53 protein-coding genes, 1 tRNA gene and 1 pseudogene (1 of these 55 running past the window's edge) are annotated in these 57,671 nt (G+C 40.6%); 23 read left to right on the forward strand and 32 right to left on the reverse strand.

Going from position 1 to position 57,671, the window contains the following annotated elements; genetic code table 11:
* Positions 1–160: 160 nt before the first annotated feature.
* From WA256_RS02490 to WA256_RS02505, 4 genes are all read left to right on the forward strand, one after another.
* Positions 161–236 (forward strand) — tRNA-Val (locus tag WA256_RS02490).
* Between the two features lie 268 nt (positions 237–504).
* Entirely contained in the window at positions 505–2,139 is a 1,635-nt protein-coding gene (locus tag WA256_RS02495) for a response regulator (RefSeq protein WP_054563633.1), read from the forward strand.
* Positions 2,140–2,157: 18 nt separating this feature from the next.
* Complete coding sequence (locus WA256_RS02500; RefSeq protein ID WP_335988814.1) at positions 2,158–3,522, forward strand: extracellular solute-binding protein; 1,365 nt, start codon at positions 2,158–2,160, stop codon at positions 3,520–3,522.
* Positions 3,519–5,468: an ATP-binding protein gene (locus WA256_RS02505; protein WP_335988816.1), complete on the forward strand. Its 1,950-nt coding sequence runs from the start codon at positions 3,519–3,521 to the stop codon at positions 5,466–5,468. Before WA256_RS02500 ends, WA256_RS02505 begins: the two co-directional genes overlap by 4 nt.
* 29 nt (positions 5,469–5,497) lie before the next feature.
* On the opposite strand, the gene msrB is transcribed toward WA256_RS02505, so the two are convergent.
* From msrB to WA256_RS02560, 11 genes are all read right to left on the reverse strand, one after another.
* On the reverse strand, positions 5,498–5,941 hold the full coding sequence (gene msrB, locus WA256_RS02510) for a peptide-methionine (R)-S-oxide reductase MsrB (RefSeq protein WP_274169153.1): 444 nt from the start codon (positions 5,939–5,941) through the stop codon (positions 5,498–5,500).
* 80 nt (positions 5,942–6,021) lie between these two features.
* The gene (locus WA256_RS02515) at positions 6,022–6,474 is read right to left on the reverse strand and encodes a hypothetical protein (protein WP_335988818.1); all 453 of its coding nucleotides are present in this window, start codon (positions 6,472–6,474) and stop codon (positions 6,022–6,024) included.
* Between the two features lie 9 nt (positions 6,475–6,483).
* Entirely contained in the window at positions 6,484–6,972 is a 489-nt protein-coding gene (locus tag WA256_RS02520; protein ID WP_335988820.1) for a DUF2919 domain-containing protein, read from the reverse strand.
* Positions 6,969–7,313: a DUF3392 family protein gene (locus WA256_RS02525; protein ID WP_335988822.1), complete on the reverse strand. Its 345-nt coding sequence runs from the start codon at positions 7,311–7,313 to the stop codon at positions 6,969–6,971. Before WA256_RS02525 ends, WA256_RS02520 begins: the two co-directional genes overlap by 4 nt.
* Positions 7,306–9,327, reverse strand: coding sequence for an NAD-dependent DNA ligase LigA (ligA, locus tag WA256_RS02530; protein ID WP_335988824.1), 2,022 nt, complete (start codon positions 9,325–9,327; stop codon positions 7,306–7,308). The genes WA256_RS02525 and ligA overlap by 8 nt, the downstream gene beginning before the upstream one ends.
* A gap of 82 nt (positions 9,328–9,409) precedes the next feature.
* Entirely contained in the window at positions 9,410–10,138 is a 729-nt protein-coding gene (zipA, locus tag WA256_RS02535; protein WP_062566961.1) for a cell division protein ZipA, read from the reverse strand.
* Between the two features lie 33 nt (positions 10,139–10,171).
* The gene (locus WA256_RS02540) at positions 10,172–13,570 is read right to left on the reverse strand and encodes a chromosome segregation SMC family protein (protein WP_335988828.1); all 3,399 of its coding nucleotides are present in this window, start codon (positions 13,568–13,570) and stop codon (positions 10,172–10,174) included.
* Positions 13,571–13,630: 60 nt separating this feature from the next.
* Entirely contained in the window at positions 13,631–14,362 is a 732-nt protein-coding gene (locus WA256_RS02545; RefSeq protein ID WP_335988830.1) for a TrmH family RNA methyltransferase, read from the reverse strand.
* Between the two features lie 117 nt (positions 14,363–14,479).
* The gene (locus WA256_RS02550; RefSeq protein ID WP_105175164.1) at positions 14,480–14,926 is read right to left on the reverse strand and encodes a flavodoxin; all 447 of its coding nucleotides are present in this window, start codon (positions 14,924–14,926) and stop codon (positions 14,480–14,482) included.
* Positions 14,913–15,686: a tRNA pseudouridine(65) synthase TruC gene (gene truC / locus WA256_RS02555; RefSeq protein WP_063527466.1), complete on the reverse strand. Its 774-nt coding sequence runs from the start codon at positions 15,684–15,686 to the stop codon at positions 14,913–14,915. Before truC ends, WA256_RS02550 begins: the two co-directional genes overlap by 14 nt.
* A 1-nt stretch (position 15,687) precedes the next feature.
* Positions 15,688–16,002 carry a YqcC family protein gene (locus WA256_RS02560; RefSeq protein ID WP_130166743.1) on the reverse strand — a complete coding sequence of 105 codons (315 nt, stop codon included), beginning with the start codon at positions 16,000–16,002 and terminating at the stop codon, positions 15,688–15,690.
* A 106-nt stretch (positions 16,003–16,108) separates the two neighbouring features.
* On the opposite strand from WA256_RS02560, the gene WA256_RS02565 reads away from it, so the two are divergent.
* Together WA256_RS02565 and WA256_RS02570 are read left to right on the forward strand one after the other, a co-directional pair.
* Positions 16,109–17,137 (forward strand): DUF3549 family protein, encoded by a 1,029-nt coding sequence (locus WA256_RS02565; RefSeq protein WP_253109196.1) that lies wholly within the window; start codon positions 16,109–16,111, stop codon positions 17,135–17,137.
* On the forward strand, positions 17,138–17,437 hold the full coding sequence (locus WA256_RS02570) for a DUF3301 domain-containing protein (RefSeq protein WP_054553721.1): 300 nt from the start codon (positions 17,138–17,140) through the stop codon (positions 17,435–17,437).
* Between the two features lie 690 nt (positions 17,438–18,127).
* Here the strand turns inward: WA256_RS02570 and WA256_RS02575 are convergent.
* A complete protein-coding gene (locus WA256_RS02575; protein WP_054563618.1) occupies positions 18,128–18,775 on the reverse strand; it encodes a GNAT family N-acetyltransferase in 648 nt (215 codons plus the stop codon).
* Positions 18,776–18,922: 147 nt separating this feature from the next.
* On the opposite strand from WA256_RS02575, the gene WA256_RS02580 reads away from it, so the two are divergent.
* From WA256_RS02580 to WA256_RS02590, 3 genes are all read left to right on the forward strand, one after another.
* Positions 18,923–19,153 carry a DUF2789 domain-containing protein gene (locus tag WA256_RS02580; protein WP_036969581.1) on the forward strand — a complete coding sequence of 77 codons (231 nt, stop codon included), beginning with the start codon at positions 18,923–18,925 and terminating at the stop codon, positions 19,151–19,153.
* 155 nt (positions 19,154–19,308) lie between these two features.
* Positions 19,309–19,575, forward strand: coding sequence for a hypothetical protein (locus tag WA256_RS02585; protein ID WP_055021916.1), 267 nt, complete (start codon positions 19,309–19,311; stop codon positions 19,573–19,575).
* Entirely contained in the window at positions 19,575–20,348 is a 774-nt protein-coding gene (locus tag WA256_RS02590; protein WP_063528532.1) for a Zn-ribbon-containing protein, read from the forward strand. The genes WA256_RS02585 and WA256_RS02590 overlap by 1 nt, the downstream gene beginning before the upstream one ends.
* 60 nt (positions 20,349–20,408) lie before the next feature.
* Here WA256_RS02590 and syd read toward each other — a convergent pair whose 3' ends face one another.
* On the reverse strand, positions 20,409–20,948 hold the full coding sequence (syd, locus tag WA256_RS02595) for a SecY-interacting protein (protein WP_130166741.1): 540 nt from the start codon (positions 20,946–20,948) through the stop codon (positions 20,409–20,411).
* Between the two features lie 59 nt (positions 20,949–21,007).
* Between syd and queF the strand changes: the two genes are divergently transcribed.
* Entirely contained in the window at positions 21,008–21,853 is an 846-nt protein-coding gene (gene queF, locus WA256_RS02600; RefSeq protein ID WP_130166740.1) for an NADPH-dependent 7-cyano-7-deazaguanine reductase QueF, read from the forward strand.
* Positions 21,854–21,921: 68 nt separating this feature from the next.
* Here the strand turns inward: queF and WA256_RS02605 are convergent, their stop codons facing one another.
* Positions 21,922–22,956: an isoaspartyl peptidase/L-asparaginase family protein gene (locus WA256_RS02605; protein WP_063528531.1), complete on the reverse strand. Its 1,035-nt coding sequence runs from the start codon at positions 22,954–22,956 to the stop codon at positions 21,922–21,924.
* 125 nt (positions 22,957–23,081) lie between these two features.
* The gene (locus WA256_RS02610; protein WP_062566951.1) at positions 23,082–23,786 is read right to left on the reverse strand and encodes a SapC family protein; all 705 of its coding nucleotides are present in this window, start codon (positions 23,784–23,786) and stop codon (positions 23,082–23,084) included.
* A 243-nt stretch (positions 23,787–24,029) separates the two neighbouring features.
* Between WA256_RS02610 and WA256_RS02615 the strand changes: the two genes are divergently transcribed.
* Entirely contained in the window at positions 24,030–24,740 is a 711-nt protein-coding gene (locus tag WA256_RS02615) for a DUF6445 family protein (RefSeq protein ID WP_063530410.1), read from the forward strand.
* 38 nt (positions 24,741–24,778) lie between these two features.
* Here the strand turns inward: WA256_RS02615 and WA256_RS02620 are convergent, their stop codons facing one another.
* From WA256_RS02620 to pgi, 5 genes are all read right to left on the reverse strand, one after another.
* Complete coding sequence (locus tag WA256_RS02620; protein ID WP_130166739.1) at positions 24,779–26,290, reverse strand: tryptophan halogenase family protein; 1,512 nt, start codon at positions 26,288–26,290, stop codon at positions 24,779–24,781.
* Positions 26,291–26,528: 238 nt separating this feature from the next.
* Positions 26,529–29,069, reverse strand: coding sequence for a TonB-dependent receptor (locus WA256_RS02625; protein ID WP_062566983.1), 2,541 nt, complete (start codon positions 29,067–29,069; stop codon positions 26,529–26,531).
* A 709-nt stretch (positions 29,070–29,778) separates the two neighbouring features.
* Complete coding sequence (gene pgl, locus WA256_RS02630) at positions 29,779–30,489, reverse strand: 6-phosphogluconolactonase (RefSeq protein WP_058586230.1); 711 nt, start codon at positions 30,487–30,489, stop codon at positions 29,779–29,781.
* Between the two features lie 5 nt (positions 30,490–30,494).
* Positions 30,495–31,967, reverse strand: a complete 1,473-nt coding sequence (zwf, locus tag WA256_RS02635; RefSeq protein ID WP_054563610.1) for a glucose-6-phosphate dehydrogenase — start codon at positions 31,965–31,967, stop codon at positions 30,495–30,497.
* Positions 31,968–32,234: 267 nt separating this feature from the next.
* Positions 32,235–33,881: a glucose-6-phosphate isomerase gene (pgi, locus tag WA256_RS02640; protein ID WP_130166738.1), complete on the reverse strand. Its 1,647-nt coding sequence runs from the start codon at positions 33,879–33,881 to the stop codon at positions 32,235–32,237.
* 348 nt (positions 33,882–34,229) lie between these two features.
* On the opposite strand from pgi, the gene WA256_RS02645 reads away from it, so the two are divergent.
* On the forward strand, positions 34,230–35,261 hold the full coding sequence (locus tag WA256_RS02645; RefSeq protein WP_054563608.1) for a LacI family DNA-binding transcriptional regulator: 1,032 nt from the start codon (positions 34,230–34,232) through the stop codon (positions 35,259–35,261).
* Positions 35,262–35,326: 65 nt separating this feature from the next.
* On the opposite strand, the gene WA256_RS02650 is transcribed toward WA256_RS02645, so the two are convergent.
* The 3 genes from WA256_RS02650 to WA256_RS02660 form a co-directional block, all read right to left on the reverse strand.
* Positions 35,327–37,582 carry an aminotransferase class V-fold PLP-dependent enzyme gene (locus tag WA256_RS02650; protein WP_335988853.1) on the reverse strand — a complete coding sequence of 752 codons (2,256 nt, stop codon included), beginning with the start codon at positions 37,580–37,582 and terminating at the stop codon, positions 35,327–35,329.
* A gap of 118 nt (positions 37,583–37,700) precedes the next feature.
* Positions 37,701–38,768, reverse strand: a complete 1,068-nt coding sequence (locus WA256_RS02655; RefSeq protein WP_062566945.1) for an AI-2E family transporter — start codon at positions 38,766–38,768, stop codon at positions 37,701–37,703.
* Complete coding sequence (locus WA256_RS02660) at positions 38,761–38,979, reverse strand: hypothetical protein (protein WP_054563605.1); 219 nt, start codon at positions 38,977–38,979, stop codon at positions 38,761–38,763. The genes WA256_RS02655 and WA256_RS02660 overlap by 8 nt, the downstream gene beginning before the upstream one ends.
* 155 nt (positions 38,980–39,134) lie before the next feature.
* Between WA256_RS02660 and WA256_RS02665 the strand changes: the two genes are divergently transcribed.
* The 5 genes and pseudogenes from WA256_RS02665 (at position 39,135) to WA256_RS02685 (ending at position 42,669) form a co-directional block, all read left to right on the forward strand.
* Positions 39,135–39,800, forward strand: coding sequence for a hypothetical protein (locus WA256_RS02665; RefSeq protein ID WP_062566943.1), 666 nt, complete (start codon positions 39,135–39,137; stop codon positions 39,798–39,800).
* 1 nt (position 39,801) lies between these two features.
* Positions 39,802–41,261 (forward strand): annotated as a pseudogene (locus tag WA256_RS02670) (M48 family metalloprotease).
* 54 nt (positions 41,262–41,315) lie between these two features.
* Positions 41,316–41,663, forward strand: coding sequence for an arsenate reductase (glutaredoxin) (arsC, locus tag WA256_RS02675; protein WP_054563602.1), 348 nt, complete (start codon positions 41,316–41,318; stop codon positions 41,661–41,663).
* Complete coding sequence (wrbA, locus tag WA256_RS02680) at positions 41,663–42,217, forward strand: NAD(P)H:quinone oxidoreductase (protein WP_063528399.1); 555 nt, start codon at positions 41,663–41,665, stop codon at positions 42,215–42,217. Before arsC ends, wrbA begins: the two co-directional genes overlap by 1 nt.
* On the forward strand, positions 42,214–42,669 hold the full coding sequence (locus tag WA256_RS02685; RefSeq protein ID WP_063528400.1) for a DUF2069 domain-containing protein: 456 nt from the start codon (positions 42,214–42,216) through the stop codon (positions 42,667–42,669). Before wrbA ends, WA256_RS02685 begins: the two co-directional genes overlap by 4 nt.
* A gap of 86 nt (positions 42,670–42,755) precedes the next feature.
* Here WA256_RS02685 and WA256_RS02690 read toward each other — a convergent pair whose 3' ends face one another.
* Together WA256_RS02690 and WA256_RS02695 are read right to left on the reverse strand one after the other, a co-directional pair.
* Positions 42,756–44,093 carry an ankyrin repeat domain-containing protein gene (locus tag WA256_RS02690; protein ID WP_054563599.1) on the reverse strand — a complete coding sequence of 446 codons (1,338 nt, stop codon included), beginning with the start codon at positions 44,091–44,093 and terminating at the stop codon, positions 42,756–42,758.
* A 300-nt stretch (positions 44,094–44,393) separates the two neighbouring features.
* Positions 44,394–44,987 (reverse strand): MlaC/ttg2D family ABC transporter substrate-binding protein, encoded by a 594-nt coding sequence (locus tag WA256_RS02695; RefSeq protein ID WP_248529316.1) that lies wholly within the window; start codon positions 44,985–44,987, stop codon positions 44,394–44,396.
* Between the two features lie 235 nt (positions 44,988–45,222).
* Here WA256_RS02695 and WA256_RS02700 point away from each other — a divergent pair, with 235 nt between their 5' ends.
* Together WA256_RS02700 and WA256_RS02705 are read left to right on the forward strand one after the other, a co-directional pair.
* Positions 45,223–45,759 (forward strand): acyloxyacyl hydrolase, encoded by a 537-nt coding sequence (locus tag WA256_RS02700; protein WP_442961412.1) that lies wholly within the window; start codon positions 45,223–45,225, stop codon positions 45,757–45,759.
* Positions 45,760–45,798: 39 nt separating this feature from the next.
* A complete protein-coding gene (locus WA256_RS02705) occupies positions 45,799–45,945 on the forward strand; it encodes a DUF2897 family protein (RefSeq protein WP_082389286.1) in 147 nt (48 codons plus the stop codon).
* Positions 45,946–45,978: 33 nt separating this feature from the next.
* On the opposite strand, the gene WA256_RS02710 is transcribed toward WA256_RS02705, so the two are convergent.
* Together WA256_RS02710 and bamC are read right to left on the reverse strand one after the other, a co-directional pair.
* A complete protein-coding gene (locus tag WA256_RS02710) occupies positions 45,979–47,346 on the reverse strand; it encodes a YjiH family protein (RefSeq protein WP_054563596.1) in 1,368 nt (455 codons plus the stop codon).
* Positions 47,347–47,417: 71 nt separating this feature from the next.
* Positions 47,418–48,479, reverse strand: coding sequence for an outer membrane protein assembly factor BamC (gene bamC, locus WA256_RS02715; RefSeq protein ID WP_058586243.1), 1,062 nt, complete (start codon positions 48,477–48,479; stop codon positions 47,418–47,420).
* Between the two features lie 368 nt (positions 48,480–48,847).
* Here bamC and WA256_RS02720 point away from each other — a divergent pair, with 368 nt between their 5' ends.
* Positions 48,848–49,381: a glycine cleavage system protein R gene (locus WA256_RS02720; RefSeq protein ID WP_054553746.1), complete on the forward strand. Its 534-nt coding sequence runs from the start codon at positions 48,848–48,850 to the stop codon at positions 49,379–49,381.
* A 10-nt stretch (positions 49,382–49,391) separates the two neighbouring features.
* A complete protein-coding gene (bcp, locus tag WA256_RS02725; RefSeq protein WP_062566935.1) occupies positions 49,392–49,871 on the forward strand; it encodes a thioredoxin-dependent thiol peroxidase in 480 nt (159 codons plus the stop codon).
* Between the two features lie 205 nt (positions 49,872–50,076).
* Here the strand turns inward: bcp and queE are convergent, their stop codons facing one another.
* A complete protein-coding gene (queE, locus tag WA256_RS02730; protein WP_062566933.1) occupies positions 50,077–50,742 on the reverse strand; it encodes a 7-carboxy-7-deazaguanine synthase QueE in 666 nt (221 codons plus the stop codon).
* A gap of 122 nt (positions 50,743–50,864) precedes the next feature.
* On the opposite strand from queE, the gene queC reads away from it, so the two are divergent.
* Positions 50,865–51,545 (forward strand): 7-cyano-7-deazaguanine synthase QueC, encoded by a 681-nt coding sequence (gene queC / locus WA256_RS02735; RefSeq protein ID WP_268795049.1) that lies wholly within the window; start codon positions 50,865–50,867, stop codon positions 51,543–51,545.
* Positions 51,546–51,585: 40 nt separating this feature from the next.
* On the opposite strand, the gene WA256_RS02740 is transcribed toward queC, so the two are convergent.
* The 4 genes from WA256_RS02740 to WA256_RS02755 all read right to left on the reverse strand — a co-directional run bounded on the left by WA256_RS02740 (position 51,586) and on the right by WA256_RS02755 (position 56,174).
* Positions 51,586–53,760: an exonuclease domain-containing protein gene (locus WA256_RS02740; protein ID WP_335988866.1), complete on the reverse strand. Its 2,175-nt coding sequence runs from the start codon at positions 53,758–53,760 to the stop codon at positions 51,586–51,588.
* 66 nt (positions 53,761–53,826) lie between these two features.
* Entirely contained in the window at positions 53,827–54,015 is a 189-nt protein-coding gene (locus WA256_RS02745) for a DUF3185 family protein (RefSeq protein WP_054553751.1), read from the reverse strand.
* Between the two features lie 75 nt (positions 54,016–54,090).
* Positions 54,091–55,500 (reverse strand): sensor histidine kinase, encoded by a 1,410-nt coding sequence (locus WA256_RS02750; RefSeq protein ID WP_335988869.1) that lies wholly within the window; start codon positions 55,498–55,500, stop codon positions 54,091–54,093.
* Positions 55,500–56,174 carry a response regulator transcription factor gene (locus WA256_RS02755; RefSeq protein WP_335988871.1) on the reverse strand — a complete coding sequence of 225 codons (675 nt, stop codon included), beginning with the start codon at positions 56,172–56,174 and terminating at the stop codon, positions 55,500–55,502. The genes WA256_RS02750 and WA256_RS02755 overlap by 1 nt, the downstream gene beginning before the upstream one ends.
* Positions 56,175–56,349: 175 nt before the next feature.
* Between WA256_RS02755 and WA256_RS02760 the strand changes: the two genes are divergently transcribed.
* Positions 56,350–57,671, forward strand: the 5' portion of a protein-coding gene (locus WA256_RS02760; RefSeq protein WP_063528281.1) for an LTA synthase family protein. The gene runs 622 nt beyond the window's last position; only the first 1,322 of its 1,944 coding nucleotides appear in the window; it begins with the start codon at positions 56,350–56,352; the stop codon falls past the right edge of the window.

A 57,671-nucleotide genomic window follows, 5' to 3' on the forward strand; every position in this document is an offset into this window, starting at 1 on the left:
ATCGCCACTCTTTACAAAACACAGGCTCGATGATTCAGGTCCAGTACGACCCACCATTTACTTTTTGAAGCAAAGAGCATCGCAACTCTTTACAACGAAAAGGCTCGGTGGTTAAGTTCAGTAAAACCAACCATTTAATCTTAAAACAAAATTTATATGTGGGTCGTTAGCTCAGTTGGGAGAGCATCGCCCTTACAAGGCGAGGGTCACTGGTTCAAGTCCAGTACGACCCACCACATATAACAACCGCTTCTACTATCTAACTTCTACTATCTAACTTCTACTATCTAACTTCTACTATCTAACTTCTACTATCTAACTTCTACTATCTAACTTCTACTATCTAACTTCTAAAATCTAACTGCTAATATCTATCACTCACTACTCCCTTTATTGATATGACCCAAAGCTAAACTTTAAATCATTGCAAAAGCTGTAATTTGCCTTGTCAGCAGCTAGACTGTTTATTATAGTCATCGTTAATGTCACTTAGTCGCAAGTCCAATGCCTGCAAAGATTTTTTCGAAAGCCAAAATTTTAATAGTTGAAGAGCAGCCACTTGCTCAAAGCTATATGAAACAGTCCTTAGAGGGATTGGGGTTTCGTCAGTTGCGTTTTGCTGAGCATGCAATTGCAGCAAAAGAACAATGTCAAATTGAGCAATTTGATCTCATCGTTTGTTCCTTTAACCTTAGTAAACATCAAGATGGTTATCAGCTTTATGAAGAGCTGAAAATGAAGCGCCTTATAAAAAACTCTACCGGCTTTATTTTTATTTCAGCTGAAACAAGCGGCTCGTTAGTTCACAGTGTACTCGAGCTACAACCAGATGATTTCTTAGTTAAACCCTTTACAATTAACGAATTAAAAAATCGTATTGAAAAAGTGTTATTGCGCAAAAGTAACCTACATCAAATTTATCAACTTATTGATGATGGGAATGACTCCAAAGCAATTAAACAAATTGATGCCTTGCTGCAAAACAAAGGTAATAGTTACAGCGCCATTCTGTTGAGATTAAAAGGCGACGCCCTACTTCGCCTTAAGCGCTTTGAAGAGGCCAAAACATTCTTTAAATCAGTGCTCGATATTCAAAAATTTACTTGGGCAAAAGTTGGTTTAGTCGAAGCGCTTATTGCTAATAATGAACATACCCTAGCACACCGCATGCTTAAGACGATGTTGCAGCGCAGTGAAACGAGACTAGTTGCGCTTGATTTACTGGGTCGATTAGAAATTAAACTCAATAAGTTTGATGAGGCTCAGGACTTTTTTAGTAAAGCTGTTGAGATTGCCCCACGTAACATTGACCGCCAAAAAGCCCTGAGTCATGTATCATTGCTTAATCATGATTATGAAAAGAATTATTTAACGCAAAAAGATATTGCCAGTTACGCAAAGCACTCAATTCACGATAACCCTGATATATATTTAAATGCGGCGCGCGCAGGGATTGATTTTGCTTTAACGACGGATCAAACCGATCAAGTTAATCGCATTTCGAGACAGACAAACCAGTACTTAAGTGATTTAAAAAAGCAGTTTCCGAATAGTAATAATCAAACACAAATTGATGTTCTCAATGCGCGTTTGCATTATTTAAAGGATGAACATCAAAAGGCTAAAGCACTTATCAATCAACTTGATGAAAGTGACACTCAAATTCGTTCAGTAGATGGTGCGCTCGATAAGGCGAAAGCGTTTCATGAGCTTGGTTTTCACCACAAAGCACAGATGCTATTTAACCAAATAATCACTCACTGTGAACGCCACCCATCAGTTAGCGATCCGGTGTATTTACGTTATATTCAACAACAACAAACTGAACGACGAGATATCAAGCTCGGTCCGAAAGAGCTCAATAATCACGCTGTAACACAATTTAATAAAGGTCAGCTCAATACGGCGCTAGAAGCCTTCACCCAAGCATTTAGGATCATGCCTAAAAATGCCAGCATCGCTTTAAACCTACTGCAATGTTTATTCGATACAAATAACCAAGGCCAATCATTTAATTTAGCGCTCGCGAAAAAATGTTTTGCCTTGCTCGATGCGCAAACATTAGAAGATGAACAAGCAATCCGCTTTGAAAAAATTAAAGCCCTGGCTGCAAAGTTAAAAATTAAGCTTGCTGAGTAATTGCGTATGGCATCTTCTTTGTTTAAATTTAAAAAGCCCCTCCTAAGCGTTGCGCTTTTAATATTTTGCCAATACAGCTTTGCCTCAGCAACATTACAACATTGGCAACAAGCCAGTATCAATTGGCAAAGTAAAGCAGGTAGCCATATCAATATTTTGGCTGATGAGCAGCCTGCATTTATGGCGTTAAAACCCTACATTCCTTTATTTGAGCAGCTAACAGGGATTTCTGTTGGCTTTCATGCTTTAGAACAATCACAAATGCGTGTTCGTCGCCATCAAGATTTAAGTGAAGCTTCAGGGCTTTACGATGTACTGCCGATGGGGATTACCTTTTTAGGTGAAGCGCAAAGCCAAGGCTGGATTGAGCCCCTGCAGCCTTACATTGATAGCCCAAAACTGACAGACAAAACTTGGTATCAGTTAGAAGACATTAGTGAACGTAGCCTAGCGCTTTGTAAAATTGATAACACGCTATATTCGTTACCGTTTGATTTTTCTGCGCCGATTTATTTTTATCGCAAAGATCTTTTCGAACGTTTTAACTTAGCAGTTCCCGATACCTACGAGCAACTACAAGCAACCAAGGTTAAGTTACAACGAGAAATCGACCGTACTCCTTCTTTAAATGGTATGCATGCATTTGCCTCACGTACGCTGCCGGGGGCAGGGTTAAACACTTGGACTGTGTTACCTGTTATGCGTGCTTATGGCGCTGAAGTTATCGACGCGCAGGGCCAGTCTGTTTTTAATAGCCCTGAAACGGCACAAAGCCTACAAGTGTATCGCGACCTAGTAACAGGGTTCGGCAATCCAGATAACAGCCGCTTACTGCATTTTTATGAAATTCGTCGCCTGTTTAAAGAAGGCCGCCTTGCCTCGGCCTTTTTGGCTTCTCATTTTTATAATGAAATAGATACCGCCGAAGAGTCAGATATTTGGAATAAATGGGAAGCAGCCCCCTTGCCTGCAGGTCCAATCGCCAGAGAAACATCTCCTTGGGCATGGGCATTTGCAATTAATAGCAAATCAACTAACAAAGATGCTGCATGGTTATTTATTCAATGGGCAACCAGTGAGCAGACAGCCGCACTACTTAGTACAGGAGGTTCACCGCCTAGACAAAAAGTGTGGCACGAAAAGCTGTTTACTCTAGTAAACAAACCTGGCTTTAATAAAGCCATGTTATGGGTGTTTGAGCATGCAACGCCTGATCGCCTTCAGGCTGGCATGGTCGAGTTTCCGGTTATTGGCGAAATTATTTCGCAAACCTTTAGCCAAATTTTCTATGGTGCAGATATAAAACAATCAATCAAAAGCACAGACGCAAAAATCAACGCTAATATGCAAGCATTAAAAGTACGGAGCAATATTGAGCAATGAGAATTAGTATTGCCCACAAAATTTTAATGATCATTGGCTTTACCATTACCCTTATTTTAGGGGCAAGTACGTCGTTGCATGTAATGGAGCTTAAAGAGCAAACACTTTTGAACATGAGTGAAAAAGCTGATGCGATTGTCTCGCCCATGTTGTCAGAAATAAATAGCCTCACAAAAGATAATACCGTGGGGAGTTGGGTGCTTAAAATTCAGGGTCTTACCCTAAAGAACATTTTAAAAAATAATACTTTTGATGATTTAAAAACGATTTACTTTATCGACCAAAATAATTTTATCGCCGCCCACCCGGATAACAGTAAAGTAGATACCCTAGAAACTAACCAAGAGCTGCTAAAACAGCTCAATCCTAAGCATAATGTCATTGTAGCCATGGAGCAGCAATATGTTGTTGCTGTGCCAATTAGCAACTTTCAGGGCGAAAATATCGGTTACGTTATGGTGAGTTTTTCAGATAAAGACTTAGCGTTAAAGACCAAATCGATTATTAGCAATGCGGTTTCGCTGTTTGCTATTTACCTGTTAACCGCACTTATCATCGCCTATATCATTATTCGCCGTATTATCTTGCAGCCAATTGATCAGCTCGTGGAGTTTTCTCATGCCGTGACCACTGGTGATTTAAACTGCCCTATTAATATAAAGAGCCAAGATGAAATAGGTACTCTCGCCAGTGGCTTTAAAATGATGCGCGCTGCGGTTAGACAGCAGATAAACAGCATGCATGAACAACATAGTTTACTTGAAGACACCGTTGCAAAGCGCACTCAAGAGTACCTTGACGCTAAAGAGCAAGCTGAACAATCAAATCAGGCTAAAAGTCGCTTTTTAGCTAATATGTCGCATGAGTTAAGAACTCCGCTCAATGCAGTGCTAGGTTTTAGCCAATTACTACAAGATAGCGAAACAGATAAAAATAAGCGTCGTTATTTAGAAGCAATATCAATCTCTGGTAATTCACTGCTTAATGTTTTGAATGACATTCTCGATTTATCAAAAATCGATGCTGGTAAAATGCAACTCGATATTGAGCGTGTAGAAATCCCTAAAATGTGCCATGAGCTTAATATGATGTTTTTACAACTCAGTGCGCAAAAGGATCTCGACTTACAAATAACCTCTCACCCAGAGTTAACAACCCCTGTGTTGCTTGATAGCAATAAAGTTCGCCAAGTACTAACCAACTTAATCAGTAATGCCATTAAGTTCACTGCACAAGGCAGTGTTAAAGTGTATTTCGATTTTAAAGCCCACGATGACAACAGCAATATTGATATCAAAATTCATGTCACAGACACAGGTAAAGGTATTCCTAAAGATCAACAAGATCTTATTTTTAATGATTTTGAACAAGTACAAGGCCAACGTAGTTCGGAGTTTGGTGGAACGGGATTAGGTCTTGCGATTTCACTGCGTTTTATCAAGCTAATGGGTGGTGAGTTATCGGTGATCAGCGATAAAGATAAAGGCAGTGAGTTTATCGTGTCGTTACCAAATGTTGAATTAGCAGAGTCTAAAAATGAAGTGAAACATCGTAACTACCCCGCTATTTCGAGCTACCACTTTAATCCTGCTCGAATTTTGATTGTTGATGATATTCCCTACAACCGTGACTATTTAGAGTCCTTTTTATCGCGCTGGAGCTTTACCGTAGACACGGCTATCAATGGTGAAGATGCCCTTAAAAAAATTGAGCAGCATCAGCCTGATTTAATCATCATGGATTTAAAAATGCCGGTAATGGGCGGATTAGAAGCAAGTCAGTTAATTCGCAGTGATGATCGCTTCAAGCATATTCCGATCATTGCGGTTACAGCATCGGTATTAAAAGATGATAAGGCGCAATCCAGTATTTTGACAGACTACATAATCAGTAAGCCAATTCACCGTGAGCACCTTATTTTCATCATTGCTCAATACTTAGATTAGGTAATGATTAGATAGAGATTAAACACGCATTAGTCGCGTTTTTTCATCGCTATAGCATTCATGCAATAGCGTAAGCCACTTGGCGGTGGACCATCAGGAAATACATGTCCTAAGTGTGCATCGCAAACATTACATACGGCTTCAATGCGCTGCATACCATGGCTAGAGTCCGCGATATAGGCAATGCTTTCAACACTGCTAGGCTGAGTAAATGACGGCCAGCCGGTGCCACTATCGAACTTTTCATCGCCATCAAAAAGTAAGTTGTCACAACATACACACGCATATTGACCTGGTTCAAATATCGTACATGAATCAGAGCTGTGCGGACGTTCGGTGCCTTTTAAACGGGTTACATAGAATGCATCTTGTTCGAGCTCAGCTTGCCATTCAGATGACGATTTTTCGACTCGACGTGAAGGTGTTGGGTTACCGTTATGGGCAAACTCTAAAATATCTTGCCAAGTTAACATAATGCTCCCTCAGGGTTGAATACAACAGTTGCACAGTACATCACAAGCACTACGAAGGGCAAGCAACGCGCGTCTAGTTATTACTGTGTTTGCAGCCGAATATCTATTTGTGCACGTTCACGCTCAGAAAGTAGCTGTGCTAAATGACTATTTATTTGGCTGCTGTTAACACTTAATACGGCTGTTATCAGCTGGTCATTGACATCAGTTACATGGATTATCCCTTCGCCGATTTCAATCTGCTTAATTTGGCCAATTAATACAAACTCAGCTTTGCGTTTAAAATCAAATAAACCAGCCAGACTTATCAGCGCTAGCTGATTTACATCACGCTTTAGTAAATCAGTAATGGGATTACGCGCTACAAATAACGGAGTTACCCGATAAAGGCTTGATAAAGTAATAAAGCCCCATAACATCGCAAACAACGAAAATGCAGCACTGTGCCAAAGTGGCGTAAATACCCATAAAGCAATTAATACCAGCGCGATAGTGAGTGAAATTTTTGCTAAAAGCTTATTAATTGCCAACATATTGCAGCCCTATTTCTTTTCAATTGGATCTGGCCAATCATTAAAAAAGACCGACAGATATCTGCTTTTTAATAAATATAACAGTACCCATAACACCAGCACCATTTGACAGGCTAAGAAAAAAGAAAACTGATAGTGACTGTGCGCAGCCTGATAGGTTAACCAACTTAAATCTGTGATTGCACACAAAATTAATGGCCAGCGCATAAATCGCCAAATAGACGCGAGACGTTTCGCACCTTCAGCATTTTCTTGAGGTCGGCGTAAACAAAAGATCACCGCCGGTAATAAGGCGATTGCAGCTATGGCAATGGCTGTAAAGAAATCGTTTTTCGACTTAAAAAACAGCGACATGATATCTAAATCAGGGCGACGACTCAGCGCCGCCATAATCCATATAAAGTAACTGCGTAACAACACTAACAAAGTTAAATGAAACGCTACAGGGGTTCGATAAGCGCCGTGTTTATCCCAGTATTCTGGACCGTAGCGATTCATATTTGGTTCTTCTTATCGGCAATGATGCCAAGTACAAAAAACGCAGCTGTTAGTGTAAGCGCCAGCCATTTAACACCGAGTAGCAGTAGCAACTTACTTAAAAATGGAGTTACAAACACCACAAGTAAGCCCATGCCAAACCCTGTGACCAACACAAAGCAAAGCACGCGAATAATAAAGTGACGACGCGCGACAAAGCGCTTGGTCAGTTTAATAATATCGTTTGCATACAAGGATATAAAACACACCACCAGCAATAATGAAATATTGTAAAGGTGTGGTTGCAGCCAGCTGCCAATTGTTAAAGCAACTGACGACAATGCCTGCAATAGACTATCCATTGTGCTCACTTAAAAGTGCAATGAGGTCAGCCTCAGTTAACACATCAATGCCTAAGTCTTGTGCTTTGGTTAATTTTGAGCCTGCTTTTTCACCCGCAATCAGTGCATCTGTTTTCGCCGATACACTACCCGAAACTTTTGCACCTAACGCTTGTAAACGTGCTTTTGCATCATTACGATTAAGCTCACTCAATGTGCCGGTCAGTACGTAAGTTAAGCCAGCTAATGGCTGCGCATCGGCGCTCGGCGCGGTTAATTCTGGCCAGTGAATACCTTGCTCAACTAACGCATTTACAACTGCCATATTGTGCTCTTCGCTAAAGAAGCCACGTACATGCTTAGCAACGATCTCACCTACGTCACTTACTTCAGTTAACGCATCAACGCTTGCTTGAGTGATTTTTTCTAGAGTTAAAAAATGGTTTGCTAAGTTTTGCGCGGTTGCTTCACCCACTTCACGAATACCTAACGAATATAGGAATTTAGCTAAGGTTGTTTGTTTCGCATCTTGTAGTGCATTAACTAAATTCTTAGCAGATTTAGGGCCCATTCGCTCTAGTGATTCAAAATGCCCTTGTTTAAGGATAAATAAATCAGCAGGCGTTTTGATAAGCTCACGATCAACAAGTTGATCAACAATTTTGTCGCCCAAGCCATCAACATCAAGTGCTTTACGTGACGCAAAATGTTTAATAGCTTGCTTACGCTGAGCTTGGCACACTAAACCACCAGTACAACGGGCAACCGCTTCACCTTCAATGCGCTCCACATGTGAGTCACAAATTGGGCAGGTAGCAGGAAATTCAATGTCTTTAGCATCGTCTGGACGACGCTCAAGGACAACTTGGGTAATTTGTGGAATAACATCACCTGCACGGCGAATAATCACGGTATCGCCAATTTTAACGCCTAAACGGGCAATTTCATCGCCATTATGAAGCGTTGCGTTAGATACCGTTACGCCACCTACAAATACTGGCTCTAATCGTGCTACAGGGGTGATTGCACCTGTGCGCCCTACCTGGAATTCAACATCAAGTAATTTGGTGATTTCTTCTTGTGCTGGGAATTTAAAAGCAATTGCCCAGCGCGGTGCACGTGCCACAAAGCCTAAACGCTCTTGTAGTTTTTTGTCGTTTACTTTAATAACTACACCGTCAATTTCGTAGGCAAGGCTGCTTCGACGCGTCAAGATATCTTGATAATAATCAAGTGCAGCTTGCTGACCTTCAACCAGTTTTGTTTCTGGGCAAAGTGGTAAACCCCAATCGGTAAGTTTAGCAAGCTGTTGGTAATGATCTTCTGGTAACTGCCCATCGGCAACAAGCCCTGTGCTGTAGGCATAAAACATCAGTGGACGTTTTGCTGTTACTTTAGAGTCAAGCTGACGTAAGCTACCGGCAGCAGCATTACGCGGGTTAACGAAAACTTTGTCGCCACGCTTTTCGGCTTCACTGTTTAGTTTGGCAAAACCGGCACTATCCATAAATACTTCACCGCGCACTTCAAGCTCTGCCGGGAAGTCATCGCCACGTAACTTAAGCGGCACATTACGAATTGTTTTCACGTTTTGAGTGATGTTTTCACCCACCATACCATCACCACGGGTAGCCGCTTGAACTAACACACCATCACGATAAATAATCGATACCGCTAAACCATCAAGCTTTGGCTCACAACAAAAAGTCAGCTCATTGTTGTCCATTAAACGCTCTTTGATACGGCGGTTAAATGCGGCAAACTCTTCTTCTGAAAAGGCATTATCAAGTGACAGCATTGGCACTTGGTGAGTGACTTGCTCGAACTTATCAAGTGCTGCGCCACCGACTTTTTGGCTTGGTGAGTCAGGGCTTTGAAACTCAGGATTAGCTTGCTCAAGGGCGCTTAATTCGCGCATTAAACGGTCATATTCAGCATCAGGAATGCTAGGTGCATCCAGCACATAATAATTATGGTTATGCTCTTCTAACTGGGCACGAAGTTGGCTAATTTGCTCAAAGATAGGGCTGGACATGAAAACCTCAAAAATCTACATAAAAAAGCCACTTCGACGACTTAACGCCAAGTGGCCTATTACTTATACTCTGTGTGTGCGACTAAGCTGAAAAGCTGCGTACTTTCTCAACATACTCACGAACGCTTTCAACCGTCATTTCTTCACGGTTGCTATCTAAAATAGTTGCACCAAATTCATCGGCTAGCTTTTTAGCTGCACTGTGCAACATATTGAATGCACTTAGACCATCGCCATCACATGGTAAGGTCATAAATAAACTAACACCTGCCGTACTAAACTGTTCCATATTATCAATATCGAACGTGCCTGGGTTGTACATATTCACTAAACGGAATAACACCGGGCCTGTGCCTGCTGGGTCTAAGTGACGGTTAAAAAAACCTTCTTCAGAATACTTAAAGCCTAACATATTAACGGCTGGCAATAATTGGCTGCCATCCATTGTTAAGCCCTCTGGCATTTGTAAATGCACAATAATGAAATCGGTTGGAGCTTGTGCATCTGCTGGCTCTTCTTCAACTTCTTGTTGCTTAGCTTCAGGCTCTTCAACAACCTGTTCTGAAACAGCTGGTTCGTCGTGACTTTCTGCTGAAAAGCTTAAATCACCAAACTCTGGCTCATCACGTTCTTGCGGTTTTGCAGTTGCAGGCTCTTGAACCTCGCTGGTTGTTTCGTTCGGTTCAACCCGTTCAACTGAAGGCGTATCTGGGCTGTCCTTTTTACGCACCGACCATAAGCCGTGAATTAATAAACCACCAATGACAAATACACTGATTACGATTAAAGCCCATCTTAATTCTTCGGCCATCCCCTCACCTTTATTATTTGATATGCCTAAATTTTATGCATGTGCCATTTGCACAGCTTGTTCTATATCTACAGCGACCATACGTGATACACCTGGTTCAGCCATAGTTACACCGGTCAACCTGCCTGCCATTTCCATAGCAATTTTGTTATGACTGATATAAATAAATTGTACTGATTGTGACATCTCTTCTACCAAACGGCAAAAACGACTCACATTCGCATCATCCAATGGCGCATCCACTTCATCTAGCATACAGAATGGAGCTGGATTGAGCCTGAATATTGAAAACACCAATGATAATGCGGTCAGCGCTTTTTCTCCACCACTAAGCAGGTGAATTGTCGAATTTTTCTTGCCTGGTGGCCTTGCCATGATGCTCACCCCACTTTCAAGTAGATCATCACTGGTCAATTCAAGGTAAGCACTACCGCCACCAAACACTTTTGGGAATAACTCCCCAAAGTCTGTATTTACTTGTTCAAAGGTCGCCTTGAAACGATTTTTTGTTTCTCGGTCGATTTTTTGAATCGCCCCTTCAAGGGTATTTAATGCTTGTGTTAAGTCATCAAGCTGCTGATTTAAATAATCGCTGCGCTGTTTAGCCTGCTCAAACTCATCTATTGCCGCTAAGTTCACCGCGCCAAGTTCATTTAATGCTTGCGTGGTTTTTGTAAGCCTCGTTTGCATGCTATTTAAATTGGCATTGTCAGGCAGTTCTTCAAGTACTGTTTTTAAATTTTGTTCCAGTTCTTCAAGTGGCTCTAACGCAGCTTGCGCCTTCACGATTAAACTTTGCTCATCCAGCGCCAATGCTTGCAACTGCTCTTGTAACGTCACCAACTCAGATTGCGATGATTTCAGCGCTGTTTGCTTATCAGCAAGCTCCTTTTTAGCTTGACTCAAGGCCGCTTGCAAGTTTTTCAGTTCAACGTCACTTTGTTGATGCTTTTCAAGCAATAGCATAATCTGCTCTGCTACTTCTTCAAGCGGGATCACTAGCTCTTCTAGTTGCTCGTTGAGCTCCAATACAGCTTCACTGGCAGCACTTTGGGCGGCATTAGCATGCTGTAGTTTGGTTTCGCTAAGTTGACACTCACTGCGAGCTTTTTGTTCAGCCAAATTTGCTTGATGTGCTTGCGTTTTATATTGCTCAAGCATAGAAGCCACTTGGCGATAGCGGTTATTTGCCTCAGCTTGTAGGTGTTTTGCTTGCTCTAACTCAGTTTCAAGTTCTAATTGCTGCTCTAACAGTTGTTCAAGTAAACACTGCTGAGTTTGTTGCTGTTCGTCAGCATTTTGCTTTTGCTCAGCCAGTAAGGTTTGACGCTGTTGCAACTTAACAAGCTGGTTTTGCCACTGGGTTTGCTGCTCTAATAACATATCGCGTCGAGTGCTGGCCGATGCAATCTGCTGAGCTGCTTGGTGAATTCGTTCTCTGTATTGCTCTTTGTCAGCGATAAGTGTTTTCTTGTGAGCTAGATGCTCATTTAGCAATTGATGCTTAGTTTCTAATTGCTCGTTGAGTTCTTCATCTAACTGCTGTGCATCACTTAGCTGAGCATGCTTTAAAAGCAAAGAATTGTCGGCGTCTTTATTGGCATCGGTATGAAAGTTACGACCATGCATACAGCCCTCTTCATCAATCACAGCCAGCCAATATGGATCCGCCAAAATAGCGTCATCAAAACAAGGTTGAAATGCAAACCGTGCTAATAAATCAGGGTAAGCACCCGATTCGATATAATTAGCTAATGACTCTTTTGGTAACTCATCATCAGATGCAGGCCAAACACTATTCGGCTCTTTATGTTGACTGACCTTTAGATGCTCAAGGCCAAGTAGGGCTTGTTCAATTAGCGGCTCAAAGCCAGAAGCCACCTTTAACTGCGCCAATAGAGAGACACTTTCGTTGTCGGTTTGCTCTGATAACAAAGAGTTAAGCGCAGCTATGCTGGCTCTGTTTTCATTACTGTGCTGCTGAACCCGCTTTAAGTCCTGCTCTAAGTGCTGTTGCTCTTTATCCGCTTGTTCTAGATTTTGAGTGAGCTTATTCAGCGCACTTTGTTGCTGCGCAAGCTCTTTCGTCAGTGATTGAATTTGCTGTTGTTGCTCTGCAATTTGCGCTGCAACTGGAGTCGCTTCAAGTTCATTAATTTCAGCGGCAAGTTGTGCCTGCTGAGACTCAAGTTGCGCAACAGTCTGGGCAAAGTGAGCCTGTTGACTCTTTGCAACATTAATATCACTGCTATGAGCTTGGCTTTTCTGTAAGGTGCTTTGATATTGCTCATTGGCGCTTTGCATTTGTTGCTGTTGCTGTGCGACTTGCTCTTCAACCTCTGCAACTTGCTCGGCGCACAGTAAACTTTGCTCAATCGCTTCTTGTAGCTGCTCTTGTAAAATGGCGGCTGAGGCGTGTTGCTCTTCTTGCAGCTCTTTATTTTGTAACTGCAGTTGTTGCTGTTTGATAAGGTTTTGGCTAAGTGTTTGCTGTTGCTGCTTTAAGCTGATCTGTTGCTGCTCTTTGCGGGTTAAATCAGTATGAGTTTGATGCTGAGCCTGCTGTGCGTCTTGCAGTTTTTGCTGCTCAAGCTGCACCTGATTTTCAAGGCTTGCTAAAACGTCATCGTGGCCAGAGTGCGCTTCTCTAAAGAACTGAATTTGCTCTTTAAGTTTATTAATTTGCTCAGCTTTATCAATTTGTTGTTGGTGTAACTTCTGCCACTTTAAAACCGCAATTTGCCCTTTTAAGGTGCGCTCAGTAGCTTTTAGTTCTCGGTATTTTTTTGCATCGACTGATTGCACTGCAAGTTTATCAAGTTGTGTTTGCAACTCTTGCCTTACATCAAGCAATCGTTCAAGGTTTTCGCGGGTGCTTTTAATGCGGGTTTGCGTTTCACGACGACGCTCTTTGTATTTTGAAACTCCCGCGGCTTCTTCTAAAAAAACACGCAAGTCAGCCGGTTTGCTCTCTATTAAACGCGAGATCATGCCCTGCTCAATAATCGCATAACTGCGCGGGCCAAGACCTGTGCCTAAAAAGATATCGGTAATATCACGCTTACGGCATTTACTGCCATTTAGAAAATAAATTGACTGGCCATCTCGAGTCACTAAGCGTTTGATCGCCACTTGGTTTCGATCAGCAAAGGTATTCGGTAAATGGCCACTGGTGTTATCAAACACCAACTCAACAGAGGCTTGTGAAATAGGTTTTCGATTAGTTGAGCCGTTAAAAATAACATCGGTCATGGCATCGCCACGTAAGTTTTTAGCTGAGCTTTCACCTAGCACCCAACGCACTGCATCAATGACATTTGATTTGCCACAGCCGTTCGGGCCGACAACACATGTCATCTGATCAGGGAATGGGATCTTAGTGGGTTCAACAAACGATTTGAAACCCGCTAATTTTATGGTGCTTAAGCGCATCTAATTGTTTTACCGATTTTTATTGTTATTCTTCAATTTAACCCATTTTAGGGTAAAAGGTTAAGCGTGGCGCTTAAAATTATCTAAAATAATACCCGTTGCCATCGCTACATTAAGCGATTCTGCTTGGCCATAAGCCGGAATAGTGATTTTATCAGTAACTAAGCTTTCGCAATCAGTACGTATACCATGAGATTCACTGCCCATTAGTAATACGGCATCTTGTTTAAGAGCAGTTTTGTGGATGTTCTCACCTTCTAAAAATGCACCATACACAGGAAGATTTAAGCTAGGTAAGTAACTGGTTAAGTCGGTTTGTGAGACACACACGCGAGCAAATGAACCCATGGTTGCGCTGATGGTTTTCGGGTTATAAGCATCCGCACTGTCTGTGCTGGTAACAATATGCTTAATACCATACCAATCAGCAACACGAATAATCGTACCCAAATTACCCGGATCCGACACGCCATCAAGGGCTAAAATAAGTCCCGATGTTGGTAATGCTTGCTGACTTGGCATATCAACAACAGCAATTGCGGCGTTGTTACTAACAAGCGTACTGGCTTTGGTAAGGCTGTCTTCATCTGCTTCAATGACTTGATGGGCTGCAAGCGCTGATTGGTGCGCAGAAATAAATGCAGGAGTCGCAAATATATGAGCAATACTTAACCCACTGTTTAGTAATTCAAGTACATTTTTTTCGCCTTGAACAAGGTACTGGTTATATTGCTTACGGTATTTCTTTTGACCTAATGCACGAATTAGTTTCAGTTGGTTTTTTGAAATCATAACAGCCTCATAAAATGATGGTTTAGTATATCAGATTCTGTACTCGAAAAACCAAGGGGAAAGTGCCAATTGCTTATTCAATCAGCACTTTTAACAGGCACTAGCTAATAAGAGGTATTAACTAATTTTCGTCAGCCACTCATTTAACCATGGCTCAGTTACAGGCCAAGGTTCAAAATCTTCACAGGCATCAATTTCTAAACGATGACCAACAGGTTTTGCCTGTAAATCGCGAAATAGCTCATCAAAGCTGCGACCTGCACCACAAAACGTATCGCCATAGCTGCGGTCGCCCATAGCAATAATGCCGTATTGCTTGCCTGTTAACAGTGGGAATTGATCATTTAATTGGCTATATAAAGCGATTAAGTTATCAGGAATATCGCCCTGACCCGTCGTTGAAGTGATCACTAAAATATGTGACGCAGCCAGCATGTCATCGACCGTGCCATTTTCAACTAATTGCGCTTGATGCTCAGACTTTTCAATAACTTCAATAACTTGTTCGCTTAAACGCTCAGCACCGCCGTAAACACTGCCGACAAAAATACTAATGGTTGCCATAATAATCCTTTTCTTCTGTTGGCCAGCCAAGTTGCTGGCAAATCGTTAACATTGCATCGCCTAATGGCGCTCTAATTGTTATTGGTTGCTTGCTATAAGGGTGCACAAACTTTAATTCAGAGGCAAATAACATTAAACGACGAAGCTGAAAATGCTCTCTAAAAAATTGATTATGCTGATTATCACCATGATTTACATCACCAATAATTGGCAATGATAAATGTTTTAAATGACGACGAATTTGATGTTTGCGGCCAGTTTTTGGAAAACATTCCACCAGCGAATAACGAACTGTTGGGTATTTACCAATTGGAATAGGCAAGCTTGCTTGGTGCAGGCAATGAAATTGCGTTTGTGCTTCTTGCGGTGCTTTATTTTGATCAGCAAACTTATCAGCAATTTTATCAAGCTCTTCTTTTAAAGGTTTATCTAAGAAGATTGATTCGTTTAAAAAGCCTCTTACTAAAGCTAAATAACGCTTTTCAATTTGCCCATCAATAAATAACTGGTTCATATCACGGGCTGCTTCTGAACTTAACGCAAACAGTAATACGCCTGAGGTTGGTCTATCTAACCGATGTACAGGAAACACGTGTTGACCAATTTGGTCACGCAGCATTTGCATTGCAAATTGGGTTTCGTGTTTGTCTAAAAACGAACGGTGAACCAATAAACCGGATGGCTTATCAATCGCAATGTAATTTTCATCGCGGTACAGAATCGTTAACTCATCAAATTGTGGCTTAACACTCTCTTGCATCTTAGTCATCACTCAAAAGTTGATCGAGTTTTTGTAAAACGTTAATCACATCATTACCGCCGCTGTGTTGTGCCAGCATCATTTCAGCCATTGGCGCAATTGCAAAATTACGGGGTAATGGCTGAGCGTGCGTGATTAAGGCATGCATTTTTTTAAGAAAAACAAATTGCAGCCATTGCTCAAAAGCCATGGTGTCATGACAAAACGGCACACTAGAATTGAGTGCACTTGGGTCAATCGGCGTTGTTTGCCAAAGTGAATGGCGTTGTAATGTGGATTCTAATTCGCGCAGCAGCGCCAAAGTCTGTTGATGCATTGTAAAACTCTTAATACCTTTGTGCTTAGTATACCCTGTTCCAAGGCGCCATGGTATGGCGTATAATTCGCGGCTGATATAGATTAATTACGGTAATTGAGATTTTATGACTGAGCAGATCGCCACTTTAGGGCAACTTCTGGATGCAGCAGGTACCACTTGGCGTGCCTTCGATATTGGCAGACACATCACGAAATTAGACAAAAAACAATTTCTTGCCATTGAAGAAACAAAAATCCCTTACCCATACCCGCTTGCTGGTCATGCTTGGCTTGCTATTCAATTTTGGGATGTGAAAGCGTCTAAAGAACCTTATGTATGGTTTTTAAAATTCCCCCTAGATGAGCAAAGCCGTCTTGTAAGCGCAAGCCGCGATCACTTCGCAAATATGGTAATTGAAGCGCTTGGTACAGAAATTACCGGTGAAAATGCCGAAGGCAAATTAGACAACAACCCGTATGTATTTACACCAAACGCCAACAAGTTAGCGGCATTTAATGCACAGGTTAAATGTTTGCTTAAACAAAGTGCTTCACAGTATTACGAATATGCGCAGCTGTATTTTTCAGGCAAACTAGGATTTGATAATTGGCAAAGTGTTGCAGTACAAGGTATTGCAGACTTTGCGATGCGTTTAGATAACGACAACAATTTAGCAAATCTACAAGCCGCTTGGGGGCAACTACCAGTCGAAGTATTACAGCCGCTAAGTGCAATGCTTGAACATGTTGCAATCGAACCCGTGTTTGCAGAGCAATTGTTAGCCTATGGTTTAAACGCCATAGAGCATAAAGACGACATCGCCCTTGTTGCAGCCCTTAGAAGCCTATCAAAAACACCAGCACAAGGTTTAACTGCGCAACTTGTTGATGCTGTATTACGCTCTGATATGAACACCCAATCAGATGTACTATTAACGATTGCTGGGCGCTGTTTTAGCACACTTGAAGACCCAGAACGCTTACACGTGTTTATGGATTGCTGTGCACACCACACTAAAATTGAACAACTGTTTGTGAGTATTTTCACCGATTTAGTTGCAATTCCTAGTATTCGCCCTCACCTACTAGGTTTATTAAGAAAAGAAAATCGTAGCGAAACACTCGCTCGAGCAATAGGAAGGTTATTTTCGTAAATGGCAGGCTTGTGGACACTCATCATCATTGGCAGCATCATCTACTTTTTTTGGTTAAACAGAAAAGTGGCCGAAGCAGCTAATCTTCATGCACAAAGACAAATTGAGCAATTAAATGTGCAATTGATGAGTGTTGCTTGCAATAAGCGCCGACTTGGCATTTTAAAAAGCGGTAAACCAGGTATAAAAAGCGAATTTATTTTTGAGTTTTCAAGTGATGGACAAAACGTGTATCAAGGCGTTTTGATCATGGAAAACGAATTACTTAAAAGCGTAGTAATACCGCCGCATAAGATTTAAGTTGCGAGTTGCGAGTTGCGAGTTGCGAGTTGCGAGTTGCGAGTTTTACAAGAATAATTGCCTGTTTGAGAAGTGCGACCTCCAGAAAGAACTAAGGCGTAGCTAATAGCCACGCCCCAATCTTGCTACTTCCATGATTAAGTATCCTTACTTATGCCGAAGCTGCCTTTTTATCTTTCCCCTGAACGGGTATACATCCGATACACCCACCATGCTACTTCATGTAACATTTAACACATCCTAGTGCCGTCCTCTTGCCGTCAATGGCTATCCACTTCGTTTTCCAAACGCTCCTTTAGCTTCCTGCTAAAATCATCCTTTGGTCAGTCCTTTTCAATCGCTCCGCGATTGTACTGCATCCTGGCAGTGTCCTCGTTCTTCCTTGCTTCCCTAGCTCTTGTCCCTTTGCTTCCTGCTAAGCTTCTTGCTTAGTTGCCATAATCCTAATCCTTGGCATCAGTTCAATCGTTGAACCTGCGTCTTCTTGACATGATTAAGTTTAGAGAAATGCGGATATCTTGGTAGGCATAAAAAGTAATTTTTTCTAAGTCACAAAAATGACAAAAACAATAAATCCTTTAAAATCATTACAATAAGCAATTATGGGTACAAATTTAAAGGCATTAAACTGATAAAACGCACAGCAATGTGAGATTTATCTCACATTGCTATTTCCAAAACGTCCTTTTGTCAATTTGCTGCTTTGAACATCAAGTCACCTTCAACTTGGTTAAAGCTTAATGCTTTGAACACTTCAAACCCTTCAGAGCTAAAGAATTCGCGCTGTTCAGAGCGGGTAACAAATACGGCTAAACCACTTGCTTGATTGCTTGACTCAACTAAATCATCAAGCCCTCGTAGCAGATATCTGCCTAAACCTTGCCCTTGAAAATGTGGGTCAACGGCTATAAAGGCTAAAAACAGATAATGGCCTTTACTCGAGAGCGCTTCACGAATAGTGCGCTCCTTTTCTATAAGCTGATTGGTTTGCAAGTAACCCGCACTAAGCATCAGCTTTAATCGCCAATGCCAGTATCGCTCAGCTTGCAGTTCACTTGCCGAATCAAATACACACGCAATAGCTTTTAATCTACTTTGTGAGTAAAGGCCTATTAGAGGCTGCTTTTCTTGCCAGAAACTTGCTAGCTCTTCACGCACTAAGGCACGTAGTTTAGTTTCATATTTACTTGGGTTATCTTGTTGAAAACCTAATACATTCTGAAGAACGGGATCATCATGATAGGCTTGATAAATAAGGCTTGCGGCAGTGCTAATATCTTCAGCACTAAGGTATTGCACACTTAAGGTTTCGGGTTCAGCAACTGTCAAAATACTCATCCTTTTATTTGTTTTATTATTTTCGTACTAGACTATAAGGTATATACCCAACAGCGATTAAAGACAAATTCAGCGTAAGTTAAACTGCGGTTCATCATCATTAAGTTTAAGCAGTAATAATTATCGCCATACACAAGGAGCAGAACTATGGATACGACAAAACATGATATTTCGACCCTATTTGCACAACTTGGTTTACCGAGCAAAGAAAGTGAAATAGATGCTTTTATAGCATCCCATCAACTGTCTGATACAACCCTATTGCAGGAAGCGCCTTTTTGGGATGAAGCTCAGCAACACTTTTTAGCAGAATCACTTGCAGAAGATGGTGCTTGGAGCGAGGTGATTGATGAATTAGACGCAAGGTTACGCCAGTAACGCCTGCGACCTAATTTACGAGCTTAAATAACATTCTTTTAGCTCGTAGATTAGGAAAGTAATTTCACTCCACATCTATTATTGCTACCATACGCGCGCACTGCAGCCCATATACTGCGGTGCTTTTTAGTCTTTATAAAAGAGTTTATACAAAAATGAATGCCGTTGTATTTGATGCAATTAAAACCCTTCTTGATGAAGGTAAAACCCCGACAGTTGCCTTAACTAAAAGTAAGCTAGCCCAACCAATGCCGATGCCTGTGATCATCGCTGCGGTTAGCCAATATAAAAACAATCCGGATTCAATTAATAATTTCATCAATAACCCGTCAAATGAACAACTGAGTACACCAAAAGAAAGTCAATTGGATCGTATTGAAGCTAAATTAGATAGGTTATTAGCACTGCTTGAGAAAAAATAATGTTTGTTGTCGATCTGACTTTTGATTGCTACCAAGATACTACCTTAGAGCTTGCTGAGCAGGCGATAAACCGCCTAGTGAATGCGCTTCGTTTTAACGGCCAAATAATTGGTGATGAATTTCCAACGGTTTTAAAAGATGGATTTTTCATTACTCGTGTAATGTGCCCAACCGAAGATGCGATGCATCCGCTCAACCATAGCCCGTTTGTAAAACATAGCATTGAGCAATTAAACACTGCAGGCTTACTGGCACCAAAAGTTAAAGTGGTCGGCCAAGACATTCACTCAAATGGCGCTGACATGTGCAATGATCCATCGTGCTATATTTTGTATACCACGTACGTGCACACCTGTAGCCCGCTTTATTGTGGTGATGACTTTTTACCAGTACCGTTATTTCGCATTCCAGCAATTGCCAATGGCGATTACAAAACACTCATTAAATGGCAAGAAGACTGGCAAGCGTGCGATCAAATTCAGATCAATGGTGCAACCCGTTGTGAATTTCCTGCGCTTGAAGAACTAACTAGCATCAAGAGTGACTTATACCGCCGTGGTCGCGATATCACTAAACGTATTAGTTTTCTAACCAAGAAGCCGGTTTATTACTATTTATACCGTGTAGGCGGCGTTGACAAAGAGTCAGAGCTTAAACGTCGCTGCCCAAGCTGCGATGGCGAGTGGAAATTACCAGAGCCATGGTTTGGCTTATTTGATTTTCGTTGCGAGCCCTGTGGCATTGTTTCGAATATCTCGTGGGACTTTCAATAACCTAATAAAGGTAATAACCAGATACACGAAAGGGGCAACCGCCCCTTTTACTTATTGAATTTACACCGTTACTTTGTCTAAAAACTCACTGATGCTATTCGCTAGCACATGATGTGGTTTTTTACCCACATACTCTAAGCAAACCTCACCGCTTTCGACTAATACAGTGATCAGCAGATCATCTTGCTCTGTAAGACCAATAAATACGGTTTCTGGCTGCTTTAGCTTGCGCTTCATTAACACATGACCGGTAATATTTTGCTGTAAGCGGCTAAAATCATCTTCATTCCATGCTTGTAGCAGTTCAATGTGATGATCATCAACACTCAATAACAAATTACCCGCATAGACATGACCAAACAATGGGCTTAAATCTTCAGGAAACGATAGCTCTAGCGCCTTGGCTAAGTCTTCTAAACTGCCAGAAGGCTGTTGTGGAACTGCACACCACTGAATAAGCCCCTGATTATCAACTTCGCCCTGCTCACATGGACTTGGCCATGCTGTATCATGTTCAATAACAGGAAGCTTTCCTGTGCGTTCTAGGCATTTTTCACTAAATGCTTGATGTAACTTATCTAGTTTTGTAGAAACAGACATACTGCGAAACTCATTGGCTTTAGGTATAATGCCGCCATTGTAACTACAAAAGTGTAAAGATGACAGATTACAGCAACTCACCCGAACTGAAAAACAGTGTTCTTGGTAAAAGCACAGAGTATGTAGATACCTACACACCAAGTTTACTGTTTCCTATTGCCCGTAAATTAAACCGTGATGCATTAGGTGTTAGCGAAGATAACTTACCGTTTAAAGGCCAAGATATTTGGACTGGCTATGAATTATCGTGGCTAAATAGCAAGGGTAAGCCAATGGTCGCTGTGGCAACATTTGTATTTCCTTGTCAGAGCAGCCATATCATTGAGTCAAAGTCATTCAAACTGTACCTAAATAGCTTTAATCAAACACGCTTTGAGACGCTAGATGACGTTCACCAAGCACTGAGTAAAGACTTATCCGCTGCAGTTAATGCACCGGTGGTCGTTACTTTATACCAAGCAGATGATTTCAATTGTTTGCCATTTTCAGCGTTACCGGGCGAATGTATTGATGATCTGGATATCGAAATCACCAGCTATGATATTGATGCAAGCTCACTTCGCCATAATGGTGATGAGATTGTCTCAGAAACCCTACACAGTCACTTACTAAAATCGAACTGTTTGATCACCTCACAGCCTGATTGGGCGAGTGTGATTATTCGTTATAAAGGCCAAGCAATTTGCTATGAAGCATTATTAAAATACTTAATTTCGTTTCGAACTCACAATGAGTTTCATGAGCAATGTGTAGAGCGTATCTACTGCGATTTAATGCAGCAGTTAAACCTCGAAGAGCTAGAAGTGTATGCCCGTTATACACGCCGTGGTGGTTTAGATATCAACCCTTATCGCTCAACGAATCAAGATAAAACACCCTTCAAGGTAAAAATTAATCGCCAATAACTTTGGTGACAATAAAAAACCGAGTTGTGAACTCGGTTTTTTATTGTCTGAAGATTCGTTACAGATAATTACTCGTCTTTAAAAATACCCACATACGTTGGTGATGTATTTGATTTACTCGCACGGTACATACCAGCGGTGTTAAACGGCAAGCTAATGTTACCCTTAGCATCAATAATGATCACACCGCCTGTGCCACCTATAGGCATTAATACATCGTGGATCACTTCGTTACCTGCTTCCACAATGGTTTTACCTTGGTATTTTACGCGAGCACAAATATCAGCTGCCACATTGTAGCGAATAAAGTACTCACCATGCCCTGTCGCAGATACTGCACATGATTCATTTTCAGCAAAGGTACCTGCACCAATCACAGGTGAATCGCCCACACGGCCAAAACGTTTTGCTGTCATACCACCTGTAGAAGTACCTGCAGCGATATTACCGTTTTTATCAAGTGCAACTGCACCGACAGTGCCCATTTTGTAATTAACCGGCAGGGCTTTGTGTGCAGCTTGGTAGTCTTTGCTAGTTACTTTTTGTTTATCGAGCTTTTCTTTTGCTTTTAATAAGGCTTTATAACGGTGCTCAGTATCAAATAGGTTGTTTTCAACCAGCGGCATACCTTGAGTTTTTGCAAACTCTTCAGCACCTTGGCCGCTGAGCATAACATGCACTGATTTTTCCATCACTAAGCGCGCCAAGTTAATTGGGTTTTCAATGTGTTTAACCCCAGCAACAGCTCCTGCTTGGCGTGTACGACCATCCATAATCGATGCGTCAAGCTCATGTGCACCGTCATAAGTATATACAGCACCGCGACCAGCGTTGAAATACGGCGAGTTCTCCAGCACATTAATTGCCGCAGTGATAGCATCTAGGCTCTCACCGCCCTTTTCAAGCACGGCATAGCCTGTTTCAACGGCTTCTTTTAGTTTTGCACGGTAAGCTTTTTCTTGCTCTGGCGTGAAGCGGCTCTTTTCAATCGTTCCTGCACCACCATGAATGGCGATAGCAAAAGGTTGATCACTACTGTAGCTTAAAGTACTAAATGATAATGCGCTTAGCGCAATGGCTGAGGTGAGTAATGTTTTTAACATAGGGGCACTTATATTTATTTTAGTTTGTAAGCCCAATGTGAATAATTCGGCGCTGCATTTCAAGCTTTAACCGACGAAAGAAACAAAAAAAGCGCCAAATGGCGCTTTTTTTCAGCTGTTTAAAATTAAGCTTTAGCTGCTTTTAAACGTGCTAAACGTGCTACTTGATGAGTAGACGTTAAGAAAGAGTAGATAGGTGCTAGGTAGCCACGCTTACGAAGGTCTAAGAACTCTTCATCGCTTAGTGAGTTAAGTTTTTTCTCGTCAACAAGGTAGATACCGTTGATGTCTTTTTTCTCACCTTTGATTTCTACAGTTAGCGTTTGAGCTACTAGTAGTTCTTTGTCTGCAAGGTACTTAGTGAATGCTTCAGTTACCTGAGAGAACTCGATGAAAGAAACAAGTGCTTCTTTACGACGCTTAAGGTATTCAGTTTCTTCACCGTTTTCGAAAAGTGCATTACCTGTTTCTTCGCTTACAAGTGGGCTTGCTTCGTCGATTACGATACCAAATTGGTCAGCTTCTGGGTGCTTAACAAGACCTAGTGGGTAACGAGTCATAGACATAGGTGCAAATGCAGCTGTCCATTTGTCGTCTTGAATGAAAAGGTTCTCGCCTGGCTCTAGACCAAATAAAGCAACTGCTTGGAATTGACCTGATTCGTTGTTTTTAACAAATGCCATTGGGAATTCATTTGCGATGCGTGCAAATTCGTGTGCAACCACAGGTACTAAGTGCTGAGTTTTCATGAACTCAATGTTGATGCCATTTTGAATTTTAGTGTTGGCATGTTTTTCGTTATGTAAAGGCTGTACTTGTTGCTCCGCCATGATACTGCTCCATTAATTTTATAATATGTTTTTGCTGTTAGTGCCCAAAGCCTATAGGTTTTGGCAACAAAAAGGAAGTGAAAATTTTGTGGCAGTTTGTACATTATAAATTAACAAATTTACCTACATTACCAATCAACCCCAAATGATGAAAAAACAAGCTATAAGCAAGTAAATATTATCACGCATAAGCCACTATTTTTGTTAGTATATTCAACAAACACGGAATGACTGAGGCAAATAATGGAAAGCTATCAATTAAATAAAGACTATAAAGTAAGCCAAGTGTTTATTGATGAAATTAATGAGACTGTCATTATTGTTGATGACTTTTTACACAGCCTTGAGCCTATTTATCAATTTGCCACAGATACGGCCTATTTCCAGCCTTTTGGCAGTGATGGAACACTCTACCCCGGTAAGCGAGATGAAATGCCTGCGCCTTACTACAGAGCTTTTGAGCAGCTACTTAACGAGCTTTTAGAGCAAGGGATCATTACAAGCGGTGAAAATAATTTATATCTTCACCGCTGTAAGCTTTCATTAGTTACTCAAAATGCGGATGATTTAAATACCTTGCAGCGTATGCCACATATTGATTCAACGGATGATAAAACATTTGCAGCAGTGCATTATTTGTCTCCTAAAGAATGGGGCGGCACAGGCATATACAAATACCTGCCTGAGAATATTATTAAAGTGACAGCTTATAACCAAAATAGCGTGCATAACATGATTGCTGATACAGAAAAACACAGCGCAACTCATCAAGGCTATTTAAATGAAACAACAGCGCTTTTTGAAAAAGTGGTGGATATTGAAGCCAAGATCAATAGGCTCGTAATTTATAAGAGCAACCTACTGCATAGCGCAGCTCTTTTTAATCACAAAAAGTACAGTAATGATCTAAGCAACAGCCGTTTATCTATCTCTTCGTTTTTTAGAATTAGCTAAGCTGGCTAATACTTTTTTAGCCAGCTCAGTTAATAAAGTTAGTACTTCTGTAAGCCAAATTTCTTTATTTTATCTAACAGTTCTCTGTGCTTAGGTAGCTCGCTTAATAGCTGATTGACGCGCTGCTGTTTAAATTCAGCAACTTGTTGGTTGTTGCTCTGCTTAGATTGCTGTTTGGCAGGTACATAATGCATACCAAACAGTACGTATAAGTAGTTTTCTAAGTCGAACAAATCGAACTTACTGGCAAAGTCTTCTCGTACCGGTGTAAAGCGCTGCCAGCGTGCTAGGTTATTTTTTAGTTTTTCTGATAACTGCTCGGTTTTTTTGTTATCACGCCAAAAGGCTGAATCAGTTCTATCCGAAATACAGTAATGCATTTTTATAAAATCGAACGTTTGTTGCCATACATAATTCACCTGCTGATTATAATCATCAGCAACTAAGTTAATGTCATCTCGGGTACGCGGAAAACGCTTTGCTAATAACCCCGCAGAAAAGTCTGCAATTAAGATGGCAGTTGCTTCAAGTGGCTCAACAAATCCTTGCGACAACCCTATAGCGACACAGTTTTTGTGCCACATTTTTTCTCTGTGCCCTACTTTCATCGGGATCTTTCTTGGCGTTAAGTGCTCAAATTTATTACCTAAATAATGATGCAATTTAGCGTGTGCTTGCTCATCGCTCATATACTTAGATGAATAAACAAACCCCACTCCTCTTCGCTCTGTGAGCGCAATATCCCAGATCCAACCGGCTTGGTGTGCCGTAGCAATAGTGTAAGGCGGTATTTCATCATCGTTTTGTGTCGGTACTTGCAATGTGATTGCAGTATCAGTTAATAAACTATCTGACTTATCAACAAAGCCCACCCCTAGTTTTTGCCCAATAAAGGCAGCCGAAAAACCGGAGCAATCAATAATAAAGTCAAACTCTAAGGCGTTACCTTCTGAGTCGATTAGGTGTGTAATAAAACCTTGCTCATCACAGCTGACATCTTTAATTTCTGCAAACAGGTGTTTTACAGCAAAATGTTGCGTGGCATGGCTTCCTAAGAATGCAGCAAACTTTTTAGCATCAAAATGATAGGCATACCCGTTTATACCTGCATATTGAGGTGTCGCAATTGTTTTCGGTGCTAGGTTATTTTCACAACACGCATGTTGCTTAGAAACAAAGTCTGCGTAATCATTACCGTTACCCTCAGCTAGCCACTGCTGAGTTAACTCCTCACCGAATATATGTGGGTGATCAAATAAATGATGGTAAAAGTTAGCACCATGTTTGTGTTTATCTAGCCAATTTACAAACTTGATTGACTGCTTAAAAGTAACATCACATTCATTGATAAAGTCACTTTCACTGATACCAAACTTTTGCAAAGAGTTGCGCATCGAAGGAACAGTACCTTCACCGACACCTATGCTGGCAATATTAGGAGACTCGATTAACGTGATCTCAATGCCACTTTGCAAAAGCGCATGACCCAAATGGTTAGCGGCTAACCAACCTGCTGTTCCGCCACCAACAATTGCGATTTTTTTTATCATTTTTACTCGCCCACTTTTATACCAATTTGCTTAATTAAATAGTCTATTTTGAGGTAAGAAAACCTCGTTGATAACAAGGCAAAAATTTCGTTATTTAGTTGTTCTAAATCAGAAATTTTTAACGCAGTTAGCGACAGGTTTAATCCCTCAAAATGACTAAGTATTATTGCGAATTGGTATTACTCACAAAAAAGCCCAGTGCGAGCTGGGCTTTCTTAATTTCGTTATCTAAATCAGATTAGAAACGTAGTGATACACCTAGCTTGTAGCGTGCTTCACCTTCAAAGCTCCATGCTGGGTAGCCGTTACGAAGCTCAGGAACTACTTCTGCATCAGAAGGAGCAACACCGATTTGTACGCTGTCTTCTTCAGTTAAGTTAACAGCTTCAAACGTTACGTCAATGTTATCAGTTACGCTGTAGTTAGCACTGAAATCAAGCGTACCGTATGATTGGTGCTCACGGTTACCGTAGAAACCAGGTAGCTCACGGATCATGTACTCTGAACGCCAGTTATAAGCTAAACGTGCTGAGTAAGTATCTGTTTCATAGTAACCCACTAAGTTCACAGTATGCTTAGACGAATCTGAGAATAATGGGATCATATCTGGGTAGTTTTCAGCTTCTGATGGTGCATCTACGAATGTGTAGTTTGCTGAGTAACCAAAGCCACTGTCAAAGCCATCTTGAATTTGTAGCTCGATACCTTCGATTTGGCCACCACTTGCATTAAGCTTAGTAGATAGCGTCCAGTTATCACCTTGAGTATCTGGGTCTACAACACCGATTTGTTGATTCAAGATTTGGCTTGAAGTAACAAATGATGTGATGTCTTTGAAGAAGTAAGTTGCACTTACCATACCGTCACCATCAAAGTACCACTCGATACCTAAATCAGCTTGAGTTGCTTTGAATGGGTTAAGGCCTACGTTACCTTTAGTTAGTACTTCGTTATTTGCTGTACCATCAGCGTAACCTGCAAAAGATGATGCAGAGAACATATCTGTGTAGTTAGGACGTGCAATAACCTGAGCAGCAGAGGTACGTAAAATTACATCTTCAGCTAAATCGAATGCGATATTGATGCTAGGTAATACGTCGTTGTAGCTCGCTTTATCTGTGCTTAGTGAACTTTCGTACTCACCATTTGCAAAACCGTAGTAATCTGATTCTGCATCTGTAGAGATATAACGTAAACCGAAGTTACCGCGGATAGATTCTGCAGAGAACTCAGCCATTGCGTAAACTGCGAAGTTTTCTTCTTCGATTGTACCGTAACCTGAGCGGTATACAGCTGAATCATTATCGAAGCTTGCAATTGCAGCGCGTGCATCAGCTACCATTTTGTCAAAATCTGGCTCAGGTAAAGTGAAACCTGCACCTGATGACATTGTACCTGAGTAGTAAGTCTCACCATCACCACTTGGTAATGTATCAACTAAAGTAGTTGAGTAAGTCTCTTGTTTTACTTCATGGTCAGCCCAACGGAAACCTGTTTTGATTGCTGTGATAGCACCAAAATCAACAGGGAATGAAAGGTCTAACTGTGCGTAAGTTTCTTCATCTGTGTTAGGTTGCTTTTTAAGTGCCCAACCAGCTGGAGATAATGGACCTGCAAAATCTGATGCTTCAAAGTATTTGTTATTGATATCAATTTTGATTACATCACCAGTAGCATCATAAGTACCAGCGTAATCAGATGGAACACCGATGAAGTTACCGTAGTTTGCTGTTAGGTCTGTACCACCTTCTGATTCAGTTGTACCGAAACGACCTTTTAATGTGAAGTTTTCACCTTCGTATTTAAGGCTGAAATCAGCAGTGTCAGATGACATGCTTGCGATACGTGCCCAAGTTTGAGTCCAACCTGGATTTACACCTTCACCAGTACGACGGTAGAAAGTACATGTACCTGATGCATTTGTTTGCTCACAAGCTGCTTCTTTGTCGTCAGGGAACATTACGAAGTTTGAGGTATTTGCATTGTTTGCATCTAACTCAAGGCTCATGATGTTTAAACCTAGCTCTAGGTTTTCTGTAGGACGATACTGGAAAGTTGCATTTAATGCTGTACGCTCACGCTCTTGTTGGAACGTAGTAGGAACAATATCACCCCAACCGATCAGTGATTCGATACCGTTACGTTGGTAGTTTGTTTCAGCCCAAGATACTGAACCTAATAAACCGAATGTTTCTTCGTCATTTTTCCAGCTAAATAAGCCAGAAACTTGAGGGTCTGTTTCTTCAGAGATTGTGCCGTAATCGCCTTTTGCACTTAAGAAAGTTGTACCAGCGTCAAGATCAAGTGGCTTACGAGTGTTAACAATAACAGTACCACCAACACCACCTTCTACAACGTCAGCTTGAGAAGATTTATAAACTTGGATTTCACCAACTAATTCAGGTGGTAAAAGCGTGTAGTTGAAGCTACGGTCGATTGATTGTTGGTCATACCAACCTGTTGATGCAACAGTTTGACCGTTTAAAAGTGTGCGTGTTAATTGGCTTGAAGCACCACGAATAGAAACTTGCTGACCTTGACCGAATTGACGGTTAACAGCAACACCTGAAATACGACCAAGTGCTTCACCTACATCGCCATCAGGAAACTTACCGATGTCTTCTGCAGAAACAGCATCGACAACGCTGTCAGCAAAGCGCTTAGTATTCATTGAAGCTTCAAGTGAACGGCGAATACCGCGAACTTCAATTACTTCAACATCTTCTTGAACTTTAGTTTCTTCTGCTGCGTATGCAGCGCCAGTGAACCCAGCACTCATTACGAGGCCGATATTAACTGCTAATAAGCTTTTCTTAAAATTTTTAGCTAACACAGGATTCCCCTTGAATCATTTTGTTGGTTTTTTATATCACTTCTGCCCAGTGATGATGACAACGCTGTCATCTAGTAACAAACCATACACTCTAAATTACATTTGTGCTACATCTTTTTGGTTAATTTGTGCAAAAAATTTACAACGAAATAATCAAGCTATTGATATAACTAATATTTAATATTGAGTTTTTAAGAATTGTTACAAATAAACGGCGCAAATATAGCATGAGTGATATTGCAGATGAAAAGATCAAAAGGATGAGTTTTTGAAATTTGCTAAAAATTACATGTGTTTTTGTAAGCTTTAGTTTCCACTGGGTATTTATTAACCATAACTAAAAGTTATATAAAACCTGTTATCTAACAATAAATTAGCCTAAAAAACTAACCTATTCCTAAAAGCACGCTGTCATGTACAAATTATTTTTAACTTTTTCTGGGCAGAATGAGTTAAAGGGAATATTGAGAATAACAACCAATAACAATGACAGCGTTGTCATTTTTAATTATATAGAGCCATTTTGTACTTGTCTAACACTTTATCGAGCTATTTAAAAAAGCGTATTTATGCAAAATCATTTGTTAAAGATGAGAATTTAAAACAAAAAAGCGAGCATAATAGCTCGCTTTTGACATTGACTTTAATCAGGCGATTAAGGCGCCCAATAAACTTCAATATTGATATGCGGGTGATTCAATACAGCACGTAAAGGCATGTCAGCAACTGCACCGCCCTCTTTCGCTTGCTTGTAAACAGCGAGTTTTTCTTCACCGCTAATTAAAAGCTTCACTACTTTAGAGTCTGCGATAGCAGCTAAAGTTAACGTCATACGCTCAGTGATTTTACCCGTCACGTCGCTTTCAATGGCGTTAATTGCACATACTAAATCATCTGTCGCAAGACCGTGTTCTAAACCTTCAGCATGAGGGAAAAGAGAAGCCGTATGACCATCTGGACCCATGCCTAAAATTGTCACATCAAAAGGACGCTTTAATGCTTTGTATGCAGCTTCACATTCTGCTACACCATTTTGTGCCGTTAATGCGTCATTTTTCATTGTTACGAAATTAGCTGCAGCGCCATGGTTTTGTAATAGCGTGCTTTTGATAAATGCTTCATTACTTTTTTCATGATCAGCATCAACCCAACGCTCATCAACCATAGCAACATCAATGTTTGCCCAATCAAGTTCAAGGTTCGATAAGTGCTTATAAGCAGGTGCTGGCGATGAGCCACCCGATACCATTAGTACCGCACGACCATCTTCTTTAATACCAGCAACAAGGCTTTGTTCAAGGCTTGAAGAAAGCTCAGCTGTTAATTCGTCTTTGTTTGCAAAGAATTTTTCAACAATTGTTGCCATCTTAATTACGCCTTATCGCCTGTGTTAAACCAAACGTGGTTGTTTTCTTCTAAAAGCTCATCGGCATCTTCAGGGCCCCATGTACCAGCTCGGTATAACGATGGTGCACCTTTTTCTTGCCAACGCTCAATGATTGGGTCAATCCATTTCCATGCTTGACGCACTTCATCACGGTGAATAAACAGTGATGGGTTATTTGCTGCGGCATCTAACATTAAGCGCTTGTAAGCATCTGAATGGAAACCATTACTGTACGCTTGCGATAACTCAATGTTCATGGTTACTGGTTCTAATTGCATCTCAAGGTTATCAAGGCGCTTAGACATCAGTGTTAATTGAATTGTTTCTTCTGGTTGCAGACGAATAACAAGACGATTTGGCTCAATGTTACCTACGTTGTCGGTATAAACGTTGTGAGATACTTTTTTGTATTCAACAACGATTTCAGCACAACGCTTTTTCATACGTTTACCAGTACGAAGGTAGAAAGGAACACCTGCCCAACGCCAGTTATCGATGTGCGCACGAATAGCAACAAAAGTTTCTGTTTTGCTCGCACCTTCGTTTAATTCTTCTAAGTAACCTGGGACGATTTTACCGTCTAAGTTACCTGGTACATACTGACCACGTACAATGTTTGCATCAACATCTTCAGCCACTAACGGACGTAACGACTCAAGTACTTTTAATTTCTCAGTACGGATGCTGTTCGCGTTTAATTTGTTTGGTGATTCCATTGCCACTAAGCAAAGTAATTGTAACAAGTGGTTTTGTACCATATCGCGTAATGCACCCGCTTTATCGTAGAAACCAGCGCGGCTTTCTAGGCCCACTGTTTCTGATAAGCTAATTTGGATGTTATCGATTGATTTTGCATCCCACAGGTTTTCAAACAGTGAGTTTGAAAAACGCAGTGCCATTAAGTTTTGTACTGTTTCTTTACCTAAGTAATGGTCAATACGGAATACTTGCTCTTCTTTGAAGTATTCAGCAATTTTTGCATTGATTGCTTCAGCAGACTCACCACAGTAACCAATCGGTTTTTCAACAACAACACGTGACGTTTCTGTGATCAGACCTTTCTTAGATAAGATTTCACAACAGCTACCGTACACTGCAGGTGGTAATGAAAGGTAAAAAACACGAGACTTATCAGCATCGTGTTCATCAAGGATATCTTTTAGTTTATCCCAGTCGTCATCAGCTTCAGTTACATTCGTTACAACTGGCACAAGATAAGCTGAAAATGCTTTCCAATCTTTTGCGTTGTACTCACCTTTACCTAAAAAGTCTTGTAACGCTTTATGTGCTGTTTCGATGTATTCTTTACGTTTGCTTTCTTCACGTACCGTAGGAAGGATACGAGAACCTTGAGGAAGGTTGCCCTCTTGATAAGCGCGATACATTGCAGGAAGTAACTTACGTAACGCAAGATCACCGCCGCCCCCAAAAATTACGATATCAAATGGATTTAACATATATCACTCTCTACATTGGCAATGCCATGTTAATCGACTCATGCAGTATGGCAGTGCGTGTTGTTATCTGGTTGATTGGCTGTGTTAGATGATCCCTTTAACAAAGCCTGTTGAATTTGTTGTAAGTAGTTTACTCATTATTCTTATGTTGGCTGAAGTAAATGAGTCTTAGGGGCTCTGTAAATCCTCTCACAAAAATACAGGCCCTAAGAACTCCAGCGCTACCCGTTCAAAGGTATTCGGTTTGCAGCTGTTGCTGCGAATCTATTACTGCTTACGATGTGTTTTATAGTAAGCGATCAGTCCGTTGGTTGAGCTATCGTGTGGATGACTTACTTCGTCATCAAATAATTCAGCTTCAATTTTAGAGGCAAGTCCCTTACCTAGCTCTACACCCCATTGGTCAAATGAACAGATTTCTAAGATAATGCCTTGGCAGAAGATCTTGTGCTCATAAAGCGCAATTAAACGTCCTACCGTTTTCGCATCAACTTTATCTAACAACATTGACGTTGTTGGGCGATTGCCTTGGTGAATCTTATGATTCAATAATTCTGCAATTTCTGCTTCAGATTTACCTTTTGCGGTTAAATCTGCAGTTACTTGCTCTGCATCAACACCGGCCATCATTGCTTCGGTTTGTGCAAAGAAGTTTGATAATAAAATATCATGGTGCTTACCAACATTGACTTGCGGCTCAATTGAGGCAATAAAGTCAGCAGGTACGATTACATTACCTTGGTGCAGACATTGGTAAAAAGCATGTTGGCCATTAATACCTGTCATACCCCAAATAATTGGAACCGTCGTGTAAGGAACCGTTTCACCAGCAAAGGTAACGTGTTTACCGTTACTTTCCATCTCACCTTGCTGTAAATACGCAGGTAACATGTGTAGTGCTTGGTCATACGGTAAAATAGCTTGTGCCGTATAACCTAAAAAGCTAGTGTTCCAAACACTTAAAAGCGCCATTAACAATGGTACGTTATTTTCAAATTCAGCATTTTTAAAATGCTCATCAATTTCAAACGCACCTTCTAGGATCTCTTCGAACGCGTCGAAGCCTAGGTACAGGGCGATTGGTAATCCTATCGCACTCCATAAAGAAAAGCGACCGCCTACCCAATCCCACATTGTGAATACGTTTTCATCAGCGATACCAAAGGCCGCTGTTTTTTCTAAATTGGTGCTTACAGCTACAAAGTGCTTAGCAATATGTTCTTGCGCTTGTGCTGTTTGTAAAAACCACTCAACAGCCGATTTAGCGTTAGTCATGGTTTCTGAGGTTGTAAATGTTTTAGATGAGATAACAAATAATGTTGTCTCAACATCTAAACCTTGTAAAACAGATGCAATTTGAACACCATCAACATTTGATACATAGTGAACATTTAATGTGTCGTCAGCATAAGCAGCAAGTGCTTCGGTTGCCATTTGCGGACCAAGGTTTGAACCACCTACACCAATAGCAACAACATCTTTTACAGCTTTACCTGTGTAGCCTAGCCACTCGCCACTGCGTACTTTGCCAACAAAGGCTTTCATTTTAGCAAGCTCAGCGTTAACAGCGTCTGTTACGTTTTCACCATCAACCATTACAGCTGTGTTAGCGCGGTTACGTAAAGCAGTATGAAGTACAGCACGGTCTTCAGTAATGTTAATTTTCTCACCACTGAACATCTTGTCGCGCCATGCGCTGATATCGCACTCTTTCGCTAAAGCAATTAATTTTTCAAAAACAGTTTTATCAATTTGTTGTTTTGAGTAATCGAATAATACACCTGGGATCTGAGCAGAGAATTGCTCGAAACGCGTGCTATCTTTGGCAAATAAATCTTTAAGATGAATTTGTTTCATCTTCTTGGCACTTTCAGATAGTGCTTGCCAACTAGCTAATTGCGAACGGCTGCTCATATATATAATCCCCTCAAAACTTGCAACAAACTGATTTTTAACTATCTTTTTATTAATGTTGAATAAAGACAGCAATTAAAAATACGATGAAAATTAACACTAAGTTAAAATGACAACGCTGTCAATGTTCTACTTTTACATTTTATAGTCGAGATAATAGCGCAATTTTTCTCTTTTGACACCGGTATCATAAAAATTATCTCAATTATTTTACTGCTAATTTGGTAGAACATTAGATACACTAACTAACTTATATTAAATATTAATGTACCTATTAAGAAAAAGCGCTCTGGTGAACACTTTTCGATATTATTATAATACAAATATAACTAACTATAAAGTAACAGTATGAAAGTAACCATAAATGATGTAGCCAAGCTCGCTGGTGTTTCAATGAAAACCGTTTCGCGAGTAATTAATAAAGAGCCATCGGTCAGAAAAAAAACGTACGACATAGTGATGGACGCTGTTAACACGTTGAACTATCAACCAAACCTTGCAGCTCGTAACCTAGCAGGCACATCGTCTTTTACTGTTGGTTTAGTTTATGACAACCCGAATGCTTATTATGTCATCGATATGCAAAATGGTGTGTTGTCGCGCTGTAAAGAAGAAGGCTATGAGCTGGTGATTCATCCATGTAACTACCTTGATGGCAACATGGAAGAAGACTTTAAAACCATGATCAAGCGCTCTCGCTTAGCAGGCCTTGTATTAACGCCACCGCTGTCAGAGCAAAATAGCATTATCGATATGCTAGATGAAATGGGCATTCATTATGTACGCGTACTCTCTGGTCGCCCTACAGAAGAAGACCAAGACACTTGTATCTATGTGAACGACTACGCCGCTGCGTACGAAATTACTTCTCACCTACTCTCGCTAGGCCATAAGAATATTGGTTTTTTATGTGGTGACAAAGAGCATAAATCAACAACTGAACGCTTAGAGGGTTATCAGGCCGCATTAAAAGATCACAGCATCTCGATGAATGATGAGCTGATCTATGAAGGCCAGTATTCTTTTGAATCAGGTGTAGAAGGTGCAAAAGCATTGCTGGGTGAAAATAACCCGAAAAACATCACTGCCCTTCTTGGCGGTAACGATGAAATGGCAGCAGGCGCGTTATTCGCCTCACGCTTAATGGGGATCGAAATTCCACAGCAGTTATCAATTACCGGCTTCGAGGACTCACCGTTCTCGCGTCAGACTTGGCCTAAACTCACTACAGCTCATCAGGCGAATGATGTGATTTCGCAGCATGCAGCGCGTTTACTGTTTAGAAAAACCCGTGGTGCACGTAATCAAGATAAAGACATCATCACGACCTTTACCCCTTCATTAGTGGTACGGGAAAGCTCAGGCCCTACAACGGCCTAGTTTATACAAGTTACGAAAAAGCCGCTCTATAGCGGCTTTTTTAATGACTGAATTGGTATTACTTATTAAAGCAATGCTAAACCGCCATTTAAGTTATAAACGTTTTCAAACCCTAACTGCGACAGATTGTTTGCCGCTTGTTTTGAACGATTACCACTTCGGCAAACCAAAATATAACTATGGTCTTTCTCAAGCTGCCCTTGCACGATGGCGTTTGCCATACGACTGAGTGGAATATTGATCACTTTGCTATCAGCAACTGTGAATATTTCAGCCAAATTATTCGCACCATGCTCATACGGTTCACGAGTATCAATTAAGTAAGTGGCTTTATCGTTTAGCATTACTTTAGCATCACTTGCAGCAAGCTGTTTCATTGGCGCACTTTCAAGTGTTTCAACATAGCCACAAAGAGAATGACTTACAGTATGCTTTTGCTCATCCGCATGTTGCTTTAATTCAACAAACTCATCATCTGATACTTGTTCACTTAATAGTTTTGCTAATAACGGCGTCGTTGCCTTTTGAGCATGCCAATCCATAGCAAAACATTGCTGATAATCATGCCCTGAACAAATTACCGTAGAATCTTGCACTGCCATAGCAAGCTGTTTTAATGATTGAGCCATTTTCGTAGCATCGCCACCGCTAATTGCTGTGTTACCTAAGCCACCTGGTAAGATTAAATCACCACAGAAGCAATAGCTGATATCACCGCTTTGTGTATCTGACAATAAATAGCTAACACTATCGTCACTATGACCCGGTGTCGCTACTTTAGTTAAGCGTGCATCGCTTAATTCGATGGTTGCTGAATCTTTAGGCCAGCCAAGTTCATCTATTTCATTAGCAACAAAACGTTCTGCGAGCTCTTTTGATAATAAACAACGAGCCGATAAACGCTCTTGGTGATTATGGGTATCTAAAATCGCTTTTACTGTTAAACCTTGTGTTGCGACAATTTTCGCCATACGCGGAATAAGCTCGATAATAGGATCAATCACCACTGCGTTTTTATCGCTGTCTACATATAGCCAACAGCACGCTGCTTGATGACGTAGCTGTGTTAAGCCAATCGCACAAACTTCGTGTTGAGGCGATGTACTATCAGACACAACAAGACAATTTGCCTCTAGAATCGGTTTTAGTGAACGAATTTTATCGCAAGCAAAGTCAATCTCTTGCTGATTCACAGCAGGGCCAAACGACATACGTATCGCGTTTTCACTTTGCCAATCACTGGCTCCCATCGCATCTAAAACAAAGCTACGATTTGCACCTGAGCTACATGCAGAGCCGCCACTCACACGGATACCCGCCGCATCAAATAAATCCATCACTTCTTTACTGGTTAATTCGTTAACTGCAAAGTTTAATGTTGTTGGCACTGAATGCTCAAAACTGTGATTAAACGTGATGCTGCCAAAGGTGTCTGTTAATGCAGCTAATAATTGCTCGCGAAAAGCATGTAGCTGCTCAATTGGCTTGAATGTTTGGTTTTGTTTATCAAGTAATAACGAGAACAACTTATTCAAGCCAGCAATGCCTGGTAAGTTTTCGGTGCCTGAACGCATACCACTTTCTTGGCCGCCACCAGCAATAAATGGTGTATACGCACTGCCTTTACGAATATAAAGTACACCAATACCTTTAGGGGCATACAATTTATGGCCAGAGAATGGAGCATAATCAATGGTTGTTTGGCTTAGCGCTAAGTTGGTTTTACCTAATGCCTGCACGCAGTCAACCATCCAAGCCACATGGGTGTTTTCACTACGAATGACTTGCTCAATAGCGCTTAAATCTTGGAATACACCGGTTTCGTTGTTTACTGCCATGGTACAAATCATCAGTGCATTCGCAGCATGTTTGCGAATAAACTCGTGGTCTAAAATACCGTTTTTATCTACTGGAATAGCTAATACCTGTGCGTTGATATCAAGCACGCTGTTCCAATGTTTTAGGGTATTTGGCACCGCTTTATGCTCTGTTGCCCCATAAAGTAATACCGGATTCTCGATTTGATGATTTTTCGCAGCAATAAGCGTAGAAACAACCGCTGTTTGAATACCTTCTGTTGCACCTGAAGTAAATAAAATATCGCCGTCAGTTGCGCCAATGACTTCACGTGCTTTGTTACGCGTTTGTTCTAATAAGTGTTTTGCTTGAATACCCGTAATATGAGAGCTTGATGGATTACCAAAACAGACTTGCATCGTGTGCGAAACCACATCGGCAATTTCAGGAAGTACAGGAGTCGTTGCATTCGCATCTAAATAAATTTGCTGATTAGCATCGTCAGGAAGGTAAAAATTTGCCATGTAAAACGCACCATATTACTAAAAGATATATCTTATAACCTATTTTACATTTTTCACGGCTAAATTATAATAATCAATTAGTCAGTAAAGTGCGTTTTCTATACTTTTTAAGACTAAGCTAACCTTCTATTAGCTCAACCTGCTTAGAAGACCAGGCATTTATAAGCGCTTTTACTAATGAAGCCAGCGGTATTGCAAAGAACACGCCCCAAAACCCCCATAAACCACCAAAAAACAATACCGCAACGATGATAAACACGGGGTTCAAATCTACCGCTTCAGAGAACAGTAACGGCACTAACACATTGCCATCAAGTGCTTGGATCACGCCATAGATAATTAATATGGTCCAAAATTGTGTTTCTAAACCAAATTGGAATAACGCCACCGCAGCGACAGGAATGGTCACCAAAGCAGCCCCAACAAATGGAATAAGCACCGATAAGCCAACCAACACTCCGAGTAAAGCCGCATAGCGAAGATCAAGTACTGCAAAAGCAATAAATGATGCTGTACCAACAATTAAAATTTCAAATACCTTACCGCGGATATAATTCATGATTTGTTGATTCATTTCTTGCCAAACTTGAATGATCAAGCGGCGCTGCTTAGGCAATAAGCGTTCGGCACTTTGTGTGAGTTCTAATTTATCTTTAAGCATAAAGAACACCAGGAGCGGCACTAAGATCAGATAAATCAGCCAAGCTGCCACATCTTTTATCGAGGTAAGTGACACCGATAGCACCAACTGACCAAACTCAATAGCTTTGGTCTCTACACTGGTAACAATTGATTTAACCTGATCTTCAGTAATCAAACTTGGGTAATCTTCAGGAAGATGTAAAAGCAGCGCTTTACCTTTTTCAATCATGTAAGGGGTTTCTTGAACTAGGTTACTGGTTTGCTGCCAAAGCACAGGCCCCATGCCGACAATAATCATGATCATCAAGCCACTGAATACCAACATAACAAGAATCGTTGCGGTAAAGCGTTTTAAACCTAGCTTTTCTAAGTGAGCAACAGGCCAATCAAGTAAATAGGCAATCACCAAGGCAACTAAAACTGGTACGATTAACGAACCAAAAAAGTAGAAAAATGCAAAGGTTGCAATAAGCAGTAACAACAAGGTTACTGAATGGGGATCAGAAAATTTATTTTCGTACCAGGCTTTTACATACTCAAACACGAATGGGCTCCACAGTTAGTACACCTAATTCTAGGTCAATTTTAAAATGGTAATGATGTTTTTCTAAAAATCGCTGCATATCGTCCGTTGCCTCAGCAGCATTAAATGTAAAAGTCACGGGTTGTTTAATTGATGTTGCCTTATTCAACCCTAATTTAAACTGAATAAATTGTTGAGGGCACTTATAGCCTCTTAAATCAACCGTTAACATAGCGAATCAACTGCGTTATTAATATGAATAATAAGTATAAGGTGTAGGCTGCTTGCGAAAATAAGTCTTTATAATGAGAAACAACTCATTTTTTTCTTAAAACACGCAAAACAATAGTTTATCCTTAATCTATAACTGGTAGTAAAGGAAACTCCATGCCTGGCTCGCATAATAAAGCGCAATTACCTGCGAATCCAACTCTTAAAGAGATAAACTGGTATAAAAAACAAATAAACTGGGGCGAGCTACCGCCTTTTTATCATATGGTGGCATCATCGGTTAGCGAATCTGAAGGGATTTTAGACCACGGTTTTGATAATGCCGTTAAACAATTAATTGATCCACGCAATTGGAACCTTGATTTATTAGGTGGTCATGAAACCGACTTGGGCGAAATTGTCTGTGAGCAAAAACCGCGCATTGCTTTGCATCAAAGCTTTACGGACCGAGGTTTCGAATTATGGGCCTACCCTTATGCTAAAGATGTTATGGTAGACCAATACATCAAAGACAATCGCTTTATGGAATTTAAGGTGTGGGACCCGCACACCATGAAAAACCTTATTCGCTTTAACCAGCTTCATAAATTCATCGCTTTTTACTTTGAAAGAGGCGATAAAGCTGACAAAGCCTTAATTCTTCACGCCCATAAAGTAGCGCATAAAATCATAACTTTTTTACAACGAGAGTTGAACGTTGTTAAGCTAGATGGAGTCACAATAAAAGATTTCTATCAATTGTGCGAAAAAGACAGCCGAGCATGCAGCGACGAAATAGACTTAGCAAAAGTCATGTTAGGTGAGCAAATCAACAAGGAATAAGATGCGACTAAAATCAGCCTTTATTACACTGTGCAGTGCATTGCTGACATTTTCAATATTGCATAGTGAGCCGTTGAAGGCACAAACAAACTTTAAGCTGCCCGATTTAGGGACCTCAGCTTTACAAGCTTTGCCGATTGAAAAAGAGCAAGCGATCGGTGAAGTGATGATGATGCAAATTCGTGGCTCATCACCCGTTGTAAGTGATCCTGTTCTTGATGAGTACCTGACCACTTTGGGCCGTCGTTTAGTCGCAAACGCCAACGATGTGCGTTTTCCATTTTCATTTTTCTGGTTAAACAACGCTGAAATTAATGCCTTTGCCTTTTATGGTGGCCATGTGGGTGTGCATACAGGTCTTATCGCACAAGCCGATAACGAAAGCCAATTTGCCTCAGTACTAGGGCACGAGATTGCTCACGTAACGCAGCGCCATTTAGCCCGTCGTATTCAACAGCGGCAAGATAACAGCGCGTTAACTATCGCTGGTATGATTGCAGGTATTTTAGCAACCGTTGTTGCACCTGATGCCGGCATAGCCATTATCTCAGCAAACCAAACACAAGCAGCATTTAGTCAATTAACTCATAGCCGTGCTGCTGAACAAGAGGCAGACCGTATTGGTATGCAGACCTTAAACAATGCAGGGTTTGATCCTCGCCAATCGAGCGAGTTTTTAACTAAACTTGCTGCACAAATTCGCTACAAATATAAGCCGCCAGCCTTTTTGCTCACTCACCCATTGCCTGAAAGCCGTGTCTCTGATGTACGCTTACGTGCCGAGCAGTATCCAAAAAGACACTACTCCGACAGCCTAGAGTTTAACCTAGCTAAAAGTCGTGTTATTGCTCGCTATCAGCAAAAGTCAAAAGCAGCGGAAGATTTATTTCGTAAATTAATGCGTGAAAATACCGTTCATAACGACACTGCACTTAAATATGGTTTGGGTATTGCTTGTTGGACCAAAAAAAGCTTGATGAAGCAGCCAGCATTTTGAATCCATTGCTTGAGCAAGATCCAAAGAACTTATTTTATATTGATACCCACACAGATTTACTCATTGCGCAAGGTAAAGCGAATGAAGCAGTAGAGTTTTTAGCTAAGTTAGATATCGATAGACCTAACAATCAGGTGATTGCCTTAAACTACGCAAATGCCGCTATTGAAGCTAAACAATTTGACCTTGCTGAACGTATCTTAAAATCTTACTTATTAGCAAAACCTGAGAACAATCTTGCCAAAGAGCTCATTGCTGATGTCTATAAAAAGCAAGAAAATATGGCTTCCTACCATGAAGCGCATGCCGATGTGCTTGCCCAATATGGCGCTTATTTAAAAGCAGCTGATGAAATTCAAAAAGCACTAAACTTTGTTGAGCCTGAAGAGCTAGTTAAACAACAACGTTTAAAAGCCCTACTTACACAATACCGTCAATTACAAAAAGAGCTTGCGAGACTTTAAGTCTCGCGGCGCTTGCCCTAAAATAAGCCAAATTATTAAATGTGAGAACACACTATGTCTGTGACTATTTATCATAATCCACGTTGTTCAAAATCGCGTGAAACACTTGCCCTATTAGAAAGCAATAACGTACAACCAAGTGTTGTTGAATACCTAAAAACACCGCTTAATGAACAACAAATCTCGACTTTAATTAGCCAGCTGGGCTTTACTTCAGCGCGTGAATTAATGCGTACTAAAGAAGACATCTACAAAGAGCTTGAGCTTAAAAACGAACAAAACGAAGACAAATTAATTGCTGCAATGGCTGCCAATCCGAAACTAATCGAGCGCCCAATTGTTGAAAATAACGGTAAAGCTGCTCTAGGTCGTCCACCAGAAAACGTATTAAGCGTACTTTAATGGCTATAAACATTGTTGTGCTATACCACTCAAGCCATGGCTCTGTAGAAGCAATGGCTCATGAGATAGCCGAGTCGATTGAGCAACAAGGTGCAACTGCCTTATTGCGTACCTTTGTTAAGCGCCAGCCACACGATATTGTGATCAGCAAAGATGATCTAATTAATTGTGATGGATTAGCCTTTGGCACCCCTACCCGATTTGGCATGATGGCCTCACAAGCTAAGAGCTTTTGGGAAACCACCAGTGATCTATGGCTCAAAGGTCAGCTAATAGATAAACCTGCTTGCGTTTTTTCGTCATCAAGCAGTATGCATGGTGGTAACGAAGCCACCTTGTTGAATCTATCACTGCCGTTGTTACATCACGGCATGATGTTGCTTGGCGTGCCTTATGAGGTACCTGAGTTATTAGCAACTGAAACCGGTGGTACACCATACGGTGCGACTCATGTGGCCGGTAGCAATAACAGCAATGTGTTAAGTAAAGACGAAATTAAAATTTGCCAAAGTGTTGGAAAACGCTTGGCACTGATTGCGAGTAAATTACAATGAGCTTGGAACCTAAGCTAAATCAGCCTGTTGCCAAAAAGCCAATTACAAAACGATTCCAACGTTTTGCGCTGATTGGCTATATCGGCTTATTAGTTTTAATGCCAATTTGGCTGTTTTTAATTGCCCCAAGAGAAGGCCACAGTAACGCCTTTATCTTTGTTGTTTATATACTGCCTCTACTGTTACCACTTAAGGGCATCATTCAAGATAAACCATACACCTACGCGTGGGCGAACTTTATCGTGATGTTCTATTTTATTCATGGTTTTACATTACTATGGGTCGCACAAGAGCAGCTGATTTGGGTATTACTTGAGTTACTCTTTGCCAGTCTGATGTTTATTGGCTGCACCTATTATGCTCGCCATCGCGGACAAGAGCTTGGCCTTAAGATACGCAAATTAAAAGAAGAGCTGGCCGAAGAAAAAGCCGCTCATGAACACGATAAATAATACCGATTCGTTTATCAAAAAATGAAACAAAAAACGGCAACCTAGGTTGCCGTTTTTTTATGTCACTTTATCTAGTTTTTATGCGTTCACACCAACTCTGCTAAGGTGGCTAGTGCGACAATACTTGCCAGACCCACTTGGCCAATTAAGCTAAATAATGAGAACAGCCTTAAAATAAACAGCCCCCATGGATGGCGAATATGCGGGTAAAGCGCACAGCGTTTCAAGCTTGTGGCAAAGAAAAAACATAAGATCGAAACCAACGTAAAGCTCAGCGTTAACTCACTTTTAATAGCAATGCTATCGTCAAAAAAGAAGAACAACTGCACAGGTAGTAACACAGTTACAATCGCATGTAGTAAGTGCACTTTTTTAACGCGATCAAACTGCCCTTCTGGCGAAAGCTCTTTAATGCCAAAGTCATGCTCAAGGCACTTTACTAAGTTATCCGCTTTAATGCTAACTGCTAGTCGGTAGCAACTTAGACCGTCGTTGTTACGAACTCTAAAGTCATAGCCCGCTTTTAAAAGCAATACCAGTAAAGGTCCATTCTCGGCTAATACAGCGTAATGTAATGCTGTATTCCCTTTATTGTCTTGGGCTTTTTTATCTTGATGTTCAAGTATTGTTTCAACAACATTCACATAGCCTTTTTCAGTAGCCCACATAAACGCAGTTTTACCATTTTCGTCAGCTAATGCACCGGTTGCGCCTTGCTCAATAAAACGCTTTGCCATGGTTTGTTTAGCATTTTCGTGGCTTAAGTGGGCTAGTAAAGCTTGTTCAAGCAACGATGCTGAATCAACATCTGGTGATACAAGTTTTAGTAAGGTGAAGTAATCTTCACCGTGAGCAACTTTTTCAGCCGCAAGCGCTGTTAATGGTTCAAGATCGGCCACTGAATCAGGAATAAAACCACTAAAACGCTCTCTAAAGTCAACTTCGGTCCATAGCTCCAATACATCGTCCGCAGACATTTTTGCACCGTGATTAAGAACATGTTCAATCACAGTAAAATAGCGACGATTAAATAACTGGTGGATGAGAGTTATAGGCGTTTTAACAGCCGATTGAGCAAATGCGCTAGCATACTTCTCTAAGCGCTGGCATAACATTAAAACAAGACTTTCAGGGGTGTAGTCGTTTTCTAAAAAATGCGTTTTCATAGCATTAATATAATGCAACGCAGCTTCATCAAACTCAGAAATATGTTGGAAATAACACTCTTCAAACGGTTCAAGAGGAGTCAACCAAGTAAGGTAGTAAATAGGCGGAAGAACCGTCGTACACACACCGTCATCTTCATTAGTAGAACGACATGCCGGCCAAGCTTCTAAAGCATCTAAAATATAGGCCCCGTTTTGCTCAGCTAATCCTTTGATTAGTAACGGGTATTCCTTTGGCCAAATCAGTACATTTTCCATTAAAAAAACACAACTCCGCTGCACATTATTCGATGTCTTATTAAGCAACTAGTTATAGCAAAATTTAACTGACAGTTTGCTTAATATTGCGACCAATAACACAGTATCTGAACAGATACTTTGGTAAACAAGAAAAGTAGCATGATTCTACCACAGAGGGTTACAGGTGCTAGCGCAAAGTAGGTGATTTTTAAAGAAAATAGAAAAGCAGCGGCACATGGACGGTACTCACTGCTTGGTTGGAGACTGAAAGTAGCTAAAATGCTCGATGAGGTGAAGGTAATCGAGCTTTAAGCTAACTTACTTACTTGCTAATTCGTGTGTCACTTCATCAATGCCAACTTGGCTGATGCGCTGCAATACTTCTTTTTGCTTCGCGCTTAACAGTGAAATACCTTCAGCAACGATATCGTATACTTTCCACTGCTTATCTTTGCCTTGACGTAATTTAAAGTGCAGATCGATGGCTGGCGCATTATCATCAACAATTTGCGTTTTAACAGTTGCATAACCATCGTCGATGAGCTGCGATTGATCAAAAATAACTTTTTGGCCTGTGTATTTCATTAGTGCGCCGGCATAAGTTACTGTTAAGTAATGCTCAACCGCAGCAATAAAATCAACAGCTTGCTCACGGCGTAGGCCTTTAATGTGCTTACCTAAAAGCTTATACGATACAAACTTAATATCCATGTGCGGCAATAAGCGTTTTTCTACAATGTTCGCCATTGCTTCTGAGCTTGCATCGCCTTTTGCATTTACATTTGCGATATCAACAAATAAATCTGCTGTGACTGATTCTAATAGTTGCTTAGGCGAGCGGTCTTCACTGGCAAAAGCAGTTGCAGTAAAAAGCGCAGCAATTAGCAAAAATGAGTTAACTAGTTTGGTCATCGTATTCACCTCTCAACGAAAATTTTCGCTAATATACCGAGATTAAACCCATAAAAAAAGAAACAATCCGACACCGTTTTAATGCCAATTAAGCACCAATCGATTTTTCCCATTGTTTTCAGTTAATTGCTAAAAAATATGAGTATGTGCACAGCTTCTGTGTTTTTACGCACATTGAAAAGTTCTTACCCCCGCCCTTATCTACTTGCTCACAGTCATAATGAGAAGTACCGAGATGAAACTAAAACACCCACTAAAAGCACTTATGTTAAGTGTAGCCGCCCTACTAGCAACACCAACTTATGCTGCTTCAAACCATGGCTATGCCGTTGATTACATTCAAGGTGAAGGTGATGTAAAAGGCTTAAAGCTAGCCTACCAATACCATATCCCCAATGAAAAGCTGCCCTTTCAACACGCCCGTTTGTACTTCGAGTCTAGTTTTAATATTTGGCAGTATGGCAAAGACAATAAACATCAAACAAATATCGTGTTAGCTATGTCTCCGGTGATCCAATACCCTGTATTTAATGTGAAAAACATACCTGTTTATGTAGAATTTGGGATTGGCGTTTCATTGTTGGATGACACCCATTTTGCTGGCAAAAACGTTAGTACTCACTATCAGTTTGAGGATAGATTGGGTTTAGTTGCAGACCTAGGTGACGACTCAACCTTAGCAATTAGATATTTACATTACTCAAATGCGGGTTTCAAAAGCCCAAATCCTGGCCTTGATTTTATTTCACTGTCTTATGCAAGACGATTTTAAGTGCTACTATATCGCTGTGTATATCGGCAGGATTTCAAGATGGAAACTTGGCAAATTATAGCCATTGTTGTTGCCGTATTTGGTGTAGTAATTGGTAACCTTATGTTGCTAAAACATGCAGCAAAAATGGACTTCAAAGTGCCTAAAAGCGATGATAATGAAGATAAAAAAAGCCCTGATGAATAATCAGGGCTTTTCTATTTTAGACTTCAGCTTAGTTTACACTAACCAATGTGCCATTAAGACAATCACCGGTAATGTTACTAAGGTTCTTAAAATAAAGATAAAGAACAATTCGATAATATTAACCGGGATTTTGCTACCTAAAAGCAGTGCACCTACTTCCGACATATAAATCAATTGCGTCACACTCATTGCAGCAACGATAAAGCGTGTTACATCACTTTCGATACTCCCAGCCGCAAGAATCGACGGAATAAACATATCAGCAAAGCCAACCATAATTGTTTGTGCCGCAGCTTCAGCTTCTGGTACTTGTAATAGCTCTAAGAATGGTACAAACGGCTTGCCCATATACTCAAAAATTGGCGTATATTCAGCAATAATCAAGGCAAATGTGCCCACAGCCATAACCACAGGTAATACTGCAAATACCATATCAAATGCGTTATGTAAGCCTTCTTTTACTGTACCAGCAAAACCCGGCGCAGTGCGTGCTTTAGCAAGCGCCACATCAAGTGAATGAGAAACTAATGTTTTACCTTCAGGCACTGATTCTGCGTCTTTATCAGGCTCTGTTCCATCTACATAGAGGTCTTTTTTAAAGCGTAGTGGTGGTAAACGAGGTACAATTAGCGCTGCGGCTAAACCAGCTAAACACACTGTTAAGTAAAACGGTGCGAAAAGGTGCTCAAGCTTTACTTGGCCAATCACAACTAAACAAAAGGTAATTGATACAGCTGAGAAGGTGGTACCAATAATAGCCGCTTCGCGCTGTGTATAATGTTTATCTTCATACTGACGAGCGGTCATCAAAATACCCACACTGCCATCGCCTAACCATGATGCCACACAGTTAACCGCGCTTCGGCCTGGCACACCAAAAAGTGGGCGCATAACTTTAGTTAATAAGGTACCAACTAGCTCTAACAAGCCGAAGTTTAATAATAACGGTAATAGTAAGCCCGCTAAAACAAACACAGAAAACAATACTGGCAACAAGTCGTTTAACACCAGTGCACCGGTATTACCGGAAATAATCATTTCTGGCCCTTGTTTGGTGTAGGTCAGAACGATAAAAACCATACCCAGTAATCGAACACTCAGCCAAAGCCAACTAACATCAAATAAATGTTTAATTATAAAGAACTTAAGTAATGGCTGCGGTTTAAACAACTTTATCACTAAAGATAAAATACCGGTGATACAAACAATGCTGGTAATTAAACCCAGTGCAAATGGGCCAATCCACTCTTGCACTGCTTTTGCCATAACAGCAATCGGAATTGTCATTGCTTCACCTATGGGTACCGGCGTCATAAACAAGAAGACACCTATAAGTGAAGGAACGAAAAAGGTAAACAAGGTTCGCAAGTCACTGCGATTTGCTGTGTTTAAGTTAGACATATTTTCAACCTGTAAAAACCACAAAAAGAGCGGCTAAGCTCTTTTTGTGGTGGTTTTGACTTTTTTAATTATTAAATATTGATACCGCGCTGACGCAGTGCATTTTCTAATGCTTGCTGGAGGTCATTCATTGTACCAGGCTCTAATGTCGAACCTTCAGAGTCCATCCAAGTTAAACTTGTGCCGCCATCATTGGTGCGGCTAACAAGAATTTGGTATTGGCCATCTTCAATTGGAAGTTCAGATAATTCTTCGCCCCAAATTGAATCCCATACGCTTGACTCAGGCTTTTTGTAATCAGCCGTGATCAAGCCACGCTCTTGGTCAATCTCTACGATGGTGAAAGATAAGCGTTCTAAGAAACCTGAGAAACGATCAAACACCATGTTGTAATCTTGCTCTGTAACCAATGCCGCATTACCTTTGTTATCAAAGCCCATTTCTAATGAAATAATGCCTTGTTGTTTACGCATATCAACTTCAAGTTGACGGTAACGATAATCAAACTCTGCAATCACTTGGTTTAATGCACGAACTTCAAGCTGTTGTTGTAGTAATGGTGTTAACGGTACTGAGTCACTTTTATAATCAGCAAGCTTAGAGGTTAACGAAGCTGTACGCTGATGCGACTTTTCTTCAATTGTGAAGATAAAGCGCTGCTGTGATACTTCAGTTTCAGTTTCCCAGAACCAACCTTCTTCAGGTTTAATAATGGCATACCAACCTGTTTCAATTGAATTAGAGGCTTTGTCTTCTTTTAAAGCGGCGGTATTTTTTTCAGCTAGAACAGCTTTGATAGAGTCCCAAATAAATACATCTAAATCTTCAATACCATCGTTTTTATCAAAGTAGACACGTGCTTCTGTGTCACCTTCTTCAACCCAAGTACCTTGAGCAATGGTAATTACTTGCGCTGGCGGACGATAGTTTTTAGCTTCAGGATTGTTGTCGTATTGCGCAACATCCATTTTATAAGTTGGATCTTGAGCTGGTTGCGCTAATCCTGCTGGAGCTTTCACCGCTTCGTTAGCACGATAATTGCGTTTGTGGTGCGCTTCATCGGTAAAAACACCGCACCCTGTTAAACTTACCATTACGCTTACAGCAAGCGCCTTTGAGATCCAATACTGCACAGATATTTCTCCTTAGCAAACCCTTAATTTTTTTAACAAATATATGAGTGGGTAATGCCGATTTGGTTCACTGTAAAATCACTTTTAACTTTACATTTATTGTTTTTATGCAAAAAACCCGAATAGATTGGGCTAGCGTAACGTATTTGATTGCTTATCGCCTTGCAAAATTTTAACTATGGTACTTTCTGATGCCCCTAAAAACAAGAAAGAGCGCACTTTATTCACGGCTTAATTAATCGCCGCTATCGTTAACGGAGCAAATTATGTTAAACTTCGCCGCCGTGCGGTATTAAACTCACGTGAAATCAAAGCTTATTTAAGCTTATATCCATTGGTATTGTTATTTACTAGGTATTTAAAATTCCATGACTGCTTTTACAAATCATCAGATAGTGCTCACTGCGATTGGCGAAGATAGGCCCGGTATCGTTAGCGAATTAACTCAGTTAGTGAGTGATTGCCATTGCAATATAATTGACAGTCGCATTGCTATTTTGGGCAACGAATTTACCTTTATCATGCTATTAGCAGGTGATATGTCGGCAATTAGCCGTATTGAACATACATTGCCAACTAAAGGTATGGAGCTTGGTCTTTTAACCATGATGAAACGCACCGCAAGTCATGTTGCATGTGAATTTTGTGCCGGTTACACCCTCGAATACACAGGTATTGATACACCAGGAACATTAAGTAAAGTGACGCGCTTTTTTGCTGATAACAACATTAGCATTTGTTCTCTTAAGTCAGACACTTATGATGAAGATGACGAGCTTAAAATGCGCTGCGAACTCGAGTTTAATATTCCTGTTGAAGTCGATATTGATAACTTTAAAGTGAGCTTTGAAGATCTTTCTCGTAGTTTGAACGTAGATTATATTTTCAGACGCATTCGCTAAGGAGCAAAGCATGAAAACAATTAATCCATTACAAGCAGGCGATACAGCCCCTGCTTTTAGCTTACAAAATCAGAATGACGAAACTATCGCGCTAGCTGATCTTTTAAAAGAGCAGCAAGTACTGGTTTATTTCTACCCTAAAGCGTCAACACCAGGTTGTACTGTACAAGCAGAGAACTTACGTGATGAAAAAGCTGAGCTTGCTAAATTAAATACGCGTGTTGTGGGTATCAGCCCAGATCCAATCAAGCGTTTGAAGAATTTTGAAACCAAAAAAGAGCTTAACTTTGATTTACTAGCCGACGAAGATCACGCAATTGCTGATGCTTTTGGTATTTGGGGTTACAAGAAGTTTATGGGTAAAGAATACGAAGGAATTCATCGTATTAGCTTCCTTGTAGGCCAAGACGGTAAAATCAAACATGTGTTTGATAAGTTCAAAACCAAAGACCATCATCAGGTGGTGTTGGACTATTTAGCGCAGAATTGATAGTTACGAGTTACGAGTTACGAGTTACGAGTTACGAGTTACGAGTTACGAGTTACGAGTTACGAGAACATAGTAAAAAAGCGTTGCCATGGTGCAACGCTTTTTTGTTTTTAACTGGAAATATTAAACCCCGTGTCTACTTTATCGGGGTCAGATCAGACGGCTGACGGCTGACGGCTGACGGCTGACGGCTGACGGCTTAATCCTAACTAATTCCTAAATACTTATGTACTTGAACCGATAAACGCCAGTTCTTTGCAATACAGGTTTCAATGGCAAGTTTGGTTGCTGAGGTTTTTTGGCTAATTGGTTGCAGATACACTAAACGTGGATTCACACCCGTTTTTAAGAATAAATCTTCGAGCTCTTCCACATGCTTTTGCATTGCCACTGGGTGTTTAATTTCATCAGCGCGTTGCATTGCACTGCGTAATACTTTATAGCCACCACGCATATTAATTTTTGGTGATACAGTCACCCATGTCTGCTCAGGGACTAAAATTTCAAATGTACCGCTGGTTTCAATTTGAGTCGAATAGCCATTTGCGTGTAATAATTCACACACTGGATTTAGGTCGTACATGCAAGGCTCACCACCAGTGATCACCACATGCTTTGCGTTGTAGCCACGGTCTTTAAATAGCGCTAACACTTGCTCCGCTGTTGCTTCTGCCCAATGATCTGAGTCTGCTTTTTTCTCAACGGTGTCATCAAGTGACACTTTATATACATTATCAACGTCCCATGTTTGTTTTGTATCACACCAAGCACAACCCACAGGGCAGCCTTGTAAACGTAAAAAGATTGAAGGTGTACCCGTAAAACTCGCTTCACCTTGAATTGTTTCAAACACTTCGTTAATTTTGTACAAAAGACATCTCACTTACGACGCAACGGTATAAAATACATACCATCAAAAAAACCAAAAACACGCGCAAAAATTGTTATTTAGGCCCGAGCCGTGTAGTATATCGCGCCCTGAAGTAAACCTCTATCAAAAGTAAGAGCAAAACAGATATGACGCAAAAAGTAGTTGTGATTTATTCCGGCGGTATGGACTCATTTACCGTATTAAATAAAGCCCTGCAACAAGGCCACGAAGTATATGCCCTGTCTTTCGACTACGGCCAGCGTCATGTTAAAGAGCTTAAAGTAGCTGCTCAAGTATGTGAAAAGTTAGGAGTTTCTCACAAGATTGTTGATATTTCAGCGATCAACCAGTTGATTGGTGGCTCATCACTAACTGATGATATCGAAGTACCTGAAGGTCACTACGAAGAAGAAAGCATGAAGAGCACAATTGTGCCTAACCGCAACATGATTTTATTATCACTGGCTGTGGGTTATGCGGTGTCTTTAAAAGCTAGTAAAGTTTATTACGGTGCCCATTCAGGCGATCATGCAATTTACCCGGACTGCCGTCCTGAATTCGTACAAAAAATGGATGATGTTTGCCGTATTGCCAATTACGACGCTGTTGAAATTTTCAGCCCGTACTTAAACAATACCAAAATCGACATTTTGACAGACGGTTTAAAAATGGGTCTTGATTACAGCCAAACGTGGACCTGTTATAACGGCCGCGATAAAGCCTGTGGTAAATGTGGCGCCTGCCAAGAGCGCTTAGAAGCCTTTGCTTTAAATAACGTTACTGACCCTATCGAATACGAATAACCTTATTTAGAATGGGGCAGATTAAGTTTAAAAGGCGAGTTTAACTCGCCTTTTTTGATTGTGTTTGTTGAATCAGATTCAACAGTTCTGCTGTGGCAGTTGCATCAGCTAACGCTCTATGATGATTCGTTAAATTCAATTCAAAATGTGCCGCTAAGTTACCGAGCGAATATGACTTAAGCTTTGGAAATGCCTTGCGTGATTCAACTACGGTACATAGCTTTGGCATTTTAAAGCCCTGCCCAATTGCACCGTATTCTTTGCGAATAAAGCTGTAGTCAAAATTCACATTATGGGCAACAAATACACTGCCTTTTAATAGTGAGCGCAGTGTATCGGCAACCTCTGCAAAGCGTGGCGCATCACGAACCATAGCGGCGTTTATCCCCGTTAACTTGGTAATAAAAGCAGGAATACTGCGCTCAGGATTGATTAAACTCGCCCATTGGTTGATTACTTCGCCCGCTTGTAACTGCACAACGGCTATTTCAGTAATTTTATTATTACCTTGTACGCCACCGGTGGTTTCTATATCCACCACACTATAAATACGATTAGGATCATTAAACCAATTTACCGCAACGATATTCACTGCAAAGCCATGTTGCTTTAATACCTCAATACTGACAAGTTGGTTGCGTCTTAGTTTGTCGCCAGGGGCTTTCACTTCTTCAAAGGTGAGCTTATCCCCTTTAAGCACCATCAAGTCTGGGTAGCCATCTTTGAGCTGCTTAAAGGTTTTTGTCATTTGTAGTAAATGCGCTTTTAAATTTGTAAGCGAGCTGTGTTTTATTAATACCTCTAGCGGCTCTAACATATCGCTGTGCCACATAAACACAGCGTTAGGCGCTTCATAAAACTGCCCTACGTTTTTGCAAACATATTTATATAAGGCTTCATTACTAGTGAATTTGGCAAGCTTTTGCTCAATTTGTGTTTGTTGCACTGTGTAAAAACAATCAGCCAGCAACACCTTTGGATAAAGGTCAAATTCATTACACGGCGGATGCGGGGTCTCTATAAAGAGTTCTTGCCAAAACGTTAAGGTAAAGAAACTCAACCAAAGATTATTCTCAGTAAAAAATACCGTATTACCAAGCTGTTGATAATGCTCACACACTCCTTGCTCGACATCGCCACGGTAAATGTCATCAACTTCTAATTGATGCTCTGTATCAATGAGCATTTGTGTTAAGCGTGAGCGTTGTTGCTTATTATATTTGCGCTGTAAAAAGTCCTCTGCAAAATACAAAATGCCATCATCAAGCGGGTCTTGAATAACTTGTTCAAGCTTTTGTTCAACCCAGCTTTTATCACCTTGTTTGTAACGCTGGCGAATTGCTAGCTCTTGCGCTTCACTGCTACCTTCACAGTGCTCAAGTAATTCAAATGCAAATGCTAAGTCATGCTCTTTAAGCTGCTTATATAAGCGGATCAGTAATTTGTTTTTGATACTCTGGGCTAATTCATCTTCAGAGCTAATGGCTAAAAGTGCTTGGGCTAAGTTCTGATACTCTGTGTGTGACTCGCTTTCTTTGAACTGCATTCGCAGCTTATTTAATTGATAATGCGTTTGTGCTTCGGCTAGTGTTTGAAAACGAGAGATGCTCTCATTAACATCACCACGTACTTTTGCAATTCCTAAATCACGCATCACAAAACGATTTTGATGATTTATATCACCGCCACTTAGTCGGCCGCTATGTAAAAACTCAAAGTATTCATAATACTGACTACGGCTATTGACCACGAACTGACTAAACAACGACTCTAATTCACTGTGGTTACGATCAATATGCTCTTTACACAGTTGGGTTAAGCGCTGCTTACTGGCTGATTTTTTGTAATCAGGATAAGTCGCCATTAACTCATCATTTGCTAATAAGGTTAACAGGGTTGGTTTGGTTAAATGCTCAAGCAATAGATCTAATTCATCGCTGCTAGGATGTGCCACCAGCCCTTGCTGCTTTAGCTTAAAAATAGCACCGTGCAGATTAGGGATCTCTTCATAATTTAATGATGACAAAGCAACGATTTTTGGCTTTCGAGAATAAATACGCAGCAAAGTACATAAACTTTGCTCATCAAGCTGAAGGAGCTTTTCAAGAAATAACTGCTGCTCTTCTAAAAGCAGATGCCTGCACTGAGCTTGAATAAATTCAGCAAGCTCAAAGAAGTGACTTAAATAATATTTTGCTGGTAGTTGTGTTTTCATAGCCAAACCCGACACTGTATATAAATACAGTATCAGGTATTAGCTAATTGATTTCAATGTTTGCGGTTATTTAACTTTTAAAATACCCACAATTGCGCAAATTGCGCCCCCGACCATACCGAGCCAAGCTTCAATTGGTGTATCACCACTAAACGTGCGGCTAATTTGCGCACTTGCAGAGTCATAAACGTTATATCCCCATACAGCTAGCGCCACACCAATAACGATTAAAGCAATACCTATAATTTTTCCCATCGTGTTGTTCCTTATTGTTATTAATTTCTTTTTGATAACCTCAGTGTTGCACACATATTAAACGCCTGCAAAGCCTTAAGAAATAATCAAACTAAAGGTTATGTTTTGCCCACTTAACGACACCTGAAGTTCAGCGTCAATTGCTTTACTTAACGCTTTGGCAATAGATAAGCCTAACCCAAAGTTATCATTAGAGGTTCTGGCACTGTCTTTTTGCCAGAGTGGATCAAATAACTGGCTCAAATCCTCTTCTGTTAAAGGTACTTTTAATTCATTTGTAACAGAGAATTGCAGCTTATCCTCTTTCGTCAGTAGCGTGCTTACAGTTACATCACTCTTGTCGGGGCTATATTGCTTTGCGTTATTTACAAGGTTGGTGATGATTGATTCGAGGGCAAATAAATTACTGACAATGGCAGGAATATCATCTTGAAACTCAAACTTAATTCGCTCTAAATCATGTTTTTCTAAGGTACGTAAAATAACCTGATTTAAATCGCATGCATCTTGCTTTTGGAGTGCTTCATCACTGTACTTATGCAGTAATAATAAGTTCGACACAATGCTCTTTAAACGCTGGCTGATTTTTAGCACTTCGGGTTTAAAGTCTGCCTCAAACTCTTTTTCATTTGGAAAACGAATGGCCACTTCAGCCATATTAATAAGCTCAGCAATCGGCGTTTTTAACTCATGAGCAATATCTGAGGTTAAGCGTCTTTCACGAAAATAAAGCTGGCGGTTTTCCCGTATAAAGGCATTTAAGCTATCAACAATGGGTTGCAGCTCTTTAACAGGCTCTTTTATTATTATCACTGCACTTTTATCCGCGATACTAAGCCTACTAATATCCCGGTTTAGTTTATTCAGCGGCGCTAAAGAACTGTCGACCGATTTACGCACAAATAGACGAATGAATACGATTACTGACACAGTAGAGACAACAAAAATAACGTCGATCAGCCATAAAACAAAGTCAACTTCTTCTGATGAAGCCGCATAAGCTAAGGTTATGGGTTGTTGCAAAGAGGTGTTAACGCCTTCAATAAAGTCTTCATCATCGTCTAGGTCTAAAGGCGGTATAAAGCGAGTATAAATAACCCGTCCATTGCGACCATCAGGTAACTCGGTATTGATGATTTTTGTCTCTCCAAGCTTTATTTTCTCAAGAGGTAGGTTCTTTTGTGAGAAAAGGTGCAAGCTTTCTGAACGCGCAAAAACCCCAGACTGCGACCAAATTTGAAAATACTCAGTTTCTGTACTGCCAGAAAACTCAGGCATGAATTGCCCTGAAAAATCAAAATCAATTTCTTCTTCGTCAATATCAATCAATGACATAAGCATGCCAGCTTTTGATTTCAAACCACGATTAAATTCGTTATCAATCCAACTATCAACGGCGATATCGGTAGCAACTAAAATACTCAGCACTAGCCCAGTTATAGTAATCGATAATGTGGTTACTAACTTACTGCGAATTGATTTCATTATTTTCCTTGAATGATATAACCAAAACCACGCTTTGTTTGAATAGGTAACTCGCCACCTGCTGCCCTCACCTTTTTACGCGCCGATGATAAGTGCGCTTCAATGGAGTTTTTTGAAACTAAGTCATATTGCCCAGCAATATAGGTACTTAACTTTTCAGCTGTGATCACTTTGTTTTGATTACTAAACAAGCACTCAACTATTTTATATTCGTTAGGGGTTAAATCGATAACGGTGTCGTTAACTTGCAAAAGTTTTAATTGTAAATTTAAAGCCAAGTTATCAATGCGGATCACATCACTGATTATTTTCAGGCCGCCGCGACGCATTAAATTTAATAACCGTGCATGCAGCTCATCAAACGAAAATGGTTTGGTCAGGTAATCATCGGCCCCGGTGAGTAGCCCTTTCACTCTATCTTCTGGTTCTTGCTTGGCAGATAAAATAAGCACTCGCACGTCGAGCTGTTTTGCTCTTATGGTTTGTAATAACGTAATGCCATCAATACTGGGTAACATAATGTCGAGTATGATTAATTCGTACTCACCTGTCATTGCCATACTCAAACCTTCAGCGCCATCGCCGGTTTCATCAATAGTAAAACCTAGGTTCTCAAGGCCAATTCGTAGACTACGTCTTAATGACACCGAATCTTCTATAATCAACAATTTCATATGTTACTCATTTAGATAAAAACCGCTTTAGCGTCATCAGCTTACGCTTTGAATCTTAAGATTCACTTAAGATTTACTGAAGTTTTCCTAGTTTAGAAAATATTAAGATTACCATAAGGATTTCTTAAGTTTCGATTCCTAGTATTGCCGTAGTTTCGATTAAGTAAGTACGACTATGACAACAAAACTTTCTGTTTTAAAACCTTTGTTCCGTTTTTCATTAATTTTAATGTCAGTATTTATACTGTCGAGAATTGCCTTGCTTGTATGGCAACACCAAAGGTTAGCTGATGGCGATAGCCTTGCCGTTTTATTAGGAGGCCTAAGAGTCGACTTAAGCAGCTTAGGCTACTTGTCAGCCTTGGCTGTTTTAATGTTAGTAGCTGATGTGCTTTTGCGCAGCAAAACCGCTTTATTTCAGCATGTTTTTACTTTTTATAGCAGTATAGTTATAACTTTAATCGTGGTTGTAGAGGCTTCGACTCCCGCGTTTATTACCCAGTACGATGTGCGGCCAAATCGTTTATTTGTCGAATACCTAGACTACCCTCAAGAAGTCTTTTCTATGCTATTACATGGCCACCTATTTGCCATGATAAGCACCTTAATTATTGCAACGCTTAGTTGTGTGTTTGCGTATCGTTTTATAAATGCAGCATTTAGCAAACAGCAAAATGCTAAAACGGTTAGCCAAGTGGTGATACTCGTTACGACTTTATTAGTTTGCTTAATTAGCGCAAGAGGCACTGTAAGCCATCGCCCGTTAAACCCTGCATTAGTGTACTTTTCAAGCGACTCACTGATTAACTCCTTGGCACTTAACTCAACTTACAGTGTTGCCTTTGCTATTAAGAGTATGGGCAATGAAAAAAATGCCAGTAGTTTATACGGTACCATGCCACGTGATGAGATTTTACAAACAGTAAAGCAAGCAGCCTATAAACAGCAGTTTATCACTGAGAAAATCCCTACCCTTGCCAACAACACACCTTTTAACACAGGCAAACAAAAGAATTTAGTGATCATTTTAGAAGAAAGCTTAGGCGCACGCTTTGTTGGCGAACTAGGTGGCATAGGTGTGACTCCTGAACTAGATAAGCTTTATCAACAAGGCTGGGGGTTTGATAACTTATACGCCACTGGCACACGCTCTGTTCGAGGGATTGAAGCGGTAACAACCGGGTTTACTCCATCACCTTCGCGCTCGGTGGTCAAACTTTCTAAATCTCAGCGTAACTTTTTCTCACTTGCTGATGTATTAACCCGCACCGGTTATTCCACCCAGTTTATTTATGGCGGTGAGAGTCATTTCGATAATATGAAAAGCTTTTTCTTAGGCAATGGCTTTAGCGATATTGTCGATATTAATGACATGCAAAACCCTGAGTTTATTTCGTCATGGGGAGCAAGCGACGAAGACTTGTTCAATCAAGCTGATATAGAGCTAAGTGAGCTAAATAAATCAGGCAAACCATTTTTCAGCCTTGTGTTTACCTC

Source organism: Pseudoalteromonas sp. CH_XMU1449-3 (genome assembly GCF_037027245.1).
GTDB lineage: Bacteria > Pseudomonadota > Gammaproteobacteria > Enterobacterales > Alteromonadaceae > Pseudoalteromonas > Pseudoalteromonas shioyasakiensis.

Bases quoted from the DNA above. Each gene is read 5' to 3' on its own strand.
- WA256_RS02750 (WP_335988869.1), bottom strand. From the start codon at position 55,500: ATGAAATCAATTCGCAGTAAGTTAGTAACCACATTATCGATTACTATA.
- WA256_RS02605 (WP_063528531.1), bottom strand. From the start codon at position 22,956: ATGTTAAAAACATTACTCACCTCAGCCATTGCGCTAAGCGCATTATCA.
- WA256_RS02720 (WP_054553746.1), top strand. From the start codon at position 48,848: ATGACTGCTTTTACAAATCATCAGATAGTGCTCACTGCGATTGGCGAA.
- WA256_RS02755 (WP_335988871.1), bottom strand. From the start codon at position 56,174: ATGAAATTGTTGATTATAGAAGATTCGGTGTCATTAAGACGTAGTCTA.
- WA256_RS02650 (WP_335988853.1), bottom strand. From the start codon at position 37,582: ATGGCAAATTTTTACCTTCCTGACGATGCTAATCAGCAAATTTATTTA.
- ligA (WP_335988824.1), bottom strand. From the start codon at position 9,327: ATGTCCAGCCCTATCTTTGAGCAAATTAGCCAACTTCGTGCCCAGTTA.
- WA256_RS02740 (WP_335988866.1), bottom strand. From the start codon at position 53,760: ATGAAAACACAACTACCAGCAAAATATTATTTAAGTCACTTCTTTGAG.
- WA256_RS02620 (WP_130166739.1), bottom strand. From the start codon at position 26,290: ATGATAAAAAAAATCGCAATTGTTGGTGGCGGAACAGCAGGTTGGTTA.
- WA256_RS02585 (WP_055021916.1), top strand. From the start codon at position 19,309: ATGAATGCCGTTGTATTTGATGCAATTAAAACCCTTCTTGATGAAGGT.
- WA256_RS02505 (WP_335988816.1), top strand. From the start codon at position 3,519: ATGAGAATTAGTATTGCCCACAAAATTTTAATGATCATTGGCTTTACC.
- zipA (WP_062566961.1), bottom strand. From the start codon at position 10,138: ATGGCCGAAGAATTAAGATGGGCTTTAATCGTAATCAGTGTATTTGTC.
- pgi (WP_130166738.1), bottom strand. From the start codon at position 33,881: ATGAGCAGCCGTTCGCAATTAGCTAGTTGGCAAGCACTATCTGAAAGT.
- WA256_RS02665 (WP_062566943.1), top strand. From the start codon at position 39,135: ATGCCTGGCTCGCATAATAAAGCGCAATTACCTGCGAATCCAACTCTT.
- truC (WP_063527466.1), bottom strand. From the start codon at position 15,686: ATGCAAGAGAGTGTTAAGCCACAATTTGATGAGTTAACGATTCTGTAC.
- zwf (WP_054563610.1), bottom strand. From the start codon at position 31,967: ATGTTAAATCCATTTGATATCGTAATTTTTGGGGGCGGCGGTGATCTT.
- arsC (WP_054563602.1), top strand. From the start codon at position 41,316: ATGTCTGTGACTATTTATCATAATCCACGTTGTTCAAAATCGCGTGAA.
- pgl (WP_058586230.1), bottom strand. From the start codon at position 30,489: ATGGCAACAATTGTTGAAAAATTCTTTGCAAACAAAGACGAATTAACA.
- WA256_RS02615 (WP_063530410.1), top strand. From the start codon at position 24,030: ATGGAAAGCTATCAATTAAATAAAGACTATAAAGTAAGCCAAGTGTTT.
- WA256_RS02705 (WP_082389286.1), top strand. From the start codon at position 45,799: ATGGAAACTTGGCAAATTATAGCCATTGTTGTTGCCGTATTTGGTGTA.
- WA256_RS02520 (WP_335988820.1), bottom strand. From the start codon at position 6,972: ATGAATCGCTACGGTCCAGAATACTGGGATAAACACGGCGCTTATCGA.
- WA256_RS02580 (WP_036969581.1), top strand. From the start codon at position 18,923: ATGGATACGACAAAACATGATATTTCGACCCTATTTGCACAACTTGGT.
- WA256_RS02560 (WP_130166743.1), bottom strand. From the start codon at position 16,002: ATGCATCAACAGACTTTGGCGCTGCTGCGCGAATTAGAATCCACATTA.
- WA256_RS02495 (WP_054563633.1), top strand. From the start codon at position 505: ATGCCTGCAAAGATTTTTTCGAAAGCCAAAATTTTAATAGTTGAAGAG.
- WA256_RS02565 (WP_253109196.1), top strand. From the start codon at position 16,109: ATGACTGAGCAGATCGCCACTTTAGGGCAACTTCTGGATGCAGCAGGT.
- WA256_RS02575 (WP_054563618.1), bottom strand. From the start codon at position 18,775: ATGAGTATTTTGACAGTTGCTGAACCCGAAACCTTAAGTGTGCAATAC.
- syd (WP_130166741.1), bottom strand. From the start codon at position 20,948: ATGTCTGTTTCTACAAAACTAGATAAGTTACATCAAGCATTTAGTGAA.
- WA256_RS02610 (WP_062566951.1), bottom strand. From the start codon at position 23,786: ATGGCGGAGCAACAAGTACAGCCTTTACATAACGAAAAACATGCCAAC.
- WA256_RS02645 (WP_054563608.1), top strand. From the start codon at position 34,230: ATGAAAGTAACCATAAATGATGTAGCCAAGCTCGCTGGTGTTTCAATG.
- WA256_RS02570 (WP_054553721.1), top strand. From the start codon at position 17,138: ATGGCAGGCTTGTGGACACTCATCATCATTGGCAGCATCATCTACTTT.
- WA256_RS02550 (WP_105175164.1), bottom strand. From the start codon at position 14,926: ATGGCAACCATTAGTATTTTTGTCGGCAGTGTTTACGGCGGTGCTGAG.
- WA256_RS02745 (WP_054553751.1), bottom strand. From the start codon at position 54,015: ATGGGAAAAATTATAGGTATTGCTTTAATCGTTATTGGTGTGGCGCTA.
- msrB (WP_274169153.1), bottom strand. From the start codon at position 5,941: ATGTTAACTTGGCAAGATATTTTAGAGTTTGCCCATAACGGTAACCCA.
- WA256_RS02700 (WP_442961412.1), top strand. From the start codon at position 45,223: ATGAAACTAAAACACCCACTAAAAGCACTTATGTTAAGTGTAGCCGCC.
- WA256_RS02695 (WP_248529316.1), bottom strand. From the start codon at position 44,987: ATGACCAAACTAGTTAACTCATTTTTGCTAATTGCTGCGCTTTTTACT.
- WA256_RS02685 (WP_063528400.1), top strand. From the start codon at position 42,214: ATGAGCTTGGAACCTAAGCTAAATCAGCCTGTTGCCAAAAAGCCAATT.
- WA256_RS02540 (WP_335988828.1), bottom strand. From the start codon at position 13,570: ATGCGCTTAAGCACCATAAAATTAGCGGGTTTCAAATCGTTTGTTGAA.
- WA256_RS02690 (WP_054563599.1), bottom strand. From the start codon at position 44,093: ATGGAAAATGTACTGATTTGGCCAAAGGAATACCCGTTACTAATCAAA.
- WA256_RS02515 (WP_335988818.1), bottom strand. From the start codon at position 6,474: ATGTTGGCAATTAATAAGCTTTTAGCAAAAATTTCACTCACTATCGCG.
- bcp (WP_062566935.1), top strand. From the start codon at position 49,392: ATGAAAACAATTAATCCATTACAAGCAGGCGATACAGCCCCTGCTTTT.
- wrbA (WP_063528399.1), top strand. From the start codon at position 41,663: ATGGCTATAAACATTGTTGTGCTATACCACTCAAGCCATGGCTCTGTA.
- WA256_RS02590 (WP_063528532.1), top strand. From the start codon at position 19,575: ATGTTTGTTGTCGATCTGACTTTTGATTGCTACCAAGATACTACCTTA.
- WA256_RS02625 (WP_062566983.1), bottom strand. From the start codon at position 29,069: ATGAGTGCTGGGTTCACTGGCGCTGCATACGCAGCAGAAGAAACTAAA.
- WA256_RS02660 (WP_054563605.1), bottom strand. From the start codon at position 38,979: ATGTTAACGGTTGATTTAAGAGGCTATAAGTGCCCTCAACAATTTATT.
- WA256_RS02545 (WP_335988830.1), bottom strand. From the start codon at position 14,362: ATGATTTCAAAAAACCAACTGAAACTAATTCGTGCATTAGGTCAAAAG.
- queF (WP_130166740.1), top strand. From the start codon at position 21,008: ATGACAGATTACAGCAACTCACCCGAACTGAAAAACAGTGTTCTTGGT.
- WA256_RS02710 (WP_054563596.1), bottom strand. From the start codon at position 47,346: ATGTCTAACTTAAACACAGCAAATCGCAGTGACTTGCGAACCTTGTTT.
- WA256_RS02525 (WP_335988822.1), bottom strand. From the start codon at position 7,313: ATGGATAGTCTATTGCAGGCATTGTCGTCAGTTGCTTTAACAATTGGC.